General features: G+C 42.2%; 52 protein-coding genes, 1 tRNA gene and 1 pseudogene (1 of these 54 cut by a window edge). 48 read left to right on the top strand and 6 right to left on the bottom strand.

Annotated elements, in window-relative coordinates:
* The first annotated feature begins 122 nt into the window (after nt 1-122).
* From PGU50_RS09800 to PGU50_RS09715, 18 genes are all read left to right on the top strand, one after another.
* Complete coding sequence (locus tag PGU50_RS09800) at nt 123-1,220, top strand: ABC transporter substrate-binding protein (protein WP_117834863.1); 1,098 nt, start codon at nt 123-125, stop codon at nt 1,218-1,220.
* 142 nt (nt 1,221-1,362) lie between these two features.
* The gene (locus tag PGU50_RS09795; protein WP_117823726.1) at nt 1,363-2,874 is read left to right on the top strand and encodes a sugar ABC transporter ATP-binding protein; all 1,512 of its coding nucleotides are present in this window, start codon (nt 1,363-1,365) and stop codon (nt 2,872-2,874) included.
* The gene (locus PGU50_RS09790) at nt 2,874-3,941 is read left to right on the top strand and encodes an ABC transporter permease (RefSeq protein WP_117823727.1); all 1,068 of its coding nucleotides are present in this window, start codon (nt 2,874-2,876) and stop codon (nt 3,939-3,941) included. Before PGU50_RS09795 ends, PGU50_RS09790 begins: the two co-directional genes overlap by 1 nt.
* Entirely contained in the window at nt 3,941-4,966 is a 1,026-nt protein-coding gene (locus PGU50_RS09785; RefSeq protein ID WP_008372592.1) for an ABC transporter permease subunit, read from the top strand. The genes PGU50_RS09790 and PGU50_RS09785 overlap by 1 nt, the downstream gene beginning before the upstream one ends.
* A gap of 174 nt (nt 4,967-5,140) precedes the next feature.
* Nucleotides 5,141-5,584 carry a ribose 5-phosphate isomerase B gene (gene rpiB, locus PGU50_RS09780; RefSeq protein WP_270246826.1) on the top strand — a complete coding sequence of 148 codons (444 nt, stop codon included), beginning with the start codon at nt 5,141-5,143 and terminating at the stop codon, nt 5,582-5,584.
* A 540-nt stretch (nt 5,585-6,124) separates the two neighbouring features.
* A complete protein-coding gene (locus tag PGU50_RS09775; RefSeq protein WP_243002841.1) occupies nt 6,125-7,252 on the top strand; it encodes a GntR family transcriptional regulator in 1,128 nt (375 codons plus the stop codon).
* 50 nt (nt 7,253-7,302) lie between these two features.
* A complete protein-coding gene (locus PGU50_RS09770; protein ID WP_117558537.1) occupies nt 7,303-8,898 on the top strand; it encodes a xylulokinase in 1,596 nt (531 codons plus the stop codon).
* A 39-nt stretch (nt 8,899-8,937) separates the two neighbouring features.
* Nucleotides 8,938-9,627 carry an L-ribulose-5-phosphate 4-epimerase gene (gene araD / locus PGU50_RS09765; RefSeq protein ID WP_022220177.1) on the top strand — a complete coding sequence of 230 codons (690 nt, stop codon included), beginning with the start codon at nt 8,938-8,940 and terminating at the stop codon, nt 9,625-9,627.
* A 287-nt stretch (nt 9,628-9,914) separates the two neighbouring features.
* Complete coding sequence (gene araA, locus PGU50_RS09760) at nt 9,915-11,414, top strand: L-arabinose isomerase (RefSeq protein ID WP_022220176.1); 1,500 nt, start codon at nt 9,915-9,917, stop codon at nt 11,412-11,414.
* A gap of 267 nt (nt 11,415-11,681) precedes the next feature.
* Complete coding sequence (locus PGU50_RS09755; RefSeq protein WP_008372602.1) at nt 11,682-12,671, top strand: LacI family DNA-binding transcriptional regulator; 990 nt, start codon at nt 11,682-11,684, stop codon at nt 12,669-12,671.
* Nucleotides 12,672-13,000: 329 nt separating this feature from the next.
* On the top strand, nt 13,001-14,239 hold the full coding sequence (locus PGU50_RS09750; protein WP_118198924.1) for an ABC transporter substrate-binding protein: 1,239 nt from the start codon (nt 13,001-13,003) through the stop codon (nt 14,237-14,239).
* A gap of 68 nt (nt 14,240-14,307) precedes the next feature.
* Nucleotides 14,308-15,243 carry a carbohydrate ABC transporter permease gene (locus PGU50_RS09745; RefSeq protein WP_118198925.1) on the top strand — a complete coding sequence of 312 codons (936 nt, stop codon included), beginning with the start codon at nt 14,308-14,310 and terminating at the stop codon, nt 15,241-15,243.
* On the top strand, nt 15,243-16,064 hold the full coding sequence (locus PGU50_RS09740; protein WP_022220172.1) for a carbohydrate ABC transporter permease: 822 nt from the start codon (nt 15,243-15,245) through the stop codon (nt 16,062-16,064). The genes PGU50_RS09745 and PGU50_RS09740 overlap by 1 nt, the downstream gene beginning before the upstream one ends.
* Before the next feature lie 86 nt (nt 16,065-16,150).
* A complete protein-coding gene (locus tag PGU50_RS09735) occupies nt 16,151-19,144 on the top strand; it encodes a glycoside hydrolase family 2 TIM barrel-domain containing protein (RefSeq protein ID WP_270246825.1) in 2,994 nt (997 codons plus the stop codon).
* Nucleotides 19,145-19,165: 21 nt separating this feature from the next.
* Nucleotides 19,166-21,478, top strand: a complete 2,313-nt coding sequence (locus tag PGU50_RS09730) for a glycoside hydrolase family 65 protein (protein WP_270246824.1) — start codon at nt 19,166-19,168, stop codon at nt 21,476-21,478.
* 22 nt (nt 21,479-21,500) lie between these two features.
* Nucleotides 21,501-22,406 carry a DMT family transporter gene (locus PGU50_RS09725; protein WP_118217630.1) on the top strand — a complete coding sequence of 302 codons (906 nt, stop codon included), beginning with the start codon at nt 21,501-21,503 and terminating at the stop codon, nt 22,404-22,406.
* Nucleotides 22,378-23,022 carry a beta-phosphoglucomutase gene (pgmB, locus tag PGU50_RS09720; protein WP_270246823.1) on the top strand — a complete coding sequence of 215 codons (645 nt, stop codon included), beginning with the start codon at nt 22,378-22,380 and terminating at the stop codon, nt 23,020-23,022. The genes PGU50_RS09725 and pgmB overlap by 29 nt, the downstream gene beginning before the upstream one ends.
* Nucleotides 23,023-23,039: 17 nt before the next feature.
* A complete protein-coding gene (locus tag PGU50_RS09715) occupies nt 23,040-24,056 on the top strand; it encodes a M20/M25/M40 family metallo-hydrolase (RefSeq protein WP_270246822.1) in 1,017 nt (338 codons plus the stop codon).
* A 97-nt stretch (nt 24,057-24,153) separates the two neighbouring features.
* On the opposite strand, the gene PGU50_RS09710 is transcribed toward PGU50_RS09715, so the two are convergent.
* Nucleotides 24,154-25,287: a cell wall hydrolase gene (locus tag PGU50_RS09710; protein WP_270246821.1), complete on the bottom strand. Its 1,134-nt coding sequence runs from the start codon at nt 25,285-25,287 to the stop codon at nt 24,154-24,156.
* A 146-nt stretch (nt 25,288-25,433) separates the two neighbouring features.
* Here PGU50_RS09710 and PGU50_RS09705 point away from each other — a divergent pair, with 146 nt between their 5' ends.
* The 10 genes from PGU50_RS09705 (at nt 25,434) to PGU50_RS09660 (ending at nt 34,233) form a co-directional block, all read left to right on the top strand.
* Nucleotides 25,434-26,276 (top strand): Cof-type HAD-IIB family hydrolase, encoded by an 843-nt coding sequence (locus tag PGU50_RS09705; protein ID WP_270246820.1) that lies wholly within the window; start codon nt 25,434-25,436, stop codon nt 26,274-26,276.
* Between the two features lie 12 nt (nt 26,277-26,288).
* Nucleotides 26,289-27,107 (top strand): undecaprenyl-diphosphate phosphatase, encoded by an 819-nt coding sequence (locus tag PGU50_RS09700; protein ID WP_270246819.1) that lies wholly within the window; start codon nt 26,289-26,291, stop codon nt 27,105-27,107.
* Between the two features lie 120 nt (nt 27,108-27,227).
* Entirely contained in the window at nt 27,228-28,001 is a 774-nt protein-coding gene (locus tag PGU50_RS09695) for a basic amino acid ABC transporter substrate-binding protein (protein ID WP_008372628.1), read from the top strand.
* 24 nt (nt 28,002-28,025) lie between these two features.
* Nucleotides 28,026-28,715 (top strand): amino acid ABC transporter permease, encoded by a 690-nt coding sequence (locus PGU50_RS09690; protein ID WP_008372629.1) that lies wholly within the window; start codon nt 28,026-28,028, stop codon nt 28,713-28,715.
* On the top strand, nt 28,705-29,448 hold the full coding sequence (locus PGU50_RS09685) for an amino acid ABC transporter ATP-binding protein (protein ID WP_055261689.1): 744 nt from the start codon (nt 28,705-28,707) through the stop codon (nt 29,446-29,448). Before PGU50_RS09690 ends, PGU50_RS09685 begins: the two co-directional genes overlap by 11 nt.
* Before the next feature lie 266 nt (nt 29,449-29,714).
* A complete protein-coding gene (locus PGU50_RS09680) occupies nt 29,715-30,302 on the top strand; it encodes a methyltransferase domain-containing protein (RefSeq protein WP_117823737.1) in 588 nt (195 codons plus the stop codon).
* Nucleotides 30,303-31,071: 769 nt separating this feature from the next.
* Nucleotides 31,072-31,611 carry a phosphatase PAP2 family protein gene (locus PGU50_RS09675; RefSeq protein WP_242856280.1) on the top strand — a complete coding sequence of 180 codons (540 nt, stop codon included), beginning with the start codon at nt 31,072-31,074 and terminating at the stop codon, nt 31,609-31,611.
* Entirely contained in the window at nt 31,601-32,635 is a 1,035-nt protein-coding gene (locus tag PGU50_RS09670; protein ID WP_055261693.1) for a lysylphosphatidylglycerol synthase transmembrane domain-containing protein, read from the top strand. The genes PGU50_RS09675 and PGU50_RS09670 overlap by 11 nt, the downstream gene beginning before the upstream one ends.
* Nucleotides 32,629-33,270 carry a CDP-alcohol phosphatidyltransferase family protein gene (locus PGU50_RS09665; protein WP_270246818.1) on the top strand — a complete coding sequence of 214 codons (642 nt, stop codon included), beginning with the start codon at nt 32,629-32,631 and terminating at the stop codon, nt 33,268-33,270. The genes PGU50_RS09670 and PGU50_RS09665 overlap by 7 nt, the downstream gene beginning before the upstream one ends.
* 96 nt (nt 33,271-33,366) lie before the next feature.
* Nucleotides 33,367-34,233, top strand: coding sequence for a phosphatidylserine decarboxylase (locus PGU50_RS09660; protein ID WP_270246816.1), 867 nt, complete (start codon nt 33,367-33,369; stop codon nt 34,231-34,233).
* A 273-nt stretch (nt 34,234-34,506) separates the two neighbouring features.
* Here the strand turns inward: PGU50_RS09660 and PGU50_RS09655 are convergent, their stop codons facing one another.
* On the bottom strand, nt 34,507-35,289 hold the full coding sequence (locus tag PGU50_RS09655; RefSeq protein WP_118217634.1) for an HAD family hydrolase: 783 nt from the start codon (nt 35,287-35,289) through the stop codon (nt 34,507-34,509).
* A 157-nt stretch (nt 35,290-35,446) separates the two neighbouring features.
* On the opposite strand from PGU50_RS09655, the gene PGU50_RS09650 reads away from it, so the two are divergent.
* The 6 genes and pseudogenes from PGU50_RS09650 to eda form a co-directional block, all read left to right on the top strand.
* Entirely contained in the window at nt 35,447-35,893 is a 447-nt protein-coding gene (locus PGU50_RS09650) for a TnpV protein (protein ID WP_173825298.1), read from the top strand.
* A 214-nt stretch (nt 35,894-36,107) separates the two neighbouring features.
* Complete coding sequence (locus PGU50_RS09645; RefSeq protein WP_270246815.1) at nt 36,108-36,437, top strand: DUF6442 family protein; 330 nt, start codon at nt 36,108-36,110, stop codon at nt 36,435-36,437.
* Nucleotides 36,434-36,640 (top strand): helix-turn-helix transcriptional regulator, encoded by a 207-nt coding sequence (locus PGU50_RS09640; protein WP_003865061.1) that lies wholly within the window; start codon nt 36,434-36,436, stop codon nt 36,638-36,640. Before PGU50_RS09645 ends, PGU50_RS09640 begins: the two co-directional genes overlap by 4 nt.
* Nucleotides 36,641-36,649: 9 nt before the next feature.
* A complete protein-coding gene (locus tag PGU50_RS09635; protein WP_008121271.1) occupies nt 36,650-36,952 on the top strand; it encodes a hypothetical protein in 303 nt (100 codons plus the stop codon).
* 75 nt (nt 36,953-37,027) lie between these two features.
* The gene (locus tag PGU50_RS09630) at nt 37,028-37,663 is read left to right on the top strand and encodes a YhfC family glutamic-type intramembrane protease (protein WP_243002844.1); all 636 of its coding nucleotides are present in this window, start codon (nt 37,028-37,030) and stop codon (nt 37,661-37,663) included.
* A gap of 279 nt (nt 37,664-37,942) precedes the next feature.
* Nucleotides 37,943-38,353 (top strand): annotated as a pseudogene (gene eda, locus PGU50_RS09625) (bifunctional 4-hydroxy-2-oxoglutarate aldolase/2-dehydro-3-deoxy-phosphogluconate aldolase); the annotation flags it as partial.
* Nucleotides 38,354-38,482: 129 nt separating this feature from the next.
* Here eda and PGU50_RS09620 read toward each other — a convergent pair.
* Nucleotides 38,483-38,791 (bottom strand): hypothetical protein, encoded by a 309-nt coding sequence (locus PGU50_RS09620; RefSeq protein WP_181974553.1) that lies wholly within the window; start codon nt 38,789-38,791, stop codon nt 38,483-38,485.
* A 50-nt stretch (nt 38,792-38,841) separates the two neighbouring features.
* A complete protein-coding gene (locus tag PGU50_RS18230) occupies nt 38,842-39,840 on the bottom strand; it encodes an N-acetylmuramoyl-L-alanine amidase (RefSeq protein WP_330672487.1) in 999 nt (332 codons plus the stop codon).
* 419 nt (nt 39,841-40,259) lie between these two features.
* Between PGU50_RS18230 and PGU50_RS09605 the strand changes: the two genes are divergently transcribed.
* Complete coding sequence (locus tag PGU50_RS09605) at nt 40,260-40,949, top strand: hypothetical protein (protein ID WP_117558564.1); 690 nt, start codon at nt 40,260-40,262, stop codon at nt 40,947-40,949.
* A gap of 416 nt (nt 40,950-41,365) precedes the next feature.
* Here the strand turns inward: PGU50_RS09605 and pckA are convergent, their stop codons facing one another.
* Entirely contained in the window at nt 41,366-42,970 is a 1,605-nt protein-coding gene (gene pckA / locus PGU50_RS09600) for a phosphoenolpyruvate carboxykinase (ATP) (protein WP_055157751.1), read from the bottom strand.
* Nucleotides 42,971-43,255: 285 nt separating this feature from the next.
* Nucleotides 43,256-44,548, bottom strand: a complete 1,293-nt coding sequence (locus PGU50_RS09595; RefSeq protein WP_117823385.1) for an HlyC/CorC family transporter — start codon at nt 44,546-44,548, stop codon at nt 43,256-43,258.
* Nucleotides 44,549-44,836: 288 nt separating this feature from the next.
* Between PGU50_RS09595 and murB the strand changes: the two genes are divergently transcribed.
* The 13 genes from murB to rdgB form a co-directional block, all read left to right on the top strand.
* Nucleotides 44,837-45,748: a UDP-N-acetylmuramate dehydrogenase gene (gene murB, locus PGU50_RS09590; protein ID WP_117823387.1), complete on the top strand. Its 912-nt coding sequence runs from the start codon at nt 44,837-44,839 to the stop codon at nt 45,746-45,748.
* 2 nt (nt 45,749-45,750) lie between these two features.
* Complete coding sequence (gene rapZ / locus PGU50_RS09585) at nt 45,751-46,632, top strand: RNase adapter RapZ (protein ID WP_022219977.1); 882 nt, start codon at nt 45,751-45,753, stop codon at nt 46,630-46,632.
* A gap of 8 nt (nt 46,633-46,640) precedes the next feature.
* The gene (whiA, locus tag PGU50_RS09580; protein ID WP_117823389.1) at nt 46,641-47,600 is read left to right on the top strand and encodes a DNA-binding protein WhiA; all 960 of its coding nucleotides are present in this window, start codon (nt 46,641-46,643) and stop codon (nt 47,598-47,600) included.
* Nucleotides 47,597-47,860, top strand: coding sequence for an HPr family phosphocarrier protein (locus PGU50_RS09575; RefSeq protein ID WP_117558570.1), 264 nt, complete (start codon nt 47,597-47,599; stop codon nt 47,858-47,860). The genes whiA and PGU50_RS09575 overlap by 4 nt, the downstream gene beginning before the upstream one ends.
* A 121-nt stretch (nt 47,861-47,981) precedes the next feature.
* Nucleotides 47,982-48,878 carry a diacylglycerol/lipid kinase family protein gene (locus PGU50_RS09570; RefSeq protein WP_117823391.1) on the top strand — a complete coding sequence of 299 codons (897 nt, stop codon included), beginning with the start codon at nt 47,982-47,984 and terminating at the stop codon, nt 48,876-48,878.
* Between the two features lie 96 nt (nt 48,879-48,974).
* Nucleotides 48,975-49,046, top strand: a tRNA-Glu gene (locus tag PGU50_RS09565).
* A 40-nt stretch (nt 49,047-49,086) separates the two neighbouring features.
* Nucleotides 49,087-49,953, top strand: a complete 867-nt coding sequence (fba, locus tag PGU50_RS09560) for a class II fructose-1,6-bisphosphate aldolase (protein WP_022219974.1) — start codon at nt 49,087-49,089, stop codon at nt 49,951-49,953.
* A gap of 152 nt (nt 49,954-50,105) precedes the next feature.
* Entirely contained in the window at nt 50,106-52,226 is a 2,121-nt protein-coding gene (locus PGU50_RS09555; protein ID WP_270246812.1) for a glutamine synthetase III family protein, read from the top strand.
* A gap of 334 nt (nt 52,227-52,560) precedes the next feature.
* Nucleotides 52,561-54,675, top strand: coding sequence for a glutamine synthetase III family protein (locus tag PGU50_RS09550; RefSeq protein WP_044999028.1), 2,115 nt, complete (start codon nt 52,561-52,563; stop codon nt 54,673-54,675).
* Between the two features lie 320 nt (nt 54,676-54,995).
* On the top strand, nt 54,996-55,451 hold the full coding sequence (locus PGU50_RS09545) for a DUF1700 domain-containing protein (RefSeq protein WP_270246811.1): 456 nt from the start codon (nt 54,996-54,998) through the stop codon (nt 55,449-55,451).
* Nucleotides 55,452-55,770: 319 nt separating this feature from the next.
* The gene (locus PGU50_RS09540) at nt 55,771-56,004 is read left to right on the top strand and encodes a hypothetical protein (protein ID WP_022219969.1); all 234 of its coding nucleotides are present in this window, start codon (nt 55,771-55,773) and stop codon (nt 56,002-56,004) included.
* A gap of 179 nt (nt 56,005-56,183) precedes the next feature.
* Nucleotides 56,184-57,344 (top strand): THUMP domain-containing class I SAM-dependent RNA methyltransferase, encoded by a 1,161-nt coding sequence (locus PGU50_RS09535; RefSeq protein WP_117823400.1) that lies wholly within the window; start codon nt 56,184-56,186, stop codon nt 57,342-57,344.
* Between the two features lie 19 nt (nt 57,345-57,363).
* Nucleotides 57,364-57,533, top strand: partial view of an RdgB/HAM1 family non-canonical purine NTP pyrophosphatase gene (gene rdgB, locus PGU50_RS09530; protein WP_117823402.1) — the beginning only. 436 nt of this gene lie beyond the right edge of the window; only the first 170 of its 606 coding nucleotides appear in the window; the start codon lies at nt 57,364-57,366; its stop codon lies off the right edge, out of view.

Genomic DNA, 57,533 nt, shown 5'->3' with positions numbered 1-57,533 from the left:
ACTGTAAAATATTAAATTTTCAAGGTTCTATTTTGGGGCTTTTGACCCTGGCATCATGAAAATTTTATTATTATAAGTACATCAAGAGGTTAAGAAAACCCAATGAAGGAGGAACATGTAAAATGAAAAAAAGAAAAGTGTTAGCAGTATTGTTATGTGCAGCGATGACAGCAGCTTTAGCAGTTGGATGCGGTGGAAGCAAAGGATCTGACAGCAGCGACAAGAGCAGTGATTCATCAAGCTCATCCGATGATGTGATCACAGTAGGCTTCTCACAGGTAGGTGCAGAATCTGACTGGCGTACAGCAAACTCTCAGTCAATGAAAGACACATTCAGCAAAGAAAACGGATATGACCTGATCTTTGATGATGCTCAGCAGAAACAGGAAAACCAGATCACAGCAATCCGTAACTTCATCCAGCAGGAGGTTGATTACATTCTTCTTGCACCTGTTACAGAGACAGGATGGGATACAGTTCTTCAGGAAGCAAAAGATGCAGACATCCCGGTAATCATCGTTGACCGTATGGTTGATGTATCTGATGACAGCCTTTACACAACATGGATCGGAACCGATGCTCTTTGTGAAGGTCGTAAAGCAGCTGAATGGCTGAACGGATTTGCAGAAGCAAAAGGAATCGCAGCATCTGATATCCATATTGCTGACATCCAGGGAACAATCGGATCTACAGCTCAGATCGGACGTACAAAAGGTCTTGAAGAAGGCGTTGACAAATACGGATGGGATCTTGTAGCTCAGCAGACAGGTGAATTTACACAGGCTAAAGGTCAGGAAGTTATGGAGTCTATGCTGAAACAGTATGACAACATCAACGTAGTATACTGCGAGAACGATAACGAAGCATTCGGAGCAATCGATGCAATCGAAGCAGCAGGTAAGACAGTTGGATCTGATATCGCTAACGGCGAAATCATGGTAATTTCTTTCGATACAACACATGCAGGACTTCAGGATGTTCTTGATGGAAAGATCGAATGCGATGTAGAGTGTAACCCACTTCACGGACCACGTGCTGAAGAACTTATCAAAAAACTTGAAGCTGGCGAAGACGTTGATAAACTGAACTATGTAGATGAAGAAATCTTTGCTCATGATGACACAGTTAAATCTGTAAAAGCTACAAACAGCTTAGACGAAGAAAAAGATTTTGATGTAACACCACTTACACAGGATATTCTTGACAAACGTGCATACTAAAATGCATTAGGAAAGTCGGATATATAATTTGACAGACACATAAGGGTGGATGAATAGAGAGGCGTGGTAGATAATAATCGGAATGTGCCGGATATTTATACTACGCCCTCTTTATTGAAAAAAGGAAAGCAGGTGGAAGAGTATGGAGGGTAATGTTGTACTTACAATGCGGGATATTTCCAAGACATTTCCCGGTGTAAAAGCATTGCAGCATGTTGATTTTACACTTCGCAAGGGCGAAATTCACGCTCTGATGGGTGAGAACGGTGCAGGTAAATCTACACTGATCAAGGTTCTTACCGGTGTACATGAATTTGAAAATGGCGAGATCCGTCTGGATGGAAAAGACGGTCCGATTATTAATAAATCACCTCAGGACGCACAGAACAATGGTATCAGTACTGTATATCAGGAAGTTAACCTTTGTCCGAACCTGACGGTGGCAGAAAATCTGTTTATTGGACGCGAACCAAGAAAAGCAGGATTTATTGACTGGCGTACAATGAACAAACGTGCAACAGAATTGCTTAAGAGTCTTGAAATTGATGCTTCAGCTACCCAGAAGCTGGAAGAGGTTTCTCTGGCAAGACAGCAGATGATCGCAATCGCACGTGCAGTTGATATGAAATGTAAGGTTCTGATCCTTGATGAGCCAACTTCATCTCTGGACGATGATGAGGTTGCAAAGCTGTTCAAACTGATGAACAGACTGAAAGATGAAGGTGTAGGTATTATTTTCGTAACACACTTCCTGGAACAGGTATATGAGGTCTGTGACAGAATCACAGTTTTACGAAATGGGGAACTGGTTGGCGAATACGAAGTCAAAGATCTGCCAAGAGTTATGCTTGTTGCCAAGATGATGGGTAAAGACTTTGATGATCTTGCAGATATCAAGGGAGATCATGCAGAACTCAAAGAATTCATCCCGGTTATCGAGGCAGAAGGACTTAGCCATAAAGGAACGATCAAACCGTTTGATATGACGATCAACAAAGGTGAGGTTGTCGGATTTACAGGACTTCTTGGATCCGGACGTTCGGAACTTGTCCGTGCAATTTATGGAGCTGATAAAGCGGATTCCGGTAAACTGAAAGTTAACGGAAAAGAAGTGAAGATTCATGCTCCGATCGATGCAATGAAGCTTGGTATGGCATATCTTCCGGAAGACAGAAAGAAAGATGGTATCATCGCAGATCTGTCTGTCCGTGAAAATATTATTATCGCACTTCAGGCGAAAAAAGGTATGTTCCATCCAATGAGCAGAAAAGAAATGGATGAAGCAGCAGATAAATATATTAAGATGCTTCAGATTAAGACAGCAAGCCGTGAAACTCCGATCAAGAGTCTGTCAGGTGGTAACCAGCAGAAGGTTATCATTGGTAGATGGCTTCTTACCAATCCGGATTTCCTGATCCTGGATGAACCTACAAGAGGTATTGATATCGGAACCAAGACAGAGATCCAGAAACTGGTACTTGATCTTGCAGATCAGGGAATGGCGGTTGCATTTATTTCTTCAGAAGTAGAAGAAATGCTCCGTACCTGTTCACGTATGGCAGTTATGCGAGACGGTAAGAAGGTTGGAGAAATTTCCGGTGATGAATTATCACAGGAAGGTATCATGAAAGCAATCGCAGGAGGTGAAGAGTAATGAGCACAAATAAATCAACATGGAAAAAGCTTACCTCTATGAGGCTTTTCATGCCACTGGTGTGTCTGCTTGCAATCATTATCGTAGCTACAATTACAATTCCGGGCTTCTTAAGCATGTCTCTTAAGAATGGAGTTCCATACGGATATCCGGTCGATGTGATCAACCGTGCATCCGAGCTGGTTATTTTGTCAGTTGGTATGACACTTGTTACAGCAGCTTCCGGAGGACAGGACATCAGTGTCGGAGCTGTTATGGCAGTCGCAGGAGCCGTATGCTGCCAGATCCTTTCCGGTGGGGAAGTATCTGTAAACTCTCTGTCAGCACCGATTATCGTTGCATTTCTTGCAGCACTGGTTGCTTCAGGAATCTGCGGTGCATTTAACGGATTTCTGGTTGCAAAGCTGAATATTCAGCCGATGGTTGCGACATTGATCCTTTACACAGCAGGACGTGGTATCGCCCAGCTGATCACAGACGGACAGATTACATATATCCGTGTGAAATCTTATCAGGTATTCGGAAGCTATGCCGGAAAATTCCCGATTCCGATGCCAGTTGTAATTGCAATTATCGTAGTTATCATTGCATATGTTATTTTGAAAAAGACAGCTCTTGGACTTTATATCGAGAGCGTTGGTATTAACGGAACCGCATCCAGACTGGTCGGACTTAATTCAACCATGATCAAGTTCCTTACTTACCTGATCTGTGGTGTACTTGCAGGTGTTGCAGGATTTGTGGCTTCCAGCCGTATCTACTCAGCAGATGCCAACAACATTGGTCTGAACCTTGAAATGGATGCCATCCTTGCAGTTGCCCTTGGTGGAAATGCCCTTGGTGGTGGTAAGTTCAGCCTGATGGGATCTGTGATCGGAGCTTATACAATCCAGGCACTTACAACTGTTCTTTACGGATTGAATGTATCAGCCGATCAGCTTCCGGTCTACAAGGCAATCGTTGTTGTAGTCATCGTTGTCCTTCAGAGCCCGGTATTCAAGAAATTTATTGCAGTGCAGAAAGAAAAAAGAACATCAAAGGCTGCAGTGAAAGGAGGAGCTAACTAATGAAAGCAAAAGTATCCGGAACAAAAAAGAAAATTAACGGAACGACATTCCTCCTTATGATTACAATTTTACTGTTTGTTGTAATGTACGCAGCGGGTATGATCGTATTTAACGACAAAGGTTTTGCAAAACCGCAGATGTTCCTGAATCTGTTCATTTCCAATGCAGGTCTTCTGGTTATCGCGATGGGCGAAACGATCGTTATGATCACAGCCGGAATCGATATCTCAGTTGGTTCTGTTACAGCACTTGTATGTATGGTTGCTGCAAACCAGATGGAAAATCACGGTGCAAGCGCTTATACCGCACTTCTTATGGCACTGGTGATCGGACTTCTCTTTGGTCTGGTTCAGGGATTCCTGGTATCTTATCTGGAGATCCAGCCATTCATTGTAACACTGGCAGGTATGTTCTTTGGACGTGGTATGACATCAATCATCAGTACAGATATGATTTCTATCAAAAATGCAACTTTCATGGCATGGGCTAAATACAAAATTTACATGCCGTTTGGTTCTTACAGTAAGAGGGGAAAATTCCTCCCGGCATATATTTATCCGACAGTTATCATTGCAATCATCGTTCTGATCGTAATCATAATCGTTATGAAGTATACAAAATTCGGACGTTCTGTATATGCGATCGGTGGAAATGAACAGAGTGCACTTATGATGGGACTGAATGTTAAGAGAACAAAAATGGCTGCATACCTTCTGGACGGCTTTCTTGCAGGACTCGGCGGATTCCTTTTCTGTATGAACAGCTGTGCCGGATTCGTAGAACAGGCAAAAGGTCTTGAGATGGATGCGATTTCAGCAGCCGTTATCGGGGGTACACTACTTAGTGGTGGTGTCGGAACTCCATTCGGAACCCTGTTCGGTGTACTGATCAAAGGAACGATTTCCAGTCTGATCACTACACAGGGAACACTTTCAAGCTGGTGGGTACGAATCGTACTTTCTGCACTCCTCTGCTTCTTCATCGTTCTGCAGTCTGTATTTGCAAGCCTGAAGAAGAAAAACTAAAGAAAGAACAGTACTTGAAATATTACAGGCGAAAAGAGAAAACGACGGGTATTGACGGAAACTTTTTAATTGCCTATAATAAGAAAGTAGGATTTAAACACCGGATGTTCATATCGTACATCCGGTGTTCTTTTTGTAAGTATTGAGTATAAAGGGGAAGGAGGAAGATGAGATATGAAAATAGGGATTGCGAATGACCATTCTGCAGTGGATATGAAAAAGCAGGTGGTAGAGTATCTTGTGGAAAAAGAATATGAAGTTGTCAATTACGGAACTGATTCTTATGAGAGCTGTCCTTATCCGAAATATGGGGAAAAGATTGGAAAAGCAGTTGCAGACGGAGAAGTGGATCTCGGAGTTGCAATCTGTGGAACCGGTCTTGGAATTTCCATGGCAGCCAATAAGGTTCACGGTGTCCGCGCAGCGGTGTGTTCTGAACCATATACGGCAAAGATGGCAAGAGAACATAATAATGCAAATGTGATTGCGTTCGGTGCAAGAGTAATTGGAATCGAGATGGCAAAGATGATCCTTGATACATTTCTTGGTGCAGAGTTCCTTGGGGGACGTCACCAGGATCGTGTAGATATGATTATGGCGATCGAAGAAAATCAATAGCGTGGATGAAAAACAACAAGAGCGGATAAAGGCAATGAAAAAGCTTTTATCTGCTCTTTTTGTGTATACGGTGAGCCAAGTACAGATTTGTGCTTGTACAAGAATCTGTATTTGGCGAATGTACATCATCGAGCTGTTAAGCGAGATAGTGTACAAAGTATACGAATCGAGTAGAAGTCAGCCTACTCGATTGTATATGGTGAGCCAAGTGCAGATTGGCGCCTGCACAAGGTTCTGCATTTGGTGAAGGGAAGATGTTACAGAAGTACGGGAACCGAAAAAAAGCTTGTTATACTTGTTTTGGCGGCGTCAAAAAACAATACCATATTATTTGATGTTTTATAAGAAGTGCACAAAGGATGCAAAAAGAAGAATACAAGTTAGGACCTCGATGAAAAACAAATATGTATTCAAGTTGTACACATATAATAAATACAACTTAGCAAAAACATACAAAAGTTGTACGATAATTTGTAACATATTACGGGTTGAAAATCAGGTGTTTCTTAAGGTATATTAGAGGTAAGGAGAGCAGGGGATTTGTACGTAAATCAGGGGGAAAAGAAGAAAAAAGTGAAAGAAACATCAGCAAAATATGAAGGAATTGTAAGATGGATCCGAGAACAGATTGAAGCGGAAGAACTGCAGCCGGGAGAGCGGATAGAGTCGGAATACCAGCTTTGTGACCGTTTTGGGGTAAGCCGTCAGACCGTCAGACATGCGATCGCTGTTCTGGAAAAAGAAGGTATGATCGAGAAACGCCGTGGAAGTGGGACTTATATAAAGGAAAGTGGTATCATCGGGGTCAGACGAAAAAAAACGATGCAGATCGCAGTGATGACAACTTTTGTTCAGGAATATATTTTTTCTGGTATTATTCAGGAAATCGAGAACAAGATGTCACGCGCCGGATATGGAATCCAGATTTCCATCACCAACAATTCTGTAGAAAAAGAACGTTTTATATTGAAAAGCATTCTGGATAAGAAAAGAGTGGATGGAATTATAGCGGAACCGACAAAGAGTGGCCTTCCTAATCCAAATCTCGATCTGTACAGGCAGATCATGGAGCAGGGAATCCCGGTGATCTTTATCAACAGCTATTATCCGGAACTGAAAGCGCCGCATGTAAGTCTTGATGACAAGATGGCAGGGAAGATGGCGACGAAATATCTGATCCAGTGCGGACACCGTGAGATCGCAGCGATTTTCAAGGCAGATGACGGGCAGGGACACAGAAGGTATGCCGGTTATATCGAAGCTTTAATGGAAGCAGATATCAGGATCGAAGATAAACGGATTGTCTGGATTGATACCGAAGATGTGCGCAATCGCAATATGCGTGAGGAGAGCAGCTGGATTTTAAGAAGGATTCAGGGATGTACGGCATGTGTATGCTACAACGATGAGGTTGCGAGCAACCTTGCGGCGACATGTCTGGAACAGAAGATCAAAGTGCCGGACAAGATGTCGATCATTGGAATCGATGATTCTGATCTGGCAAATTATTGCGAAGTACCGCTCGCTTCTGTGAAGAATCCGATCCGGGAGCTAGCGAAGAAGGCAGCAGAAGAAATCCTTGATCTTATGCAGGAGAAAGAAGTGCCGGACAGTGTAGAACTGAAACCGGAGATTATCAACCGGAGTTCTGTAAAAATCATCAAATAAAAATATTTATCAAATCAAATATATTTTATGAAAGGAAAGGTAAAGAAAAAATGAGTGATGTAAAAAGTATGATCGAAGCGGGAAAGACTTCTCTTGGAATCGAGTTTGGTTCCACACGAATCAAAGCAGTTCTGGTAGGAGAAGATAATGCACCGATTGCTTCGGGAAGCCATGAATGGGAGAACCGTCTTGACAACGGTGTCTGGACTTACACATTAGAGGATATCTGGACAGGTCTTCAGGACTGCTACAGAGATCTTGCCGTAGATGTGAAGAAGCAGTATGACGTAGAGCTTACTACTGTCGGAGCACTTGGATTCAGTGCTATGATGCATGGATATATGGTATTTGACAAAGCAGGAGAACAGCTTGTACCGTTCCGTACATGGAGAAATACAATGACAGAGCAGGCAGCAAAAGAACTGACAGAATTATTCCGTTTCAATATGCCACAGAGATGGAGCGGAGCACATCTGTATCAGGCAATCCTGAACAAAGAAGAACATGTAAAGGATATTGATTTTATTACAACGCTTGCAGGTTATGTACACTGGAAACTGACAGGAGAGAAAGTCCTTGGCGTTGGTGACGCATCCGGAATGTTCCCGATCGACAGCACAACACGTAACTGGAATAAAGAGATGCTTGCCAAGTTCGATGAACTGGTTGCACCGAAAGGATATCCTTGGAAAGTAGAAGATATCCTTCCAAAAGTCCTGGTTGCAGGTGAAAAGGCAGGAACACTTACCGAAGAAGGTGCAAAGCTTCTGGACCCAACAGGAAAGCTTCAGGCAGGCATTCCGGTATGCCCTCCGGAAGGTGATGCAGGAACCGGTATGGCAGCTACGAATAGCGTCAGAGTCCGCACCGGTAATGTATCAGCAGGAACCAGTGTATTTGCAATGGTTGTTCTTGAAAAAGCACTTGAGAAAGTACATGAAGAGATCGATATGGTAACAACACCTGCAGGAGATGCTGTGGCAATGGTTCACTGCAACAACTGTACTTCAGATCTGAATGCATGGGTAAATATTTTCAAAGAATTTGCGGAAGCATTCGGTATGAAAGTCGATATGAACGATCTGTTCGGAACTCTTTACAACAAAGCTCTGGAAGGTGATGCAGACTGTGGCGGCCTGATGTCTTATAACTTCTTCGCAGGAGAACCGGTTGTTGGATTTGATGAAGGACGTCCGTTATTTGTTCGTATGCCAGACAGCAAATTCAATCTTGCAAACTTCATGAGAGCAAATTTATATGCATCTCTGGAAGTCCTGAAAGTCGGAATGGACATTCTTCTGAAAGAAGAGAAGGTAGCCGTTGATGAGATCCTCGGACACGGCGGACTCTTTAAGACAAAAGGCGTTGGACAGAGCATCCTGGCAGCAGCACTTGACACACCGGTATCTGTTATGGAGACAGCCGGAGAAGGCGGAGCATGGGGAATCGCACTTCTTGCATCTTACATGAACAACAAGGCAGAAGACGAAGCCCTGGATGATTATCTGGATGCAAAAGTATTTGCAGGACAGAAGGGTACAAAGATGGATCCGGATCCGAAGGATGTAGAAGGATACAATGCATTTATTGAACGCTTCAAGAAGACGCTTCCGATCATGAAAGCTGCAACAGAGACTATGAAATAGAACCCGAAATATTTTACATAAACACAGGAGGCTAAAGCAATGTTAGAAGAACTGAAAAAAGAGGTTTATGAAGCCAATATGCTTCTGCCTAAGTATGGACTTGTCACATTTACCTGGGGCAATGTCAGCGGAATCGACCGCGAAAGCGGGCTTGTTGTGATCAAACCGAGCGGTGTGGATTACGACAAAATGACAGCAGATGACATGGTTGTTGTAGACCTGGAAGGAAACCGCGTGGAAGGTAACTTAAATCCGTCTTCTGATACGGCAACACATCTGGAACTCTACAAAGCGTTCCCGGATATGGGTGGTATCGTCCACACACATTCCCCATGGGCAACCAGTTGGGCACAGGCAGGAAGAGGAATCCCTTGCTACGGAACCACACATGCCGACTATATGTACGGTGAGATCCCATGTGTCCGCAATCTGACAAAAGAAGAAATCGATGAAGCATATGAGAAGAATACAGGAGTTCTCATTGTAGAACATTTCAAAGGTACAGAATACATGGCAATGCCTGCAGTACTCTGCAAAAACCACGGACCATTCACCTGGGGAACCGATCCACACAATGCAGTACATAATGCAGTCGTACTCGAAGAAGTAGCTAAAATGGCAGCTCGCTGCGAAATGATCAATCCAGACGTAAAACCTGCCCCACAGGAATTACAGGATAAACACTACTACAGAAAACACGGTAAAGACGCATACTATGGACAAGGCTAAAGCACTTAATGAATGCGAGCCGTAGGCGACACATGAATTTAGTGCGTTGCCTGTTCGGCGCACTTAGCGAGCGGGAGCGTATGCGACTGCGAGCTTAGTAAGACCGAACTTGTGTTGGGAAGATAGAGTAAATCAATCAGACAACACAGTCAGCTTGCTGGCAGTTAGCTATCTTACGGGTTTCATGCGAATGCTAATGAGCATCGAACGAGCTGTGCTCGTGAGATGGGCCACATAGTGTAGTAAATCAATCAACAAAGAAATCAAATAAAAAGGAGAATAAAAACATGTTAGTACAGAAAGATTACAAATTTTGGTTTTGCACAGGATCACAGGATTTATACGGAGATGAATGCCTCGCACACGTAGCAGAACATTCACAGATCATCGTAAAAGCCCTCAACGAATCAGGAATTCTTCCATACGAAGTAGTCTGGAAACCAACTCTGATCACGAATGAAGTAATCAGAAGAACCTTCAACGAAGCAAATACAGATGAAAACTGTGCAGGTGTTATTACATGGTGTCATACATTCTCACCGGCAAAATCATGGATCCTCGGATTAAAGGAACTGAGAAAACCATTACTTCACCTTCACACACAGTTCAACCGTGAAATCCCATACGACACCATCGATATGGACTTCATGAATGAGAACCAGGCAGCTCATGGTGACCGTGAATTCGGACATATTTTCACACGCCTTCATAAGAACCGTAAAGTCATTATGGGTTACTGGGAAGACAAAGAAACACAGGAAAGAATCGGTGACTGGATGCGTACAGCAGTTGGTGTCATCGAAAGCAGCCATGTACGTGTTATGCGTGTAGCTGACAACATGAGAAACGTTGCCGTAACAGAAGGTGACAAAGTAGAGGCTCAGATCAAATTCGGATGGGAAGTTGATGCTTACCCGGTAAATGAAGTTGCTGACGCAGTAGCTCAGGTTGGACAGGGTGATGTAAATGCACTTGTTGAAGAATACTATGACAAATATCAGATCCTTCTGGAAGGAAGAGATGAAGCTGAATTCAGAAAACATGTAGCAGTTCAGGCTCAGATCGAACTTGGATTTGAAAGATTCCTTGAAGCGAACAATTATCAGGCAATTGTTACACACTTCGGAGATCTCGGATCACTTCAGCAGCTGCCGGGACTTGCAATGCAGAGACTGATGGAAAAAGGATATGGTTTCGGTGCGGAAGGTGACTGGAAGACAGCAGCTATGGTTCGTGTAATGAAGATCATGACACAGGGCAAGAAAGATGCAAAGGGAACTTCCTTCATGGAAGACTACACATACAACCTTGTACCTGGAAAAGAAGGTATCCTGGAAGCTCATATGCTGGAAGTTTGCCCGACAATCGCAGATGGACCGATCAGCATCAAGTGCCAGCCGCTTAGCATGGGTGACAGAGAAGATCCTACACGTCTTGTATTTACAGCCAAAGAAGGACCGGCTGTTGCAACATCGCTTGTTGATCTTGGCGACAGATTCCGTCTGATCATCAACAGCGTAGACTGCAAGAAGACAGAAAAACCGATGCCGAAGCTTCCGGTTGCAACTGCATTCTGGACACCACAGCCAGACCTCAGAACAGGTGCCGAAGCTTGGATCCTGGCAGGTGGAGCTCACCATACAGCATTCTCTTATGACCTGACACCGGAACAGATGGGTGACTGGGCAGAAGAAATGGGAATCGAAGCTGTTTATATCGACAAAGATACAAAGATCAGAGATTTCAAAAATGAATTAAGATGGAATGAAGCTGCATATAGAAAATAAATGGCAGCAGATAAATTCTAAGAAATAAACAACCGGGCAGAATCACATTTAAAAGTGAACTGCCTGGTTTTTTTGCAACGTATAAAGTTCTAGGTAAAAGTTGAAAAACAGAGCAGTAAAAAAGTTAAATTTTACTAAAGCTATTTATTTCTCCGAAATGTGTGCTATAATGAATTAAATAAATTGCAAAGGAAAGTCATCAAGGGAAAATGCATTAAGGCAATATTGAAAGAAAATAAAAAGAAAGAGAAATAATGGGGGAAGGACATGGCGACGATTAAGGACATTGCGGCAAAAGCGGGGGTTTCCATAGCGACAGTATCCAGAGTGTTGAATCATGATGAAACTTTGAATGCGCAGGAAGAGACAAAAAAAAGAATTTTTGAAATTGCAGAGGAATTAGAATACGAAGTACGCGCACAGAAAAAACGCAGGCGAAAACTGAAGATAGGTGTATTTTATTCTTATTCTCCTGAAGAAGAACTTCAGGATCCTTATTATCTTTGTATCAGGCTTGCTATAGAAAAAAAACTGGAAGAAGAAGGATATACAAAGGTGATTGTGAAACTGGATGATTCGCCGGAGATGATCAACGGATTAGATGGTGTAATCTGTACCGGTACATTCACAAAAAAAATGGTAGAAGCAATAGAAATATGGGAATGCCCGGTTATATTTATTGATGCAGATCCAAACCCAAAGAGATTCGATTCAATTGTGGTAGACTATAGACGGGCAGTAGAAGAGATTGTTTCCTATCTGGTAGGGTGTGGACATACGAAAATAGGGATGATCGGCTGTCGAGAAGTTGATAAGGAGGGGGATGAAGTACTGGATACGAGAATACAGCATTTTCAGAACGCTTTGAAAAAACGGGGACTGTATCACCCGGAATATACAAAGTTTGGTGCTTATTATGCAAAATATGGATACAAACTTCTGAAAGAGTTTTACGAGGAAGGGAATCTGCCGACTGCCTTGTTTGTTGCGAATGATTCGATGGCAGCAGGAAGTTATCGGGCTGCATATGAACTTGGGCTTAAAATACCGGATGATATCAGTATTATTGGCTTTAATGATATCCCAACTGCGAAATACATGGTTCCTCCACTTACTACGGTGAGATTGTACATGGAGTTCATGGGAGAATATGCAGTAAAACTTCTGGAAGAGCGAATTATACATGGAAGAGAGATTTGTGTAAAAGTTTCAATCCCGACTAAACTTTATATACGTGACAGTGTTAAAAAATTTTAATAAGGTAAAAAAGTAAGAGGCTATGGAACGGAGAATGTCCTATAGTCTCTTTATGTATACAGATCGAGTGATGACAGATTGTTTTGTTATGATTTTTTAGCTAAAAATAAAGAGTTAAAATCAATCAAGTAAAAACAGACGACTTTATTTAAAATAAAAATATAGTTTTACCAAGATAAAAATTGTGAAAAGTATATAAAAATATGGTGTAAATAATAGGTAAAATAGAGAAAAAATATTTATAGGGTAAAAAGTATTTACATTTAACCAGTAAAATAGTATAGTGGTTTTACCAAATAAAATAAGTGAATCAAAGGAGGAAATGATTTATGAAGAGGAAAATTGCAGTAATGTGCGTACTTGCACTTACAGGAACAATGATGCTGACTGCTTGTGGAAACAAGAAAGACAGTAATAATGGAAAGACAAGTGACGGAAAGACAGCAATACGTTTTGCAACATGGGATGTAGCTGATGATGTAGATGCTCAGCAGAAACTTGTAGATAAATTTAATGAGGAACATGATGACATTGAAGTAACACTGGAAGCATACGGAAGTGATTTTGATACAAAGATCAGTGCAGGTATGGGATCTGGAGATACACCGGATGTTATGTATATGTGGAACTACCCGGCATATGCAGATGGTCTTGAACCTCTGGATGAGTATATCGACAAAGAAGGCGATGACTATAAGAATGATTTCTACAGCACACTGTGGAATTACAACTCATTAGACGGAACAACATATGGTATTCCAGTGGGATTTACAACACATTCACTTTTCTATAACAAAGATCTTTTTGCACAGGCTGGTGTAGAAGAACCTACAGATGACTGGACATGGTCGGATCTTCAGGCAGCTGCCAAGACAATTGAAGAAAAGACAGGTCAGAAAGGTTTTGCATTCCAGATGAAACCAGATCCGTATGATTTTGAAATGTATCTGTGGAGCAATGGAACTGCTTATTGTGACGAAAACGGACAGATGGCAGGTCAGATTGATTCAAAAGAATCTCAGGAAGTATTTAAAATGTTCCAGGATATGGAAAAAGACGGATATGCAATTGCAACAGAAAAGAACGGAACTGATGAATTCCGTGCCGGTACAGCAGCAATGTATGTATATGGATCATGGTCAATTGCTTCTCTTAATGAGGATGGAATGAATTATGGTGTGGCAAAAATTCCTTCTTTTGACGGAAAGACCTCTGTAAGTATTCTGAGCTCTTCAGGACTTTCTATTTCAAAGGACAGCAAGAATAAAGATGCTGCATGGGAATTTGTAAAATACTGGACAGGCGAAGAATGCAACAAAGCAAGAATCGGTATGGAACTTCCGGTACTTAACAGTGTTGTAGAATCTGAAGGTATTATGGATGAACCAGAATATGCACCATTCTATGAGATGCTTGAGCAGAGTGATGGACATACTCCGGCAAGCTTCCTGATTGAAGACTGGTCAGAAATTTCAGAAAACCTCAGCTTATCAGTTGAACAGATTTTCAATCCAAGCTCATACATGGATGTAAAAGATGTTTTAAAAGAAGCAGCAGACGCACAGTAATAGCATACAAACAAACCGGCGCCGGAACAATTTGTGATTCCGGCGCCGATAAATAGGAGAGAAGAAAAATGAAGCAGAGAAAATTCCTGAAGACGGCCACACCGTATTTGTTTATTATGCCGTGGATTATCGGGTTCCTTGTATTTACAATCGGTCCCCTGATTCTGTCTTTGATCATGAGCTTTTTTGACTGGCCGCTTACCACAGCGCCAACATTCAGGGGACTTGGAAACTATATTGATATGTTTACAAAGGACAAACAGTTCTGGAAATCCCTTATAATCAGTTTGAAATATGCGGCAATTTTCGTACCGCTTAACATGATTATTGCATTGTTCCTTGCAATGCTGATTACACAGCCGATTAAAGGAGTAAAAGTATTTCGTACAATTTTCTATATTCCGGCAGTTATCTCAGGTGTAGCGGTTTCTATCATCTGGGGATGGATCCTCAACGGAGATTATGGCGTACTGAATTATCTGTTATCTCTTCTGGGAATCAAAGGACCGAAGTGGCTGGTTGATCCGGCATGGGCACTCCTTGCAGTTATAATTGCAAGTGCGTTTGGTGTTGGAACGATGATGCTTATCTTCTACACAGATATCAAAAATATTCCGGTTGATGTATACGAAGCTGCATCTATTGATGGAGCAGGTCCTGCAAGAAAATTTTTCAGTATTACACTTCCGATTATTACACCTACAATTTTATTTAACCTGATTACGTCAATTATCAGTTCTTTCCAACAGGTAACATTGGTTATGCTTCTTACCGGAGGCGGACCGCTTAAATCTACTTACTTCTATGGACTGTATACATACAATAACGCATTCAAACATCACAAACTTGGATATGCCAGTGCAAACGCATGGGTAATGTTTATCATCATTCTGCTGCTGACTGCCGTGGTATTCAAGTCATCATCCGCATGGGTATTCTATGAGACAGAAGCTAAAAACAGCGGAGCAAAGAAAACAAAAAAGAAAAAAGGGGGTAGAAAGTAATGAAAATGTCTAAAAAATCAAAAATTGTAATTTACATATTACTCGGACTGGTAGCCATTTACTTTCTTGCACCGTTTATTTACATGCTGTTTTCTGCATTTAAGACAGAAGGAGAAGCAATTGCATATCCGCCGAAACTTCTGCCGGCAGAATGGCATTTTGAGAACTTTATTAATGCATGGAAATCACAGCCGTTTGGAACATATCTTTGGAATTCAATTCTTGTAACAGTTCTGACAACAGTCGGACAGGTTCTTTCATGTTCACTGGTTGCTTATGGATTTGCAAGATTTAACTTTAAAGGGAAAAATATCCTCTTTATGATCCTGCTTTCAACAATGATGATTCCATGGGATGTTACCATGATTCCGCAGTACATGGAATTCAACTTATTCGGATGGATCAATACACTGAAGCCGCTGATCGTGCCGGCATGGTTCGGATCTGCCTATTATGTATTCCTGATGAGACAGTTCCTCATGGGAATCCCGAAGGATTTTGAGGAAGCAGCACGAATTGACGGCGCAAATCAGTTCCAGATTTACTGGAAGATTTTCATGCCGATCATGAAACCTTCATTGATTCTTGTCGGTGTACTTAATATGCTGACTGTATGGAATGACTATCTTGGACCACTCATTTTCTTACAGGACAGAAGCAAATATACATTGGCACTTGGACTTGCTTCATTTAAAGGAGTTCACAGTACACAGATTATTCCGATGCTCTGTATTACGATTATTATGATTATTCCGCCGATCATTATTTTCATTATCGCGCAGAAATATATTGTTGAAGGAACCAGTGGTTCTATCAAATAGACAGGCGTATGGAGCGGTCAGGCAGACTGTATCTGTCTGGCCGCTGTTGCTGTCTTATTTGGGATACCACTTGAGAGGAGAAAATTATGGCAAGAAAAAAAGTAAAAAGATGGGAAGACCATCGGATTACCGGAATTGGGAGAAGAGAAGCACGAACGGCTTTTTATAAAGATTCGCAAAAGAAAATCAGTTTAAATGGAGAATGGGATTTTAAATATGTTGATGCACCGGAATTATCGCCGGAAGGATTTGAACAGTCGGGGGCATGTGAAGGATGGGATAAGATTGATGTTCCGTCCGTATGGCAGCTTAGAGGGTATGACAAGATGCATTACACAGATGTGTTATATCCATTTCCGGTAAACCCACCGCATGTACCAGATGAAAATCCAACTGGAATTTATAAAAAGACAGTTGTATTAGATGAACAGTGGATGGAAAAAGACACGGTTCTGAAATTCCATGGTGTTGACAGTGCATTTGATGTATGGGTAAATGGAAAACATGTTGGATTTGGAAAAGTCAGCAGACTGCCTTCAGAATTTGACATTACCGGGTTTGTAAAAATAGGTGAAAATGACATTACCGTTCGTGTATACAAGTGGTCAGACGGTACTTATCTGGAAGATCAGGATATGTGGTGGTTATCAGGAATCTACAGGGATGTAGAACTGATCAATGAGGAAAAGAATGCAGTTCTGGATCTTCGTGTAAATGGAACACTGGATGACAGCTACAAAAATGGTTTTTTTACAGCTGAAATTACAATGAAACAGGCTGGTACAAATCTTGGCTGGAAGCTTTCTTATAAAGGAAAGACTGTTCTTGAAGGTGAACTTGTTTCGAAAGGAAAAGATATATGTATTGAGGCTGAGATCCCGGAAGTTCATACATGGACAGCCGAGACACCTGAGTTATATGAATTTACAGTAATGACAGAAAATCAGGAAGTAACAGTCAGATGTGGATTCCGCAAAATCGAGATCAAAGATAAGAACTTCCGTGTCAATAATCAGGTAATCCTTCTGAACGGAGTCAATCATCATGATTATAATCCGAGAGAAGGAAGAAGAGTGACAAGAGAGCAGATGGAATCAGATATTCGTCTGATGAAACAGTACAATATCAATGCTGTTCGTTGCTCGCATTATCCGGCAAATGAATATTTTTATGATCTGTGTGACGAATATGGACTTTATGTGATCAATGAAGCAGACCTGGAATGCCATGGATTTGAATGGGTAGAAAATTACACATGGATCACAGATGATGAGACCTGGAAAGATGCTTACGTAGACCGTAGTGTCCGTATGGTAAAGAGAGATAGAAATCATCCATCGATTATTATGTGGTCTATGGGAAATGAATCCGCATTTGGATGCAATTTCCGCAGTGCAGCAGAAGCAATTCGTGAGTTGGATGATACCAGACTGGTTCATTACGAGGGAGATTTTGAGGCAGAAGTGACAGACGTATATTCTACGATGTATACCAGACTGAAAGGTCTCAAAGAGATTGCAGAATATCAGATCAAAGGGGATAAGCCACACGTAATGTGTGAATATGGACATGCGATGGGAAATGGTCCTGGAGGATTAAAAGCATACCAGGATATGTATCGCAAGTACAAACGTCTTCAGGGTGGATTTCTCTGGGAGTGGTATGATCATGGAATTTACACTGAAGAAAAGGATAAGAAATATTATAAATATGGTGGAAATTATGGAGATTTTCCAACAAACGGGAACTTCTGCATCGATGGGATTCTGATGCCGGACAGAACACCGTCTCCGGGAATGGAAGAATACAAACAGATCATTGCACCAGTAGAAATTACAGCTGTTGAAGGAAGCATGAACAAGCTTCAGATCCGGAATTATTATGATTTCCTGAATCTGGATACGACAACACTTTATTGGGAAGTAAAAGCGGAAGATCAGACGATACAGGACGGAATCGTTGAAGGACTTTCGGTTGCTCCGCATGAAGGCAAGATCATTGCCCTACCAATTACAGCATTTGAATTACAGGAAAATACAGACTATTATCTGAATCTGACTGTATGTCAGAAAGAAGAAAGAAACTATGCACCAGCAGGGTATGAAATCAAGAAAGTCCAGATTCCGATGCAGATCCGAAAAGATGGATTTTCGGTAAGAGAAACAGCTGATAAGCTTCAGGTAACAGAAGGACAGGGGGGTCTTACTGTAGAAAACAGCCGTGTGACAGCAAAATTCAGTACTGTATTTGGAAAATTGATTTCTTTTGGAAAAGATGGAAAAGAGTATCTGACTGAAGGACCAAGAATGAATGTATACCGTGCAACAATCGATAACGATATGTACAAGAAAGAGGACTGGATGAATAAATATTTTATTCAGAAACCGGTAGAAGAGACAGAATATGTCAGCTGTCTGAAAGAAGACGATAAGGTGATCGTCCGGATCGGAACATTCTTCAGTTGCTATAACCAGTCCTGGGGATTTGAATGTGATTACACTTATACGGTTTATTCTTGTGGACAGATGAAGGTGGAAATTCAGGGAAAAGCTGTTCAGAGAGGAAAACTGGAACCAGCATTCTTACCACGTATCGGAGTCATTATGAAAGGAAATAAAAACTTTCAGAAGACGATGTGGTATGGTATGGGACCTGGTGAGAGTTATGTAGACAGTAAGGCTGCATCTATTATGGGAATTTACGAAAATACAGTTGACGGAATGATGACAGATTATGTATTCCCACAGGAAAACGGACATCATGAACAGGTGAAATGGTTCCGTATTGGAGATGGAAAAGATGGTCTGTTATGCAAGATGGAGGAGAAGCTTGGTCTGAACCTTGCTAATTATACCGATGAAAGTCTGGAAAAAGCACAGCATCCATTTGAAATTGAAAAAGCGGATGATGTGATTATCCATCTGGATTATCGCCAGTCAGGACTTGGAAGCAACAGCTGTGGAGAAGAACAGTTGGAAGAAAATAAAGTAAAACTTCAGGATTTTGCAATGGCATTTACTGTGCAGGCAGCAGAATGCGGAACCGAAATCCGGAAAGCAAGAAAACAGTATATCGATTAAGAATAAAGGAGACAATCATATATGAGCAGAGAAATGTTTTCAGGAAATCTGAGAAACAGATTACATAGCGATGAATGGCTCATCTGGCAGGATCAGTATGAGGCAAAAGAGAATCTCAAATATGAGAGTTTGTTTGCACTTTCCAATGGCTACCTCGGAATCCGGGGAAGTCATGAGGAAGGAACAAAGATTACACTTCCATATCTTTATATCAATGGAGTGTTTGACAAGTCAGAGACATTTATGCGTGAACTTTCCACACTTCCGAACTGGCTTGGAATCAGACTTTATGTAGAAAAAGAATTGATTGGAATTGAAGACTGTGAAATTTTGGAATTTTCAAGAGTGCTTGATATGAAAGGAGCTTTTCTTGGAAAGAGAGTTCGTCTGAAGGACTCAAAAGGAAGAGAGACTTTGATCGAAGGAATCCGGTTTGTGAGCAGAAACAATGTACACAGGATGGGAATCCGGCTTTATGTGACACCGCTCAACTACAGTGGAATCATTGAAGTAGAAAGTATTATTGATGGTACGATCATTAATTTTTATGATGCACCACGCTTTAAGGTAAAACATACTTATATGACAGCGAATGAAAAGCTGGCAGCAGATGGATGTTATGTGGAAGTTGCAACCAGAGAAAATCATCTGCATGTAGGTTGTGGATGCCGTATCGAAGCTTATGCAGATGGAAAACAGATTCTTGGAAACAGAATGATAAGCAGATTTGGTGAGCAGAGTGTGGAATTTGGTGATATCCATGTAGAAGAAGGAAAAGAAGTAGAAATCGTAAAATATGTTTCGATGTATACAGAAAGAGAATGCCCGGCTTATGCTCTTCATACAACAATCGAAAAAGAAATTGAAGGATTTGTTGAAACGGGATTTGATCAGGAACTGAAAGCGCATGAAGATGTTTATAAGAATATGTGGGAAAATGCAGATATTCAGATTACAGGGGATGATGAATTGAACCGTGCAGTCCGTTTTAACATCTTCCATCTGATGAGTACGGGAAACGAACATGATGACCATGTGAATGTTGGGGCAAAGCTTTTAACAGGAGAAGAATATGGTGGACATGCTTTCTGGGATACCGAACTTTTTATGCTTCCGTTTTTCTCATGGGTATTTCCGAAGACTGCACAGAATCTGGAAAATTACAGATACCATCTTCTGGATGCAGCGCGTGCAAATGCACATAAGAATGGATATAAAGGAGCACAGTATCCGTGGGAGTCAGCAGATGATGGTACAGAGCAGTGTCCGGACTGGACCATTGAGCCGGATGGAACCTGTTATAGATGTTATGTTGCGGTATATGAGCATCATGTAACAGCAGCAGTTGCTTATGGAATCTATAATTATGTTAAGATCACGCAGGATATGGATTTCCTTTACAGCAAAGGAGCGGAGATTCTGACAGAGACAGCAAGATTTTGGGCAAGCCGCTGTGAGTACAACAAAGAGCAGGATCGTTATGAAATCAATCAGGTAACGGGACCGGATGAATGGCATGAACCGGTTAATAATAACCTCTATACCAATTATCTGGCGAGATGGAATCTCGGATATGTTCTTTCACTGCTTGCATCAATCAAGAAAGAGAATCAGAAAGCGTATGATATCCTGATCGAAAAGACAGGACTTACAGAGGCGGAAACTGCACACTGGAAAGAAGTGCAGGAAAAGATGTATCTGCCAAGAAAAGAAGGCACAAGACTTCTGGAACAGTTTGAAGGATATTTCGAGCTTGATAATGTAACAATCGAAAAATATGATGAGAATGACTGGCCAGTACGTCCGGATGCACTTAAGACAAAAAGAGCAAGAGAGACACAGATCAATAAGCAGGCAGATGTTGTTATGCTGTTACACCTTATGGGAAATGAATTTGATGAAGAAACGATTAAAGAAAACTACGCTTATTACGAAAAGCGTACACTTCATGGTTCTTCATTGAGTCCGAGTATTTTCTCTGTTATGGGGCTTAAAGTAGGGGATGATTCAAAAGCATATCGGTATCTTCGCCGCGCAGCCTTTATTGACCTGTTGAATATGCAGGGAAATACAAGAGAAGGAATCCATGCGGCAAATACTGGTGGAGTATGGCAGACAATTGTATTTGGGTTTGCAGGTGTAGCGCAAAGAGAAGATGGTATGTTGAAAGTTCATCCGAATATGCCAAAGGAATGGCAGGGATTAACATTCCGTCTGCATTATAGAGGGGCATGGCTTGAAATTACAGCAGATGGAAGTAATCAGGCAAAGGTCATTCGTCTTGCAGGAGAACCTGTAGAAGCTGAAATAAATGGAAAAGTAACAACAATCTAAAAAAGAGACGGGAGGATATATGATGAAAAAATGGCTGGCAATCGGAGGACTTATACTGGTTACGGTCATATGGGGAGGCGGCTTTGTCGCAAGTGATATGGCACTGGGAAGCATGAAGCCTTTCCAGATTATGATGGTAAGATTTTTGTTGGCATCTGTGCTGATGGGGATGATCAGCATGGGACAGCATAAAAAAGAAGGGAAACTTGAGAATCGTGCAGGTGCAATAAAAGCAGGTATTCTGATGGGAATTGCACTTTTTGCAGGATTTGCACTTCAGATTATCGGTCTGCAATATACAACACCTTCCAAAAATGCATTCCTTACAGCACTGAATGTAGTTATAGTGCCGTTCATTGCATTTATAATTTTGAAGAAGAAAGTAGGCATGAAAGGAATCATTGGAGCAATCATGTCCGTTATTGGAGTAGCACTGCTTTCTTTGAATGGAAATCTTACACTGAGTCTGGGAGATGGTCTTACACTTCTCTGTGCGGTAGGATTTGCGTTCCAAATCTTTTTTACCGGAGAATTTGTGAAAAAATATCCGGCATCTGTACTGAACATGGTGCAGATGATCACAGCATTTGTATTATCGGCAGTCAGTCTTGTGATTTTTGGAGAGAACGATTTTCAGGTTACAACACAGGGATGGTTAAGTGTTTTGTATCTGGGAGTAATCAGTACGACTGTATGTTATCTGCTCCAGACCGCATGCCAGAAGTATGTAGATGAGACAAAAGCAGCGATTGTACTTTCAATGGAATCTGTATTTGGAACGATTTTTTCTATCATCATTCTGCATGAAGTGATTACACTTCGCATGGTGATCGGATGTGCGATCATCCTGGCCGCTGTCATCATTTCTAACTTGTCTGAAACAGAAGGAGAAGCAAAAGATGAAGAAATACAATGCAGTAATTTTTGATTTGGATGGAGTAATCTGTCATACAGATAAATATCATTATCAAGCATGGAAAGCAGTTGCAGATGAACTGGGAATCTATTTTGATGAAGAAATCAATAACCGACTCAGAGGGGTGAGCCGTATGGAAAGTTTTGAAATTATTCTGGAACGCTATGAAGGAGAAATGAGCGAAGAAGAGAAAGAATGCTGGACAACAAAGAAAAATGATATCTATAAAGAACTTCTGAAAAATATGAGTCCTGCAGATCTGTCTGCAGAAGTAAAGGAAACATTGGATGATCTTCGTGCGAATGGATATAAACTGGCGATTGGATCATCCAGTAAAAACGCAAGATTTATTCTCGGGCAGTTGGGACTTGGAGAGTATTTCGATGCAATTTCAGACGGAAATAATATTTCAAAATCAAAGCCGGATCCGGAAGTATTTGTGAAAGCAGCAGAGTATGTAGACGAACAGGCTGATAAGTGTTTGGTTGTAGAAGATGCAAAAGCAGGACTGCAGGCAGCAATCGCAGGGGGAATGGATTGTGCTGCTATCGGGGATGCAGTTGCAAGCGGACTTGGAACCTATAATCTGTCTGCATTTGCAGATCTTTTGAAAGTTACGGCTAAGTAAGAAAGAAGATGACTAGAATGAATGAAAAATTTTTAAATAACCTTCTTAACAGTATTTCGGTATCGGGTTATGAGGAGCAGGTGCAGGATATTGTAACAGAAGAAATGAAAGAATATACAGATGAGATTCGCCGTGATGAGATGCAAAATCTGACATGTATTCTGAATCCGGAAAACGATGTACGTATCATGCTTTCGGCACATGCAGATGAAATCGGACTTATGATTTCGAACATCCGGGAAGATGGAAGACTGCAGGTGATTGACCGAGGCGGAATTGTTCCGGCAACTTATCCGGGACGTCAGGTGCGTATCAAGACAAAAAACGGAGAGGTTTACGGTGTTGTCGAAGCATATCGTGATTTGTTCAAAGAAGAAAATCTGGGAACAAAACATTTTCTGATCGATATTGGGGCGAAAGATAGAGAAGATGCTTTAAAGAATGTAAGTCTGGGAGATCCGATTGTTCCGGATACACATATTCGTAAGATGAAAAATGGTAAATTTACAGCCAGAGCATTGGATGACAGACTTGGTGTTTATATCATTATGGAAGCAATCAAGAGAGCGAAAGAGCTTGGATGTAAAGTTGGTGTCTATGGAGCTTCTACAACTGGAGAGGAGACAACGAAAACCGGAGCTTTCTGGACCAGTACACGGATTAATCCGACACTTGCGATTGTTGTGGATGTGACTTACACAAGCGACTGCAGTGGAATGAATCCGGCTGAGATGGGAACGGTTCTTCTGGGGGGTGGACCGGTTCTTTGCAACAGTCCGATCGTGGCAAAAACTTTAAATGCCAAAATGGAAGAATGTGCAAAAAAAGTAGGAATTCCAGTTCAGAGAGAAGCTGCAAGCAGGCTTAGTTATACGGATGGAGATAAGATTCATTTTTCAAATCAGGGCGTACCGATGGTATTGGTATCAATCCCGCTTCGTTATATGCACATGCCTGCAGAGGTAGCAGATGAAAAAGATGTGGAAGGTTGTGTGGAATTGATAGCACAGTTTCTTGCAAACTATAATGCGTAGAAAATAAAAAACGGTATTTACTCGTGAAGATGAGTAAATACCGTTTTTTGTATTCTGTCCTGTGAATGAATCGAACGCACATCCACTGGGACAGGATTTAGAAAAATACATTTCCCCCAACGTTGATCCCGGACATTCCGGTACTTGCGCTTCGGAACTGGTAACATCCGCTTACGGATGCAAGCCGTGCTCCGCCGAGCGCTTCCTGAGCGACCTGATAGCATAAGGATACAGGTCCGCTTTGCAAGACGCGGCTTAAGCTTCCGTCCCAGGTTGGAGCAAACTGACCGCTCTGGTAGACGACACCGCTGATCGTATTCGGATACAGCGGACTTTCTACACGGTTCATGATGACTGTAGCAACGGCAAGAATACCGTCATAATTGTAACCGCCAGCTTCACACTGCAGAATTGCAGCAAAGAGAACCAGATCTGTGGTCTCGGCAGGAGTATCCGGAACTGTAATCGTCGTATTGCCGCCGGAACTACCGGAATCCGTGTTCCCGGAGCTGCTTGAAGTATTATTGGCAGCAGTCTGTGCAGCTTCTGCCTGTCGTTGTTGTTCTGCAGCTTCTTCTTCCTGTTTTTTCTTAAGTGCGGCAGCAGCGGCTACCTGTGCTTCTTTTGCTTTTGCCAGTGCTTCGGATGAAGCCTGAAGTTCACCGGAAGTAGAGGAAATCTTATCATTCAGTTCCTGTTCCTGTTGGTCGAGATTTGTTTTCATCTCTGCCAGAGAAGCCTGCTCTGCTTTCAGATCAGAGTCCTTTTTAGCGACAAGCTCGTGAACCTTCTGTAATTCATCCAGCATATTTCTGTCGTATTCTGTAATGTTCTTGACAAATTCTGCTTTGTTTAAGAAATCTCCCATGCTTTCAGAAGAAAAGATGATCTGCAAGAGTGACGTATTTCCTGTTTCGTACATATATTTGATTCTTTTCTTCATAGCATCATACTGTAACTGCTCGTCCAGTTTTGCGGCGGCAAGATCCAGTTCTGCTTTCTGTACGGAAGCATCCGTATCCTCAATTTTTGATGCAAGATCTGTGATCTCAGCGCTGAGACTTGTGAGGTCCTGATTCAGAGAGTCGAGCTGGTTCTGAAGACCGTTTGTCTGTTTTTCGAGAGAGTCTACAGTGTCATCGGCGTAAGCTTTTGTAAACGGGGAACAGACCAGGGCAGCGGTAAGGAGTGCGATGGTTGTCCTTGAAAATGCTTTTAACCTTTTCTTCATAATTCTTCCTTTCTTCAAAATTGAGCCTTTATCAGTATACTATAAAATGCCTGAATCCGCAAATTTTGTTATACATGCACGGGGAATCGTGTTATACTAAGATTTGAAATGTATTTTTAGCTTTACCATAAATGAGGGAATTATTCATGAAAAAGATAAAAATGATAGGGCTTGATCTGGATGGTACTTTACTGAATGATAAGAAAGAACTGACCAGTCATACAAGAGAAATACTTACACGTGCGATCGACCAGGGAGTAACAGTACTGGTTGCAACAGGGCGTCCGGTGACAGGGATCCCAGAAGTGCTCCGTAATTTTCCGGGGATGCGGTACGCACTGACATCGAACGGCGGAAGGATCCTGGATTTACAGGAAGACAAAGTACTTTATGCCAATATGCTCTCTTATGAGATGGGCGCGGCGATCCTTAAGATTTTTGGAGATTATGATACGTTCAAGGAGATCTATTTTGATGGAAGAGGTTTCGTACAGGCAGATGAACTTTTGAAAGTCGGAGAGTATCTGCGGAATCCTGCGATGGCAGATTATATCCGAACCACCCGCAAAGGCATTACGAGTCTCTGGGAGAAGATGGAAGAGATGAATGGGCATGAGATGGATAAGATCCATGCACTTTTTAAGAATCAGGACGAACGGCTGGAAGCAAAGCAGCGGATCATGGAGCTTGGGAATTTAAGCATTAGTGATTCGATGGGAACGAACCTGGAGATCAATGCACCGGGAGTCAACAAAGGCATGGGACTGATCCAGCTCGGCAGGTTTCTTGGAATTGAACGGGAAGAGATCATGGCATGCGGGGATGGCAACAATGACCTGATGATGTTAAAAGAAGTCGGATTTGGTGTTGCGATGGCAAACGGAGCAGATGAAGTAAAAGAGGTGGCAGATTATATCACATTGTCCAATGAGGAGGATGGCGTGGCGGCTGCCATTGAAAAATTTGTATTGAATCCCGAGAGGGGATAGAAAGAGGGAAAAATGTTAGATATTTTAATTGCTGTCATTCTGGGTATCGTGGAAGGTATCACAGAATGGCTTCCAATCAGTAGTACAGGGCATATGATTCTGGTAGAGCAGTTCTTACATATGAGTACAAGTCATGAATTCAACAGTATGTTCCGTGTTGTGATCCAGCTCGGTGCAATTATGGCGGTCGTTGTTCTGTATTTCAATAAGCTGAATCCGTTTTCAAAGAGAAAATCAGCGAAGCAGAAGAGAAATACAATCAACCTGTGGTGCAAAATCGTTGTGGCTTGTCTGCCGGCAGCTGTGATCGGGCTGTTATTCGATGATATCCTTGACAAGTATCTTTACAATTATGTAGTTGTTGCACTGATGCTGATCATTTATGGTATCTTCTTCATTCTGATTGAGAAAAAGAATGAGCACACCAGACCGCAGATTACAAAGCTGACCGAGCTAACCTATCAGATGGCACTGATCATCGGAGGTTTCCAGGTCCTGGCATTAATCCCGGGTACTTCCCGTTCAGGAGCAACCATCCTTGGTGCGCTGCTCATCGGAACCTCCCGTTATGTGGCAACAGAATTTACCTTCTATCTTGCGATTCCGGTTATGTTCGGAGCAAGTCTTTTAAAGGTTATCAAATTCGGATTTCATTATACCGCGATCGAAGTAGTCATTCTGCTTGTAGGATGCCTGGTAGCGTTCTTCGTATCCGTATTTGCGATCAAGTTTTTGATGGGATATATCAAGAAGCATGACTTTAAGGCATTCGGTTATTACCGTATCGTACTTGGAGTTCTGGTACTTCTTTATTTCCTGATCTTTGGCTAAAAGAGAATAATCACGAAAAAAAGTGGGAATTTATGCAAAAAAATGTATAAAAACCCACTTTGTTTTTTCTTTATAACATGATAGAATAGGGGAAATGGATAAAATTTGGAGGTTGGTATTATGAAAATGAAAAAAGTAATCAGTGTTGTACTTGCATGTGCATGCGTATTCAGTTTTGCAGCTTGTGGATCAAAGAGTGATTCATCAAAGAGTGACTCTGCAAAATCAGACAAGAAAGAAAAGCTTGTTATGGCTACAAACGCAGAATTCCCACCATTTGAATACTATGACGGAGATGAAGTTGTCGGAATTGATGCAGAATTCGCAGCAGCGATCGCTGACAAACTTGGAATGGATCTGAAGATTGAAGATATGGCATTTGATTCTATTATCCCGGCCGTTCAGAGTGGGAAAGCAGATATCGGAGCAGCAGGTATGACTGTAACAGAAGACCGTGCTACACAGGTTGATTTCTCTGACAGCTATTACACAGGAGTTCAGGTTATCATTGTAACAGATGACAGTGATATTACAGAACCGGATGATCTGAAAGGAAAGAAGATTGGTGTTCAGCAGGGAACAACAGGGGATATTTATTCTACAGATGATTTCGGTGATGATAATGTAGAGCGTTTCAACAAAGGTATGGAAGCTGTACAGGCTCTGCAGCAGGGCAAGATCGATGCAGTGATCATTGATAACCAGCCGGCTAAGACATTCGTAGAAGAAAATGAAGGTCTGAAGATCCTGGAGACTTCTTATGTAGAAGAAGACTATGCACTGGCAATCAAAAAAGGTAATGATGATCTGGTTAAGAAAGTCAATGATGCGATCAAAGAGTTAAAAGAAGATGGAACATTTGATAAAATCGTTGCAAAATATATTACAGACTAATCGGGTACAGACTGGTGGTGTCTTATGAGTGATTTTAAAGCAAGATTTATAATGAATTTTATAAAAGATGACAGATGGCACTACATTGCAGACGGACTTAAGGTTACATTAATTGTAACCTTTTGTGCTGTCCTGATCGGTGTAGTTCTCGGATTCCTTCTGGCAATTGTCCGTTCCACATACGATAAGACCGGCAAGCTGAAGCTCCTGAATCTGATCTGCCAGATTTACATCACGGTCATCCGTGGTACACCGGTTGTTGTACAGCTGCTTATCATTTACTTTGTAATTTTTGCAAGTGTGGATGTCAGTAAGACGATCGTAGCGATTCTGGCATTTGGTATGAACTCCAGTGCTTATGTTGCTGAGATTTTCCGTTCCGGTATTATGGCAGTTGATAACGGACAGTTTGAGGCAGGACGAAGCCTTGGATTTAATTATCGTCAGACAATGATCTATATTATCATGCCGCAGGCGTTTAAAAATGTCCTTCCGGCACTTGGAAACGAATTTATCGTTCTCTTAAAAGAGACTTCTGTTGCCGGATATATTGCCCTTCAGGATCTGACAAAGGGCGGAGATATCATTCGAAGCAGAACCTACGATGCGCTTATGCCACTGATGGCAGTTGCGATCATTTACCTGGTTATGGTTATGATCTTCAGTAAACTGGTAAGTATGCTGGAAAGGAGGCTAAGGAACAGTGACCACTAATGGAGATGTATTGATCCGTGTAGAAAATCTGCAGAAAGCATTTGGCGATTTTCATGCACTGAATGGAATTACAGAAGAGATCCACAAAGGAGAAGTTGTGGTAATCATCGGGCCGTCAGGATCCGGAAAATCTACATTCCTCCGTTCCCTGAACCTTCTGGAGGTGCCGACCGGAGGTCATATTTATTTTGAAGGTGTGGATATTACAGATGCAAAGGTAGATATCGACAAACATCGTCAGAAGATGGGAATGGTGTTCCAGCACTTTAATCTTTTCCCACATAAGACGATTCTTGAAAATATCACACTGGCTCCGATCAAGCTCCTGAAAAAGGATAAAGCAGAGGCAGAAAAAGAAGCAAGAGTACTTCTTAAGAGGGTTGGACTGGAAGAGAAGGCAGATTCTTATCCGTCACAGCTTTCCGGTGGACAGAAGCAGCGGATCGCGATCGTGCGTTCCCTTGCCATGAACCCGGATGTAATACTCTTTGATGAACCGACATCCGCACTGGATCCGGAGATGGTTGGAGAAGTACTGGAGCTGATGAAACAGCTTGCCCAGGAAGGCATGACCATGGTTGTTGTTACACATGAAATGGGATTTGCAAGAGAGGTTGCTGACCGTGTCATGTTTGTGGATGAAGGAAGAGTAAAAGAGCAGGGAACTCCGGAAGAGTTCTTTGCAAATCCCAAGGATGAGCGATTAAAGGAATTCCTGTCAAAGGTTTTGTAAAAATAAAGAAATATAAAAGAAAAAAGTTCTGTTTTCTTAAGAGACAGAACTTTTTTCTTTAAGAATTGCGAAAGACTATTGCTATTTTTTTATTTATGTATAGTATCCTGACTTTTGCAGCTAAATGGATATAAAACATCCGTCAAACTCAGTAAACAAAAGGCTTTCAAGCAATAAGCGAACGTATGTTACTGCAAAACTGTGGACAACTTGTAGTAAATCTGATATGCTAAAACATACAAAGGTAATATGAAAGTGAGATTTTTATGAAAGAAATACATGATATTGTCAGAAATGACTATGGCAAAATAGCCTTAGAGGAAACAAACGCAACAATTTTATCTGGAAACTCTTCTTCGGAAACCATGTCATCCAGTGTTGGTTATACCCCTGATGATCTGGCACTTGCTCCAGTTGAATCAAATCTTGGACTTGGATGTGGTAATCCGCACCGTAAAGCAGATATCCAGCCCGGTGAAATCGTCCTGGATCTCGGGAGCGGCGCTGGCCTTGATTGTTTCATCGCCGGAAAAGTCGTCGGTCGCCGTGGTCGTGCCATTGGTGTTGATATGACTCCGGAAATGTTGTCCCGTGCACGTAAAATTGCGAAAGAAAATCGAATACGGAATGTAGAATTTCGCTTGGGAGAAATCGAAAACCTCCCCATTGCCGACAACACTGCTGATGTCTGTATTTCTAATTGTGTCATTAATATGTCTGACAACAAACCAAGAGTTTATCGCGAAATTCTTCGCGCACTGAAGCCTGGTGGTCGCATTTCCATCTGCGACATCGTAATCATGAAAGAACTGACACCGGAAATGCAAAATGATGAAGCAATGCATTCTTGTTGAGTGTCTGGTGCTTCTTCGGTTGAAGATTTAGAAAAAATAATAAAAGCTGCCGGCTTTATAGATATTAATATTGTCACAAAACCAGTCTCTCGGGAATACGAAGAAAAATGGGGCCGCTCGCTCTCTATTGGTGAGTATATTATGTCCTCTGCAATTAACGCAAAGAAACCATTATAATATTCCTTTTCATGCAAAAATGATTCACAAAGATTTCCTTTAATTATAGGAAATAATACAAACTTGTCTACCTACCACGAACAATTTTTCGGAACTTTTCTCCATTTATGTACAATTGTTTTGTGAAAAATCTAACTTTTCCAAATTCTCTTGCAAAATAGGTCTCAATATCCTATCATATAACCTGACTTTTGCAGCTAAATGGATATAAAACACCCGTCAAACTCAGTAAACAAAAGGCTTTCAAGCAATAAGCGAACGTATGTTACTGCAAAACTGTGGAGTTCTTTGCAAATCCTAAGGATGAGCGTTTAAAGGAATTCCTGTCAAAGGTTCTGTAAAAATAAAGAAATATAAAAGAAAAAAGTTCTGTTTTCTTAAGAGACAGAACTTTTTTCTTTAAGAATTGTGAAAGACTATTGCTATTTTTTTATTTATGTATAGTATAGATTGTATGAAGAAAATAAAAACTATAATTCCACTTATTATTACATTTTGTATGAATGCTGTGGTATACTGGGGAGTGCCACTATTACGGACGGGAATCAAGACTCATAATCTTTCTGGTCCGGCGGATGAAGTGATTCCTTTTATGCCACAGTTTATTATTATTTATTTTGGCTGTTATCTTTTCTGGGTAGTGAACTATTTCATGGCATCGATGCGGGAGGAGAAAGTGAAATACCGGTTTTTTACTGCGGATTTTTATGCGCGGCTGGTATGTATGCTGTGCTTTATTTTTTATCCGACCACGAATACGAGACCGGTTCTGACAGGGACGGATATCTGGACGCAGGCAGTACGGTTTCTGTATACGGTTGATAAGCCGATCAACCTGTTTCCGTCCATTCACTGCATGGCAAGCTGGTTCAGCTATATTGCGGTCAGGAAGAATCGGAAGATTCCCAACTGGTATAAAGCTTTTTCAGTCCTGATGACGGTACTGGTTGTGATTTCGACACTGGCGCTTAGGCAGCATGTATGGCAGGATGCAGTAGCAGGAATTCTTCTTGCAGAAGTAACCTGGCAGATCAGCAGACGGACAAATGGATGGCAGATCTATCGGCGTCTGACAGAAAAAATAGCAAATAAACTTGGAAACTGGACAGGAATGAAGAGAGATGGAAAATAAAAAGAAGACGATCTTCAATGTCATATTTTTGCTGGTGGTATTTGCCGGTACAATGTATGGCGTATTTCATGGGGAAGATATTGGTGAGATTGTGAAGATCCTGGGGCAGGTCAATGTATTATGGCTGATTCCGGGAGTGATCTGTGTTGTGGTTTTTATCTGGGGAGAATCGATCATTATCTATTATATGATGCGGACACTGAAAATCCGGCTGAAAAAATGGACATGTTTTTTGTTTTCATCGGTTGGATTCTTCTTCAGCTGTATCACACCTTCGGCATCTGGAGGACAGCCGGCACAGATTTATTATATGAAAAAAGAAAAGATACCAATACCGGTTTCAACGCTGGTGCTGATGATCGTTACGATCACTTATAAACTGGTACTGGTGGTTGTCGGATTGTGGCTGGTACTGTTCGGACAGGGATTTATCCATAAGTATCTCTGGAGTATCCGGCATATCTTTTATCTGGGGACAGCTCTGAACGTTTTCTGCGTGACGGCGATGCTGGTGCTGGTGTTTCATCCGCGGCTTGCAAGAGAAATCCTGGTAAGAGGAATGGCACTGCTTGAAAAGCTGCACTTTCTACGCCATAAGGAAGCGCGTATTGAAAAGCTGAATGCATCAATGGACCAGTACCGGGATACAGCAGTTTTTCTGAAGGAGCACAAGCAGGTAATCGTGAATGTATTTGCAATCACCATGTTCCAGCGGTTTGCGCTGTTTACGGCTACATGGTTTGTATATAAGGCATTTGGACTTGGTGGTGCAAAAGCAGTCGCAGTCATTACACTGCAGGCGGTCATTGCGGTATCGGTAGATATGCTTCCTCTGCCGGGAGGTATGGGAATCAGTGAAAAATTATTTACCATGATTTTTATTCCGGTATTCGGAAAACGGCTTCTTTTGCCGGGAATGATCCTGAGCCGTGGGCTTGGATATTATACAGAACTGGGGCTGAGCGCCCTGCTTACGATCGTAGCAAACTTTACAATTGGAAGAAAGAGGGAGATAGAATGTTAGGGGTTTATGATTATACGGTAGTACTTACATATGTCAGCTTGATGGTATCGGTCGGAGGAATGATGTTTGCAGTGAACGGGCATCTGCACCTGGGTGTCATGTGTCTTGCAATCTCCGGGCTTTGTGATATGTTCGATGGAAAGATCGCACGGACGAAAAAGAACCGGACAGAGGTGGAAAAGCGTTTTGGGATCCAGATTGATTCTTTAAGTGATATCGTCTGCTTCGGAGCTTCACCGGCTGTTCTTTGTTACTGCTTTGGAATGCGTGGAGTGATCGGTGTGGCAATCCTGATGTTCTATGTGCTTGCAGGTCTGATCCGCCTTGCATGGTTCAATGTAATGGAAGAACAGCGGCAGGAAGAAACCTCAGAGAAGAGAGAATGCTACCAGGGACTTCCGATCACTTCGATGGCAATCGCACTTCCGCTTGTGGTTGTCTTAAAACCATTTTTAGGTTGTGAATTTATGCTTGCGCTTCATGTGGTCATGCTGGTGGTCGGCATTTTGTTTATCACCAATTTCAAACTGAAAAAGCCGAAAAATGTGACCATGGGTGCGATTGTAGCTGTTGTGGCAATGGCAGTGATCGCTATTCTGGTTCGGCACTATATGCGTTATATGAGTATGATGTAATGAAACCAGGTTATGAGCAGGCAGCAAAATGAAGGGCTGAGATCTGCCTGACAGCTACATTATCAGGCATGGATAAGGCGGACAGGAGGTAGAAAAATGGATTACATGGACAGAGAAGGACATCGGATCAAAAAGACAACCGGACAGGATAAGCTTTTAAAATTTGCTTATACCCATGCGGCAACCAGAATTCTGATGCGTCCACTTCTTTTACCGGCAGTATCCAGACTTGGTGGAAAGCTGCTGAATACGAAGATTTCGGCTGTATTTGCCGGACCGTTTGCAAAGTTCCACGGGATTGATCCGGACAAATATGAGAAGCAGAAATTCGATTCTTACAATGATTTTTTCACGAGAAAAATAAAAGCGGAAGAGCGTCCGGTTAACAGGGAAGATACGGTACTGATCAGTCCATGTGACGGGAAAGTGAGTGTCTATCCAATTCACGAAAACGGACGATTCTTCATTAAACATACACCATATACAACCCACAGCCTCATTCGCGATGCAAAGCTTGCCAGACATTATATGGGAGGCTGGGCGGTAGTGATCCGTCTTACAGTAGACGATTACCACAGATACTGCTACGTGGCGGATGGAGAAAAGACCTATCAGAGAAGGATTCCGGGAATTTTTCACACTGTAAATCCGATTGCAAATGATATCTGCCCGATCTACAAAATGAACAGCAGAGAATACTGTCTTGTAAAAAATGAAAAACTCGGCACCGTCCTGATGATGGAAGTCGGTGCACTGATGGTCGGAAAGATCCGAAATTATAAAAAAGAACGCTGCCAGGTAAAACGCGGCGAAGAAAAAGGAAGATTTGAATTCGGAGGTTCAACGGTTGTGCTGCTCCTGGAGCCAGATAAAGTCTTGCCAGACAGTGATCTGATCCGAAACACGTTGCAGGGAGCAGAAACCATTGTGAAGATGGGAGAACGCATAGGGGGAGTTATATAGGCTTGCTGGTTCAAAAGGGACGCGCAGCTGAATGTTTCTATCTTGCCGGACAGGATTGAGGCATTAAGGGACTCTAAAATTTTGAAAAGATGCTAAAAACAGGGGAAGAAATCCACAAACTCGCTGTCGCTCAGACAGTGTGGATTTCTTCCCCTAACGCATCTTCTCAAAACCTAAGATTCCCTAAAAGTCTCAAATGCCGTTAAGACGGAAACATTCAGCTGCGCTGTTCGTTTCAGAAAATTATTTAGCTGCAGCGTCCCCATTTTCACTCTACAACAACCCCTGCATCACCGGCAAAGGTGATTCCACAACGTAATCTGCCGCCTTTTTGGCGAGAGGGTGGCCGGTTGCCATGACATACGCTGTTCCAGCAGCTTTCAGCATCTCGATATCATTCTGCTGGTCTCCGAAGCAGATGCATTCCTCTTTTTTGATCCCGAATTTTTCCATTAGAACTTTCAGTGCCGTTCCTTTATTTGCATTTGGCGCAATAAAATCAATCCAGTGATCCGCAGAAGTTACAACGCGGATTTCATCCCCGATCCTTTTGTGGAAGAAGGGTTCCAGATTCTTTGTGCCACCAAAATCACAGATGGCTGCTTTGATGATCGGTTCTTTGATCGCATACAGATCCGGCACGTAGGTAACGATGTTATGCATATCATTTTCCATATAATCAATGAAACGTTCATCGGTTGAGTCGCTGTAATAAGTATCTTTTACAGAAAGGATACAGTGTCCGGTGTGATAGATCTTCCGGTAGTCCATCAGGGCATCCAGAATATGCCGGATGGTTTTGGATGGGGTCAGACCGGTGGCGAGTACCTCTTCTTTATAGACGCACATGGAACCATTTTCAGCGATATATGGAATGTCAAAGCCGAGAGGAGCGAAAAGCCTGCGGATATTGGCATACTGGCGTCCGCTTGCGGCAGTGAAGATGATTCCTTTTTCATGAAGTGCTTTAATCGTATCATATATTTCTTTCGGCACAGTCTGCTGATAGTTGTGAAGCAGAGTGCCGTCCAGATCACTTGCAACTAATTTGATCATAAATTTCCTCCTGAGTCAAAATAATGATACGCCGGAAACTATGGCGTAAAACTACATTGACAGTATAGCAAAAATGAGAAGGGCAGGCAATGCAGAGCTGAAAAGAGAAAAAACAAATGCTAAAATTTGAGAAAGCGGATAAGCAGGAGGTGACGAAATGCAGCAAAGCGGAAAAGATGTAAAACGGACACTGGGACAGAAGACAGAGGATCGACTGATGAAATATATTCTGGATAAACCGGTAAAAATAGGAGAGAGGATACCTACTGAAGGTGAACTGACAGAATTATTTGAAGTTGGACGAAGTACGGTAAGAGGGGCGGTTAAAGGGCTGGTCACAAGAGGCGTGCTGGAAGTGCGCAGAGGAGACGGAACTTATGTCATCAGTACCATTTATATGGAAAATGATGTTCTCGGGTTTGGAAATGTGGAGGACCGTTATCGGTTGGCACTGGATCTGTTTGATGTACGTCTGATGATCGAACCGGAGATTGTAACCTGGGCGTGCAGAAAAGCAACGGATATGATGAGATGGATAGGATTAATGAATAACATTCGAGCCTGTGCCGATGAGATTGTATTGAATGATATTGTGTATTCCTAACGGATACCAACCGAAGAAGAACTGCTGTCAAACCGATGGCAGTTTTTCTTTTTCGGCAAGTATTCAAGAAGTCATTAAGTTGTGAGTATAATCGAAGTGGTAGAAAAGTTATCTCTTATATCGGTTGTAACTTTTTTATGGACTCTATTGACAAGAAAACTTGGCGTGTGTATAATTAAAATATGCAAAGAAAACTTGGTGTGGAGGTGTTTTTATGAAAAAGGACGAAATCTTAAATGCAAGCAGAAAAGAACATCGCAATAAGGACTTGGCTGAAATGGAAGTGGTATATCAAGCCGGAAGTCACGCAAGCAGAGTTGGTGCTTTAGTGTGTTGTTTGCTTTCGCTGTTATCTTCTGTGCTTGCTCATACTATGATTTACAGTCCGTGGGTTATATACTTCAGCATTATTGCAACACAATGGTTAGTTCGTTTTATCAAAATGAAGCGAAAGAGCGATTTGCTCTTGACTGTTCTGTTTTTTGTGCTTTCCATTTTGGCATTTGTTGGATTTGTTAGCCATCTTTTAGAGGTGAGAATATGAAAGAACAATTACAACTGAAAAATCACTTAAAGGAAGTTCGCACAGAAGCAAATCTTTCTCAAGCTCAGCTTGCAGAAATGGTAGGGGTATCAAGAAATACCATTAGTTCTATTGAAACAGGACAGTTTAATCCAACTGCAAAATTGGCTCTAATTCTTTGTATTGCATTGGACAAAAAATTTGAGGAACTATTCTATTTTTAGGAGGTCATTATGGAAAATATTATAATGTTGATTTTGGGAGTGTTCATATCTGTTGTGGGAATTGTAAATATCAAAGGCAATATCAGCACAATTCACTCTTATAACAGGCGAAAAGTAAAGGAAGAAGATATACCAAAGTATGGAAAAACAGTCGGCACAGGAACGCTGATTATAGGAATATCTCTTGTATTAGGTTTTATTGTTTCGTTTTGGAGTGAAATAATTATAGATTATATCATTCTTCCAGCAGTTATTGTCGGATTAGGCTTTATATTGTATGGACAGTTCAAATACAATAAAGGAATTTTTTGAGAATCAGGGAGGTATAAAGATGGAATTGAACACAATATCAGGTCTGGCGATAGCGGGAGTTATCTGCTGTTTGCCATGCTGTTGGAGCAACAGCTGCATGTTCTTGTCATTCAGTTCTGCGGACTGAACGCACAGAGCAGGCCATGGCTTTACTATGTGTACGCGGCTTTGGCTGCAGCGGTTTTTGAAGAGACCGGAAGACTGATTGCCATGAAGTTCTGGATGAAGAAATGGCTGGATTTTCCAAATGCACTGATGTATGGAATCGGGCATGGCGGTGTGGAGGCCATTCTGATCGGAGGACTCTCCGGAATCAGCAATCTTGTGTCCATGCTGATGATCAACAGCGGAGCCATGCAGAATACGCTGGCGGCACTTCCTGCTGAGTCTGCAAACCAGACCGTGTCACAGCTGTCGGCCCTATGGACAACACCGGCACCACTCTTTTTTGTAAGCGGAATCGAAAGAATCAGTGCAATCATTCTGCATATCGGGTTGTCACTGCTGATCTACCGGGCGGTAAAGGCAGGCAAATGCAGGACAGCGGCTTTTACAGCGGTTCTTGCATATGGGATTCATTTTATCGTGGACTTCTTTGCCGTGGCAGGTCCGGCGCTTCTTCCCATCTATGTGATTGAAATTGGTGTCTTTGTGATGGCAGCCGGAACTCTTGTTATGGCGCTGAAGATGGGAAGGATGGAAGAACTGTGAATTCCAGTTTTCTGCTATCATAAAACAGAATATATCTGACAGAACACACCGTAGAAATACGGTGTTTTTTGTTACCCAAAACCCATAATTCAATACATAACCACAGGTTAGTACAAATAACTTATGTGCTTTTTTGAAAGGCTTAGAAAGGTACCAGCGGTCATGTAAACAAGGTATGGTTTTCTTTCAGCGCATTTTTTATCAAGGAACTGATAGACAGGTTCGTTTACAGGCTTGGAGAAAACTTAGAGAAACTCAAGGAAAACGGATTCTATGAGAAATGCTGTTGTTAAGGCAGGAGCAAAATTCATCGTAAGTCCTGGATTCGATCCTGAAATCGTAAATTACTGTCTGGAAAAAGAAATTCCGATCTTCCCGGGATGTGTGACACCATCCGAAGTGGCACAGGCAGTAAAAAGAGGACTGAAAGTAGTTAAATTCTTTCCGGCAGAACCTGCAGGTGGAGTGGCTATGATCAAAGCAATGGCAGCACCATACAATCAGCTCCGTTTTATGCCGACAGGTAGAATCGGAACACAGAATCTGAAAGATTATCTGGGATTTGACAAGATCATCTGCTGCGGCGGAAGCTGGATGGTAAAAGCAGATCTGATCCAAAACGGCGAATTCGAGAAAATCTGTAATCTGACAAAAGAAGCGAAAGAACTGGCAAAGAGCATTCGCCCTTAATGAACTGAGCCCTTTTATCAAGGGGAACACATGACCTCTGAGGAGGTACTAATCTATCCTTTATAATATACAAAAAAGAACAGAAAAGATTTTGGTATCTGAGAATCTTTTCTGTTCTTTTTACTTGGCTTAAAGTGCATTGATGTGGATATGATTAAAACCTCTGGGAGATTTATTGTTTGGTTCAAAATAAGTTTCTGTATCTTTTTCATCACGGAAAATATCAGCAACAGAACCGTCACAAGCAACCAAACGATAACGGTTCCTGTATAGAGTAGGTTTAAGCTTCTGGTTAAAAATCTGCAAAAGTTCCCATAATGCACCATCTTTTAATTTTGTACGTTGGCGATAAAAAGCAGCTTTTGATGGTGTTTCATCGGAGCGTCCGAAAAAATGGTAAAGTTCTTCCCTTAAACAGTCATCTTCCATGGTCAGCAAAAGAAGAAGAAAATCATGGAAGCTAATGTATGAATTTTTTGCAGAATCAATCAGGCTTCTTCAGAAAAACTCACGATCACAGTTGGATATCCGCTCTGTTTTAGTCTTCGTTCCATCATGGCGGCATCATTCAATACATCGAACTGACCGACCAGAACCCGGTCATACTGGCTGCTGTCATCAATCCGGGCAGGGAAATCCATTTCGGTCAGTTCATTAAGAAGCCGTCTGGCATACGCCGGATTTCGGAATGCACCGACCTGCACACTGTAGGTTACAGATGGAGAAAAATTAGGAAATTCGGAGTCTGTATTTTTATCAGACGGATTCATGTGAGCAGAGTCTGACGTACAAGGAGAATCAGGGACTGAGCCTGAATTTGTCAGTGTACCAACATCTGATTTTGTAGAACCGTCAGCAGGAGAAACGGAAGCAGAAGTATCTGCGTCAGAAGAAGTCCTTCCTGATTCCGATGCGGTCGAACTGTTTCTTGCGCCTTCTGGTTTCCAGAGCCCTTTTTCTTCCAGCGTATCCAGGATTCCATCTGCAATTGCCTGCGCAATATCATTGAAGTTCTTATCGAAAATTGTGTTATCAGAATCGGAATTGATAAAACCGACTTCGACCAGAATCGCCGGCATTTTTGTACGGCGAAGGACAACCAGATTTGGGCGCGCCTTTACTCCGAGATCCTTGAACCCAACTGTCTCCAACTGTGCATTGATATTTTCCGCCATCTCATATTTGATGCCGGAAAGGTTATAGATCAGGCTTTCCACGCCCATGTACTGATTGGCAAGAGGACCGGAATTCCGGTGGATCGATATGAAGAAATCAACACCGGCTTCATTTGCCTCTGTTGCTTTCTGGAAAGGTGTCTCATAAATATCCGTTGTCCGTGTGTATTCCACATCAATTCCGCTGTTTTGTAAAATTTCTCCGATCGCAAGCACCAGCTTCAGTACATCATCCTTTTCCTGGCGACCATTATACACAGCTCCCGGATCACGTCCTCCGTGACCGGCATCGAGCATGATAGATACAGGCATAGATATACCTCAAAAAATGAACTTTATATAATATATGTCGGATATCCTGAAAAGTGAAAATGAGAAATCGATTAAGAAAAATATGCTGCGTGCTTTGCACTCTCGCAATTCTCAAAAACATTCGTAATTCGCTCATTTTTCTTTGAAAAATGGCTACTTACTCATGTTTTTGGTGGGTCAAGAGGTCAAAAATCCTCTTGTAAGCAAGCATGCATCGGCTTTCTGACCTTTTGACCCTGGTATCCTCATTATATTGCAGAAAAATAAATTGTCAGGTAGGAAATATAATGTTATGATAAGTCTGTAGCGATATGCTACAGGAAAGCAATCATTAGTTTGTTGATTACGTTTCTTGTCTTTCTTGACCGGAAGAACAAGAAAAATATATTCATATATTATAGAATCGGGAGAATCAAAATATGGCAGAAAGATTAGAATTTCGTGAAAAACTTTCAGGGATCCTTACCCTGTGTGAAAGCCAGAATAACATCACAGACAAAGCCACAGTCGAAGCTTACTTCGCAGAAGACAATTTATCAGCAGAACAGATGGAGCTTGTATTTGATTATCTTCTTTCCAAGAAAGTAATCGTAAAAGGCTACGTCAAAGCTGGTGGTTCGATCAAAAATGCAGAAAACACCGAAGGACCGATCCGATATACCCAGGAAGAACAGGATTATTTAAACCTTTACGAGCAGGATCTGAAAGGATTAAGAGATGGGGATCCATTAAAAGAACTCCTACCGGCAATCCTCACCATGGCAAAAGAGATGCACAGGGCAGATATCTACATCGGAGATCTCGTCCAGGAAGGCAACATGGGACTCATGCTCGCCATGGAAGACCATGCAGATGATACCGAAGCCCTTTTAAGCATGGCAAAAGAAAGCATGCAGGCACTTCTTGAATCTCAGGAAGAGACTAAAAAACAAGATAACCGCATGGTAGAAAAAGTCAACGACCTTGATGAACAGATCAAAAAACTTTCCGATGAACTCGGCCGAAAAGTCAGCGTAGACGAGCTGGAAGAATTCGCTGGCATCACCGAAGATGAGATCAGCAACATCCTAAAACTAGCCGGTGAAGAACTTCCCCCAGAAGAGAAGTAGAAATATACTGCAGAAAAAAATTATTTTACATAAATACATGTAGTTGATATTACACTATCGTCATACTATAAAAGTACGAAAAGAATATCTGCAACCAACAAACTTCAACAGTCAATAGAACCCACAGCCCGAAGATGGCTGTGGGTTCTGTTTCTCATAAATCATTCCATTCTGTTTTGTCTTGAAAAACCAGAGGGAGAGGTTATTGCAGCCTCTCCCTCGTCCATTCGCACAATCGAGTAAGCTGACGCCTACTCGATTGGCATACTTTGTACACCATCTCGCTTGACAGATCGATGATGTACATTCGCCAAATGCAGATCCTTATGCAAGCACAAATCTGCACTTGACTCATCGTATACACAAAAAAATGGATGCAGGAGAAACTCTCCCACATCCATTTTCTAATTTTGCATTTAAGCCTGCGGTCCAGCAGATACAAGTGCTTTACCAGCAGCATTTCCTTCGTATTTAGCGAAGTTCTTAACGAATCTTGCAGCAAGATCCTTAGCTTTTTCTTCCCATTCAGAAGCATCAGCATATGTGTCGCGAGGATCAAGGATTCCTGAATCAACGCCCGGAAGTTCTGTAGGTACTTCGAAGTTGAAGTAAGGAATTTTCTTGGTCGGTGCATTTAAGATGTCTCCGTTCAGGATTGCATCGATGATACCACGAGTATCTTTGATAGAGATACGTTTTCCTGTTCCGTTCCATCCTGTGTTAACGAGGTAAGCTTTTGCTCCGCTCTTTTCCATCTTCTTAACAAGTTCTTCTGCATATTTTGTCGGATGCAGTTCAAGGAATGCCTGTCCGAAGCAAGCAGAGAATGTTGGTGTCGGTTCTGTGATTCCACGTTCTGTACCGGCAAGCTTAGCTGTGAATCCAGACAGGAAGTAGTACTGTGTCTGTTCCGGTGTCAGTACAGATACCGGTGGAAGTACTCCGAAAGCGTCTGCAGACAGGAAGATTACATTCTTAGCTGCCGGTGCAGAAGAAATCGGACGTACAATATTTTCAATGTGGTTAATCGGATAAGATACACGTGTATTTTCTGTTACACTCTTATCAGCAAAATCAATTTTTCCTTCAGCATCAAGAGTTACGTTCTCAAGAAGAGCGTCACGTCTGATTGCGTTGTAGATATCTGGTTCAGATTCTTTGTCAAGGTTGATAACCTTAGCGTAGCATCCACCTTCAAAGTTGAATACTCCGTTGTCATCCCAGCCGTGTTCGTCATCACCGATGAGGAGACGCTTCGGGTCTGTAGAAAGTGTAGTTTTACCTGTTCCTGAAAGACCGAAGAAGATAGCTGTGTTTTCGCCGTTCAGATCAGTGTTTGCTGAGCAGTGCATAGCAGCGATTCCCTTAAGTGGGAGGTAGTAGTTCATCATAGAGAACATACCTTTCTTCATCTCTCCGCCGTACCATGTATTAACGATAACCTGTTCTTTGCTTGTGATATTGAATAAAACAGCTGTTTCAGAGTTAAGTCCAAGTTCTTTGTAGTTTTCAACTTTTGCTTTAGAAGCGTTGTATACTACGAAGTCAGGCTCGAAGTTCTCAAGTTCTTCAGCTGTTGGTTTGATGAACATGTTTGTTACAAAATGAGCCTGCCAGGCAACTTCAACGATGAAACGGATTGCCATACGTGTATCTTTGTTAGCGCCGCAGAATGCATCTACTACATAAAGTTTCTTGTTAGAAAGTTCTTTCTTGGCGATCTCCTTTACAGCTTCCCATGCTTCCTGTGAAGCCGGGTGGTTGTCATTCTTATATTCGTCTGAAGTCCACCATACAGTGTCTTTAGAGTTTTCATCAACTACGATGAATTTGTCTTTAGGGGAACGTCCGGTGTATACACCTGTCATTACGTTCACAGCACCAAGTTCGCTGACCTGACCTTTTTCAAATCCTTCAAGACCTGCTTTTGTTTCTTCTTCAAACAGTAATTCGTAAGAAGGGTTGTGCACGATTTCTGTTGTTCCAGTAATACCATACTTGCTTAAATTGATTTCTGCCATTGCAATTAACCTCTTTCTCCTAATTCTAGTTAAATGGTTAAATGATAAAAGCTGTGAGCGCAGATTTTATCATCTGATGAAGTAAAATTCTTCACCCATTTACCATAATTATACATAATTACGCAATAAAATCAATAAAAAACCGATATTTCTTGAAAAAATTGTTTAAAAAATAACGAAATCCCAAAAGGAAAAGGCAGCCCGCTTTGGACTGCCCTGAAATTGTTGTATATCCTGCAAAATATAAAGAAAAAATTTGTCAGGATTTCTTACTGGGAGGTCTGCTTAATCGTCATTTTCCGATGAGTCAGACGGATGTTCGCGGTAATTCTCCGGAAGATACAGGTGAACGGTCTCAATCCGGTTTTTGTCGAGCTTTTCTACGACCATACGGATTCCATCTTCGGTGACAACGGAGTCACCAGCTTTCGGAAGACGGTCCAGCTTTTCGATGATAAAGCCTCCGAGAGAATCATAATCTTCCGATTCCAGATTCAGCTCCAGGGAATCATTGAGATCGTCAAGATTAGTAGAACCCTCAATAATATATTCGTGTTCGCCTACCGCTTTGATATTTTCTTCTTCATTCTCATCATATTCATCGTGGATCTCGCCAACAATCTCTTCAAGAATATCTTCCAGGGTGATCAGACCGGATGTTTCACCGTATTCATCCAGGACAATTGCGATATTGAATGAGGCCTGGCGCATTTCAACAAGAAGCTCGGAAATGCTCTTGTATTCATAAGTGAAGTAGGCTTCACGGAGAATGTCTTTAATCTGGAACTCACTTTTCTTATTGTCATAAAGAAGAAGATCTTTCATATTGATCGTTCCGACAACATTATCCTTTGTCTCCTGGTAAACCGGAAGACGGGTGAATTTGTCTTCACGGAACAGGTCAATCAGTTCATCGTAACTGCTGTCAATATCAGCAAAAGTTACGTTGACACGGGGAACCATGACGTCTTTGGCAATGGCATCACCGAGATCAAACACATTGTAGATCATCTCTTTTTCATCCGATTCGATCACGCCGTCCTGATGGCTGACATTTACCACGCTTCGGAGTTCAGCTTCGGTCATGGTATTGTCTTTGGCATTCGGATCGATGCGAAGAAGCATCAGAAGACCGGTGGAGAGACCATTTACAATGAAGATAATCGGAGTCATGATCTTCATAAAAATATTGATAACCGGTGCGTAGAAAAGAGACATCTTCTCAGCATGAATGGTTGCCATCGTCTTCGGAGTAATCTCTCCGAAAAGGATGATGAGAAGCGTCATAAGCCCACTTGCGATCGCGACGGCGGTTCCACCAAGGCGGTATGCGATTGTGGTGGCAAGGGAAGCTACCGCAGTATTAACAATGTTGTTGCCGATGAGGATCGCGCTAAGCATTTTACCTGAATTCTCAGTTACGGCAAGTACGGCGCTGGCACGCTTGTTACCCTCGTCTGCAAGGGCACGCATCCGGATTTTGTTGTAGGTTGTAAGTGCTGTCTCGGCTGACGAAAATATGCCGGATAAGAGCAGCAGGACTAGCAAAATAAGTATTTGTGAGACACTCGAGTCCACAGTTAAAAATCACTCCTTTTTGAAAATAATGATAAAATTTCTATGTTATGCCCTACTATATCGCATTTCACTTAATTTTGCAAGAGCGCGTTGAACTTGCATATTTTTTGGTGTATCATATGATGTAAGTTCCAAAATTTATTTTTGACACTTACATCATATGAGGATGATATTAAAACGTGCTTTGGCACGTAGTAACTTCTATTTGGCGGGAGGTCCAATGGCAATTTCCTGTTAAATAAAAAAAGAAGAATGGCATAGAATATTTATAGATACTAGGAGAAGAGAATGGAACAGAATTTTGAGACATGTTTGTATAATGTGGTCGATGCAGCCAAAATACAGAAGGATGAACCGATGAAGAAGCATACAACCTTCCGAATCGGTGGTCCGGCAGATTATTTTATCATGCCATCGAATGAAAAGGAACTGGCAGAGGCAGTCCGGGTGTGCCGGAAATTTTTGATACCTATATATATAGTAGGAAATGGAAGTAATCTTCTGGTTGGAGACAAAGGTTTCAGAGGCGCGATCATCCAGCTTTATAAGAGTATGGGAACATTTCAGGTAGAAGGAAATCAGATTACGGCGCAGGCAGGATGTTCGCTTGCGCAGATTGCAAATGCAGCACTTGATGCAGCACTGACCGGATTTGAGTTCGCAGCGGGTATTCCGGGAACGCTTGGCGGAGCGGTTGTGATGAACGCCGGTGCGTATGGCGGAGAGATGAAGGATGTACTGACGAGTGTCAGGGTTATGACAGAAGAGGGCGAGATCATGGAGCTTCCGGCAGAAGAACTGGGACTGGGATACCGTACAAGCATTATTCCGGAGAAAAGATATATCGTTTTGGGTGCTGTGATTTCGCTTACAGAAGGCAAAAAAGAAGAAATAAAAGCGCAGATGGATGACCTACGTCAGAAGCGGGTATCGAAGCAGCCGCTGGAGTATCCGAGTGCAGGCAGTACCTTTAAGCGTCCGGAAGGATATTTTGCAGGAAAACTGATCCAGGACAGCGGACTGAAAGGATTTACAGTAGGTGGAGCGCAGGTTTCTGAAAAGCACAGTGGATTTGTGATCAATAAAGGAAATGCGACAGCGGCTGATGTGATGGAGCTGATCCGTCAGGTAACAGCGAAAGTGAAAGAAGATACCGGTGTTACGATGGAACCGGAAGTGAAACAAATAGGAGAATTTTAGGGATGAGATTCGTAATTGTAACGGGAATGTCCGGAGCAGGGAAAAGTACAACTTTGAAAATGATGGAAGACATGGGATATTTTTGTGTGGATAACATGCCGATTCCTTTAATGACAAAACTGACAGAACTTTTGATCGTTCCAAATGGTGAGATCACGAAGATCGCTCTGGGACTTGATATCCGCAGTGGTCAGAATCTGCGTGCACTGGACCAGGTTCTGGACGAACTTGAAAAAGCCAAGATACCACTGGAGATTCTTTTCCTTGAATCGAATGATGATACACTGGTGAAAAGATATAAAGAGACAAGAAGGAACCACCCACTCTCAAAGGGCGGCAGAATTGAGAACGGGATCGCCAAAGAACGTAAGAAGATTGCCTTTTTAAAAGAAAGGGCAGATTACATCCTGGATACAAGCCGGATGCTGACCAGGGAGCTGCGCAGTGAACTGAACCGTATTTTTGCCGAGAATAAAGAATACAAAAATCTCTACATTACCGTGTTATCTTTCGGATTTAAATATGGAATTCCGAGTGATGCAGATCTGGTATTTGATGTCAGATTCCTTCCGAATCCGTATTATATTGATGAACTTCGCCCGCAGAGTGGCAATGATAAGCCGGTCAGGGATTACGTGATGAATAACGATATTTCAAAAGAATTCCTGAAGAAGCTGGTGGACATGGTTGAGTTCCTGATTCCGAATTATGTCGCAGAAGGAAAGAACCAGCTTGTGATCGCAATCGGATGTACCGGCGGAAAACACCGCTCCGTGACACTTGCCAATGAGTTGTATGAACGGCTGTCTGTGGCAGAAAAAGAGTACGGTGTAAGAAAAGAGCATCGTGATATCGAGAAAGATGCAATTACGAAAGCAAAATAGGTGATAGTATGTCTTTTTCTGGAAATATTAAAGAAGAAATATCGCGCCAGCTAAGTCCGGCAAGGCATTGCCAGATTGCAGAACTTGCAGCGATCATCAGCATGTGCGGGGCTGTCATGATCGACAGCAGAGGTCAAGCAGCACTTAAGATTCATACGGAAAATCTGGCAGTTGCAAGAAAAAGCTTTACTTTATTGAGAAGAACGTTTAATATAGTGGTTGATATCGCTATTCGGGTGAACCGGGAAAAAGGCAGCAGCTACTATTATATAGTTGTAAAAAAACACGAAGATGCTGTCAGGGTTCTTCAGGCGGCAAAGCTGATCAATCCTTATGGAGAGGTGGAAGAAGAGCTTTCTGTAGTTAAGAATGTCGTGATTCAGGAAACTTGCTGTAAGCGGGCTTTCTTGCGTGGCGTTTTTCTTGCATCGGGATCTATGAGCGACCCGGAGAAGTCCTATCATTTTGAAATTGTCTGTGCGTCGATGGGGAAAGCACAGCAGATTCAGAAGATAATGAGATGCTTTGCTCTGGATGCAAAGATTGTATCAAGGAAAAAAACACTTGTGGTTTATCTGAAAGAAGGAGCTCAGATCGTGGATGTGCTGAATGTGATGGAGGCACATCAGTCACTGATGGAGCTTGAGAATATCCGCATATTGAAAGATATGAGGAATACGGTGAACCGAAAAGTGAACTGCGAGACTGCGAATATCAATAAAACGGTTTCCGCTGCTGTAAAGCAGATTGAAGATATAAGGTATATTGAGGAAACAAAAGGACTCGATAAGCTGCCGGAAGGATTGAAGGACATGGCCCTTACAAGACTTACATATCCGGAGGCATCTTTAAAAGAGTTAGGCGCACTTCTGCAAAATCCGGTAGGCAAGTCCGGAGTGAATCACAGATTGCGCAAGTTAAGTGAAATGGCGGAAGAGATAAGGGCTAAGCAAGGAGGAACATTATGATCAAAAAACCTGTTAAGATTCAATTGTCCGAGGGATTAGACGCCAGACCGATTGCGCTTCTTGTTCAGGAAGCTAGTCAGTATTCAAGTTCGGTATATATTGAAGTTGACCAGAAGCAAGTCAATGCAAAGAGCATTATGGGGATGATGAGTCTGACACTGCTGCCGGGAGAGGAAATCACCGTTGTTGCGAACGGAACAGATGAAAAGGAAGCGGCAGCTGGTATTGAAAGGTTTCTTGTGAACGTTAAGAACAGATAATTGCATAAAACATTGAAGAGTCTGCCAAAAGCAGGCTCTTTATGCTATAATGCATGTATCTGTAAGGAGCTGTGTGGACAGGTCTTACAGAGGAAAGAACAGATAACAGGAGGACGGACGTATGAAAAAAGCATTGTTTATTTATAATCCGAATGCAGGAAAGGGACTTTTAAAACCGAAGCTTTCTGATATTATTGACATTATTGTAAAAGCAGGATATGAAGTGGTTGTATATCCGACGCAGAAATATAAAGACGCTTATTATAAAGTAAAGACATTTACAGAGGAGTACGACCGTGTGATCTGCAGTGGTGGCGACGGAACACTTGATGAGGTCGTAACCGGAATGATGAAGAGAGAAAAAAAGATTCCGGTCGGTTACATCCCGACAGGAACGACCAACGACTTTGCGAGCAGTCTGCATATCCCGAAAAATCTTCTCCAGGCGGCAAGTACAGCAGCCGAGGGAAGAGAATTCCCTTGCGATATCGGACGATTTAACGGAGATGTGTTCGTATACATTGCAGCATTCGGACTCTTCACGGATGTATCTTATGAGACAAAGCAGGAAATGAAGAATGTTCTGGGACATCTGGCATATGTGCTGGAAGGAGCAACCAGAATTTTTGATATCCCGTCATATAAATTAAAAGTGACACATGACGGAGAAACGATCGAGGACGAATTTATTTATGGTATGGTGACGAATTCCAAATCTGTTGGCGGTTTCCGTAATATGATCGGGAAGAATGTGGTCTTTGATGACGGAGAATTTGAGGTTACCCTGATCCGGACACCGAAGAATCCAATCGCGCTTCAGGAGATCGTTGGGGCGCTTCTGAGCAGCCAGATCAATACGAAGCACATTTATTCATTTAAGACAGGTGAGATCCATTTTGAATCAGTGGAAGAAATCCCGTGGACGCTGGATGGAGAGTTCGGCGGCGAGCACGACAGTGTCTGCATCAAAAATGCGAAACAGGCACTTAAAATCGTAGTTCCGGAAGAGGAGCAGTAAAAAAGCAGTAAAAAATAAAAAAAAGGCTTGTCAAATGAAAAGAAGTACGCTATACTAAGCAAGTGAGTTGGCAAGACAGCTAATGAACGTACATCTGGCCCCCTGGTCAAGCGGTCAAGACGCGACCCTCTCACGGTCGAATCAGGGGTTCGATTCCCCTGGGGGTCAGCCTATAAAAGCCTTTAACAGAGAAGTGGAGGAATACAAAATGTTAGTTTCAGCAACAGAAATGTTAAAAAAAGCAAAAGCAGGTCATTACGCAGTAGGACAGTTTAATATCAACGATCTTGAATGGACCAAAGCAGTTCTGACTGCAGCTGAGGAATTAAGATCACCGGTTATCCTTGGTGTGTCTGAAGGTGCAGGAAAATACATGGCTGGATACAGAACAGTTGTAGGAATGGTAAATGGAATGATCAAAGAGATGGACATTTCAGTTCCGGTTGCACTTCATCTTGATCATGGTAGCTATGAAGGCTGCCTGAAATGTATAGATGCAGGATTCTCATCAGTTATGTTTGACGGATCTCATTATCCGATCGAAGAAAACATTGAGAAGACTACAGAACTTGTTAAACTTTGCCATGGAAAAGGACTTTCTATCGAGGCAGAAGTTGGTTCTATCGGTGGAGAAGAAGATGGTGTTGTAGGAATGGGCGAATGCGCAGATCCTAAGGAATGCAAGATGATCGCAGACCTTGGCGTTGATTTCCTTGCAGCAGGTATTGGCAACATCCATGGAAAATATCCGGCAAACTGGAAAGGACTCAGCTTTGAGACTCTTGCAGCAGTTCAGGAGCTCACAGGAGAACTTCCGCTTGTACTTCATGGAGGTACAGGAATTCCGGATGATATGATTAAGAAAGCGATTGACCTTGGAGTATCTAAGATTAATGTTAATACAGAATGTCAGCTGGTATTCGCAGAAGCTACCCGCAAATACATCGAAGCAGGAAAAGACCTTGAAGGAAAGGGATACGATCCACGTAAACTTCTGAAACCGGGTGCAGATGCAATCGTTGAAAAAGTAAAAGAGAAAATGATTCTGTTCGGTTCTGACGGAAAAGCTGAATAGTCTGATTTTTGACAATATCATGGACAAAGACGTCCGAAGAAAACGGTATAAAAGGAGTTTTGCGTAAGTGCAAGACTCCTTTATTTGAATCAAAAAATGACCGTTTTGCATGAGTAGTAAAAAATGAGTAGTAGAAAAGAGAGGTACATGGGATGAGCGAATGGATTAGTGTAGCAGAAATATTTGGAGAAAACGTCTTCAATGATGCTGTTATGCAGGAAAGACTTCCGAAGAAGACTTACAAAGAGCTGAAAAAGACGATCGAAGAAGGTAAAGAGCTTCAGGCTGCAACAGCAGACGTTATTGCACATGAGATGAAAGAGTGGGCGATTGAAAAGGGTGCCACTCATTATTCGCACTGGTTCCAGCCTCTTACAGGAGCAACAGCTGAAAAACATGATTCGTTTATTTCAGCACCGAAGTCAGATGGAAAAATCCTGATGGAGTTTTCGGGAAAAGAGCTGATCAAAGGAGAACCGGATGCATCTTCTTTCCCGTCAGGAGGACTTCGTTCCACATTTGAAGCAAGAGGTTATACAGCGTGGGATTGTACATCCCCTGCATTTGTTAAAAAGAGTCCGGATGGGAAAAGATCGATTTTGTATATACCGACAGCATTTTGTTCCTATACCGGAGAAGCACTGGATCAGAAGACACCGCTTCTTCGTTCTATGGAAGCAATCAACAAACAATCCATCCGTCTTCTTCGTCTTTTTGGAAACACAACTTCCAAAAAGGTTACACCATCTGTCGGAGTTGAGCAGGAATATTTCCTGGTAGACAGAGATAAATATCTTAAGAGAAAGGATCTTGTATTTACAGGACGTACTTTATTCGGGGCAAATCCTCCGAAGGGACAGGAACTGGATGATCATTATTTTGGTGCGATCCGTGAGAGAATCGCAACATTTATGACTGATGTCAATGAAGAACTCTGGAAGATGGGGGTATCTGCAAAGACACAGCACAACGAAGTAGCACCTGGACAGCATGAGCTTGCACCAATCTATGCACAGTGCAACGTAGCAGTTGACCACAACCAGCTGATCATGGAGACGCTGAAGAAAGTGGCATATCGCCATAATCTCCAATGTCTGTTGCATGAAAAGCCGTTTGAAGGTGTAAATGGTTCCGGAAAGCATAACAACTGGTCACTGGTTACAGATGATGGAATCAACATTCTGGATCCAGGAAAGACACCTCATGATAATATTCAGTTCCTTCTGGTTCTGACATGTATTCTCCGTGCAGTAGATCTGCATGCAGATCTGCTCCGTGAATCTGCTTCTGACGTAGGAAATGATCACAGACTTGGAGCAAATGAAGCACCGCCGGCAATTATTTCCGCATACCTCGGAGAACAGCTTGAAGACGTGCTTGCACAGCTTATTGATACCGGAGAAGCTGCACACAGCTTAAAAGGCGGCAAATTACATACCGGTGTAAGTACGCTCCCGGATTTTGCAAAGGATGCAACTGACAGAAACCGTACTTCACCATTCGCATTTACAGGAAATAAATTTGAGTTCCGTATGGTAGGATCCAGAGACTCGGTAGCAGCACCGAACGTAGTATTAAATACAATCGTGGCAGAGTCCTTCTCTGATGCCTGCGATGTACTCGAAAAAGCAGAAGATTTTGATCTTGCAGTCCATGATCTGATCAAGGAATATGCATCCAAACATCAGAGAATCGTATTCAATGGCAACGGATATTCTGATGAGTGGGTGAAGGAAGCCGAAAGAAGAGGACTTCCGAATATTAAGACCATGGTAGAGTCTGTTGAATGTCTGACATATGACAATACGGTTGAAATGTTTGAAAAATTCGATGTATTCAGCCGTGCAGAACTGGAATCCCGTGCAGAGATCAAATATGAGGCATACTCAAAGGCAATCAACATTGAAGCACGTTCCATGATCGATATCGCAAGCAAGCATATTATCCCGGCTGTGATCCAATATGTAACTTCGCTGGCTAATTCGATCAACCAGGTAAAACAGGCAAGCGCTGTAGCATATACAGGTGTACAGGAAGAGCTTCTTGTACAGTCGGCTGATCTTTTGAAAGACACAAAAGAAGCACTCAGAGCACTGGAAACTGTTGTGGCAGAAGTACCGGAGACAGAAGGAAAAGAACAGGCATTCTTCTTCATGCAGAAAGTTGTACCGGCAATGGAAGCTTTAAGAAAACCAGTGGATGAACTGGAAATGATCGTCAATAAGAATATGTGGCCGATGCCTTCTTACGGAGATCTGCTGTTCGAGGTCTAAGAAGTGACTGGTATAAATGTCGAAAAAGAAGTTGAAAACTTATGAAGTTTTGTGAAAATATACACAAATTAAAAAATTGGTCTTGAAATTTGAAAGAAAAAAGAGTATCGTAAATATATCTTAAATAACAGAGATCACAATGAACGAGGAAGTTCCACAAAGTGGAGTTTCCTCGTTTTTTTGTGTATACGATGAGCCAAGTGCAGATTTGTGCTTGCACAAGGATCTGCATTTGGTGAATGTACATCATCGAGCTGTTAAGCGAGATGATGTACAAAGTATAAGAATCGAGTAGGAGTCAGCCTACTCGATCGTTAGAGAAAGGAAGGTAATTATGAGTAGTGAATGGTTAAGCGTGGCAGAAATTTTTGGCGAAGATGTTTTTAACGATGCAGTAATGCAGGAGAGACTTCCGAAAAAAGTATACAAAAAATTAAAACAGACAATTGAAGAAGGAAAAGAGCTGGATCTTGAGACAGCAGATGTAATTGCACATGAGATGAAAGAATGGGCAATCGAAAAAGGTGCAACCCATTACACACACTGGTTCCAGCCACTGACAGGAGTTACTGCTGAAAAGCATGATTCCTTCATCTCAGCTCCGCTTCCAAGCGGAAAGGTTCTGATGAGCTTTTCCGGAAAAGAACTGATCAAAGGGGAGCCGGATGCTTCTTCTTTCCCGTCAGGCGGACTTCGTGCTACATTTGAAGCAAGAGGATATACAGCATGGGATTGTACATCACCGGCATTTGTAAGAAAAGATGCAGCCGGAGCGATCCTTTGCATCCCGACAGCATTCTGCTCTTACACAGGTGAGGCACTGGATGAAAAAACACCGCTTCTCAGATCTATGGAAGCAATCAACAAAGAATCCATCAGACTGCTTCGTCTGTTCGGAAATACAACATCAAAGAAAGTAACACCTTCTGTAGGACCGGAGCAGGAATACTTCCTTGTTGATGCAAAGAAATTCTTACAGAGAAAAGACCTTATTTACACAGGACGTACACTTTTCGGAGCAATGCCGCCGAAAGGACAGGAGCTTGACGATCACTACTTTGGAACGATCCGTCAGAGGGTTGCCTCCTATATGAAAGATGTCAACGAAGAATTATGGAAACTCGGCGTTGCAGCAAAGACACAGCACAACGAAGTGGCACCTGCACAGCACGAACTTGCACCGATCTATGCAGAGGCCAATATTGCAGTGGATCACAACCAGATCATCATGAAGACACTGAAAAAGGTAGCATGCGAGCATGGACTGAAATGTCTGCTTCACGAGAAACCGTTTGCAGGAGTCAACGGATCTGGTAAGCATAACAACTGGTCTATCACAACAGATGACGGAATCAATATGCTGGATCCGGGAAAGACACCTCATGAAAATGTACAGTTCCTTCTGGTACTGGCATGTATCCTGAAAGCAGTTGATGTACACGCAGATCTGCTTCGTGAATCGGCTGCCGATCCGGGAAATGACCACAGACTTGGAGCAAACGAAGCACCGCCGGCAATCATCTCTATCTTCCTTGGAGAACAGCTTCAGGACGTTGTAGAACAGCTTCTCAGTACAGGTGAGGCAACACACAGCCTGAATGGTGGAAAGCTGCAAACAGGTGTAACAACCCTTCCGGATCTTACAAAGGATGCAACCGACAGAAACAGAACTTCACCATTTGCATTTACCGGAAATAAATTTGAATTCCGTATGGTAGGTTCCCGCGATTCCATTGCAGGATCAAACGTAGTACTGAATACAATCGTAGCAGAGGCATTTGCAGAGGCATGCGATGTCCTGGAAAAAGCAGATGATTTTGATACAGCTGTACACAGCCTGATCAAAGAATATCTGACAGATCATCAGAGAATTATCTTCAACGGCAACGGATATTCTGACGAATGGGTAGCTGAAGCAGAAAAGAGAGGACTTCCGAATATCAAGTCCATGGTAGAAGCAATCCCGGCACTGACAACTGACAAAGCGGTAGAACTGTTCGGAAAATTTGGTGTATTTACCAAGGCAGAGCTGGAATCCCGTGCAGAGATCAAATACGAGAACTATGCAAAGGCAATCAATATCGAAGCAAAGGCCATGATCGATATTGCTGCAAAACAGATCATTCCTGCAGTTGTAAAATATACAAAAGAGCTTGCAGATACGGTTCTTGCAGTAAAAGAAGCCGGAGCAGATGCATCTGTACAGGCTGAAATGCTTGCTGACATCTCAGGACTTCTGACAGAAACAAAGGCTGCCCTTAAGAAACTGGAAGCAGTCACAGAAGAAGCAGCAGGAAAAGAAGAAGGAAAAGTACAGTCTGAATTCTATCACTTCAGCGTGGTTCCGGCTATGGAAGGCCTCCGTACACCGGTAGATGAACTGGAAATGATCGTGGATAAAGAAGTATGGCCAATGCCTTCTTACGGAGATCTTTTATTTGAAGTTTAGAAAATACATATAAAATTCTTATAGAAATTTAAGGACCTTAGACTTGGAAAGAAGCAGAAATTATGCTACTCTAAGTCTGAGGTTCTTTTCTATATCCGGAAATTTATTTCCGGATATAGAAAGCCTCCGGCGGGATGTGCACTGTGATACAGGGAAGATATTTCGGGTAATGGACCAAGGCACATTTTTGTATCAGAATGATGTTTGGGTCAAAAATCCTCTTGCAAGCAAGTTTGCATTGGATTTCTGACCTTTTGACCCTGGTATCATCAGAATATAATTATAAACAATGAAATAATGAGAATAGAGGAGAAAGAAAGATGACGAAAGCAGAGTTCCTTGAAAAACTGAGAATTGAACTTTCTTCCGGTGTGACACCACAGGTGCTGCAGGAGAATCTGAACTACTACGGTCAGTATATTGATGATGAGATCCGAAAAGGAAGAACGGAGAGTGAGGTACTGGCGGAACTTGGAGATCCGTGGATTCTTGCGAAGACGATCGTGGATACGCAGAGAGAAGAAAGTGTAGAAGATGTGATCTATGATTCGGATGGAAGGAACTACAGAGGCAACAGCAGCACAGAAGAAAGCAGCAATATCCATGTGTGGAGCCTGGACAGCTGGTGGAAGAAACTTCTGCTGATTCTTGTGGTTGTGGCTGTGATCGTTGTGATCTTTGCGGTGATAAGTGGGATTGTAAGCCTGATCGCACCGGTACTGATTCCTCTTCTGGTGATCATACTGCTGGTCAGAATGCTGAGAAGGCGATGGTAATTAAAAAAGCCGGATGTATAAGATTCTTCTGCAATGAAAAGAAGCTTATGCCTCCGGCTTTTTGATTATATGTTCTATATGGCAGGTTCAAGTACTTAAAAAGGATCTGCCTGTTATATAACGTTAAACGCTCGATAGGGGAGCTATCGAGCGTTTGAGGGGAGTATAAATAATTAATAAGGGGTTGTAGAAAATAAATCTCTACACGACAAAGTATAATATAAACCGATTTAAAAATCAAGATAAAAATAAAAATGTATAAAAATACGAAAAGGATAGATACTATGTTTGTACAAAAAAATGTCAGGAGGAATTATCAATGGCAAAAAATTATAATGCTTCAGAAAACAGTACAAACAAAAATTCATATGGATCCAATAAGAATGCGTATGCTGAAAATGCTTCCGGCAAGAATCAGTCAAATAAAAATTCAGGCAATAAAAATGCATCCGGTAAAAATACGACTAACCGGAATGCAAAGAATGCATATGAATCAGACCGTAATGCATATGACAGCTCAAAGTCCTGCCATAACGAAAGTGATAAGTATTAAAAAGTGCAAAGCAGTTAAGAATGGAAAAGCAGCGGTTTGGATTCCGCTGCTTTTCTATTTTTGGTGTAGCAATCTGGTTCCTTAAAAAAATTTGTGGTACAAGCGCACTACTTGACAAAAGGCAACCGAAAAACGTAATATAGTTTATAACAGATTGCAGAGTAGAGAAAGGAAAAAGAATGGAAAAGATGGAGCTGATAGCACCCTGCCATTTCGGAATGGAAGCTGTTCTGAAGCGGGAAGTGCTGGATTTAGGATATGAGATATCAACAGTAGAAGACGGAAGAGTATGCTTCTGGGGAGATGCACAGGCGATTTGTGATGCGAACGTGTTCCTCCGGACAGCAGAGAGAATCCTTCTTAAGGTTGGTTCGTTTAAAGCAGAGACGTTTGATGAATTATTTGAGAAAACAAGAGTACTTCCGTGGGAGAATTATATTCCAAAGAACGGAAAGTTCTGGGTGACGAAGGCTGCATCTGTAAAGAGTAAGCTGTTCAGCCCGTCAGATATTCAGTCGATCATGAAAAAAGCCATGGTAGAAAGGCTGAGACGGATCTACGGGATAGAATGGTTCCAGGAGGATGGACCGGCTTACCCGATCCGTGTATTTCTGATGAAAGATATCGTGACGATCGGGATTGATACCTCCGGCGTATCTTTACATAAGAGAGGTTATCGTCAGATGACTGTAAAGGCACCGATCACAGAGACACTGGCATCCGCACTGATCATGCTGACACCGTGGCACAAGGACCGGATCCTGGTAGACCCTTTCTGCGGAAGTGGAACATTTCCAATCGAAGCGGCTTTGATGGCAGCTAATATTGCACCGGGGATGAACCGTTCCTTTACAGCAGAAGAATGGGTGAACCTGATTCCGAAAAAGGCATGGTATGATGCAATGGATGAGGCAAATGATGTGATCGACCGGAAGGTACAGGTTGATATTCAGGGATATGACCTGAATCCGGAGGCAGTAAAAGCAGCAAGACAGAATGCCAAAGATGCAGGCGTTGACCATCTGATCCATTTTCAGGAAAGAGCGGTAAAGGATTTAAGCCACCCGAAGAAGTATGGCTTTATCATTACCAATCCGCCGTATGGCGAGCGACTGGAGGATAAAAAGGATCTGCCGCAGTTATACCGAGAATTCGGTGAGAGTTTTAAAAAGCTGGATAGCTGGTCTGCATATATGATCACCAGTTACGAGGATGCAGAGCGTTATTTCGGAAGAAAAGCAGATAAGAACCGGAAGATATATAATGGTATGCTGAAGACCTATTTCTATCAGTTCTTAGGTCCGAAACCACCGAAACGCCCAAGAGAACCAAGACAGTAAGAGAAAGAAGAATTTACAGATGAAAATAATTTTTGCAACGGGTAATAAGAATAAAATGATCGAGATCCGTCAAATCCTGAAGGATCTGGGGATGGAGATCCTTTCAATGAAGGAAGCCGGGGTTGACATTGATATCGTAGAGGATGGAAAGTCCTTTGAGGAAAATGCGATGATCAAAGCCTCAGCGAT

This window comes from Coprococcus sp. AM11-30B (assembly GCF_027674365.1).
Lineage (GTDB): Bacteria > Bacillota > Clostridia > Lachnospirales > Lachnospiraceae > Allocoprococcus > Allocoprococcus comes.
Note: the sequence above shows the minus strand (reverse complement) of the source record. Positions and strands in the feature narration are given on the sequence as shown.

Excerpts from the sequence above, each read along its gene's own strand:
- araA (WP_022220176.1), top strand. The coding sequence starts at position 9,915 with ATGTTAGTACAGAAAGATTACAAATTTTGGTTTTGCACAGGATCACAG.
- PGU50_RS09635 (WP_008121271.1), top strand. The coding sequence starts at position 36,650 with ATGGAAAATATTATAATGTTGATTTTGGGAGTGTTCATATCTGTTGTG.
- pckA (WP_055157751.1), bottom strand. The coding sequence starts at position 42,970 with ATGGCAGAAATCAATTTAAGCAAGTATGGTATTACTGGAACAACAGAA.
- PGU50_RS09670 (WP_055261693.1), top strand. The coding sequence starts at position 31,601 with ATGGAAAATAAAAAGAAGACGATCTTCAATGTCATATTTTTGCTGGTG.
- PGU50_RS09710 (WP_270246821.1), bottom strand. The coding sequence starts at position 25,287 with ATGAAGAAAAGGTTAAAAGCATTTTCAAGGACAACCATCGCACTCCTT.
- PGU50_RS18230 (WP_330672487.1), bottom strand. The coding sequence starts at position 39,840 with ATGCCTGTATCTATCATGCTCGATGCCGGTCACGGAGGACGTGATCCG.
- PGU50_RS09735 (WP_270246825.1), top strand. The coding sequence starts at position 16,151 with ATGGCAAGAAAAAAAGTAAAAAGATGGGAAGACCATCGGATTACCGGA.
- PGU50_RS09570 (WP_117823391.1), top strand. The coding sequence starts at position 47,982 with ATGAAAAAAGCATTGTTTATTTATAATCCGAATGCAGGAAAGGGACTT.
- PGU50_RS09630 (WP_243002844.1), top strand. The coding sequence starts at position 37,028 with ATGCTGTTGGAGCAACAGCTGCATGTTCTTGTCATTCAGTTCTGCGGA.
- PGU50_RS09795 (WP_117823726.1), top strand. The coding sequence starts at position 1,363 with ATGGAGGGTAATGTTGTACTTACAATGCGGGATATTTCCAAGACATTT.
- PGU50_RS09645 (WP_270246815.1), top strand. The coding sequence starts at position 36,108 with ATGAAAAAGGACGAAATCTTAAATGCAAGCAGAAAAGAACATCGCAAT.
- araD (WP_022220177.1), top strand. The coding sequence starts at position 8,938 with ATGTTAGAAGAACTGAAAAAAGAGGTTTATGAAGCCAATATGCTTCTG.
- PGU50_RS09650 (WP_173825298.1), top strand. The coding sequence starts at position 35,447 with ATGCAGCAAAGCGGAAAAGATGTAAAACGGACACTGGGACAGAAGACA.
- PGU50_RS09790 (WP_117823727.1), top strand. The coding sequence starts at position 2,874 with ATGAGCACAAATAAATCAACATGGAAAAAGCTTACCTCTATGAGGCTT.
- whiA (WP_117823389.1), top strand. The coding sequence starts at position 46,641 with ATGTCTTTTTCTGGAAATATTAAAGAAGAAATATCGCGCCAGCTAAGT.
- PGU50_RS09730 (WP_270246824.1), top strand. The coding sequence starts at position 19,166 with ATGAGCAGAGAAATGTTTTCAGGAAATCTGAGAAACAGATTACATAGC.
- PGU50_RS09540 (WP_022219969.1), top strand. The coding sequence starts at position 55,771 with ATGGCAAAAAATTATAATGCTTCAGAAAACAGTACAAACAAAAATTCA.
- PGU50_RS09605 (WP_117558564.1), top strand. The coding sequence starts at position 40,260 with ATGGCAGAAAGATTAGAATTTCGTGAAAAACTTTCAGGGATCCTTACC.
- rpiB (WP_270246826.1), top strand. The coding sequence starts at position 5,141 with ATGAAAATAGGGATTGCGAATGACCATTCTGCAGTGGATATGAAAAAG.
- PGU50_RS09745 (WP_118198925.1), top strand. The coding sequence starts at position 14,308 with ATGAAGCAGAGAAAATTCCTGAAGACGGCCACACCGTATTTGTTTATT.
- PGU50_RS09740 (WP_022220172.1), top strand. The coding sequence starts at position 15,243 with ATGAAAATGTCTAAAAAATCAAAAATTGTAATTTACATATTACTCGGA.
- murB (WP_117823387.1), top strand. The coding sequence starts at position 44,837 with ATGGAACAGAATTTTGAGACATGTTTGTATAATGTGGTCGATGCAGCC.
- PGU50_RS09555 (WP_270246812.1), top strand. The coding sequence starts at position 50,106 with ATGAGCGAATGGATTAGTGTAGCAGAAATATTTGGAGAAAACGTCTTC.
- PGU50_RS09690 (WP_008372629.1), top strand. The coding sequence starts at position 28,026 with ATGAGTGATTTTAAAGCAAGATTTATAATGAATTTTATAAAAGATGAC.
- PGU50_RS09750 (WP_118198924.1), top strand. The coding sequence starts at position 13,001 with ATGAAGAGGAAAATTGCAGTAATGTGCGTACTTGCACTTACAGGAACA.
- fba (WP_022219974.1), top strand. The coding sequence starts at position 49,087 with ATGTTAGTTTCAGCAACAGAAATGTTAAAAAAAGCAAAAGCAGGTCAT.
- pgmB (WP_270246823.1), top strand. The coding sequence starts at position 22,378 with ATGAAGAAATACAATGCAGTAATTTTTGATTTGGATGGAGTAATCTGT.
- PGU50_RS09655 (WP_118217634.1), bottom strand. The coding sequence starts at position 35,289 with ATGATCAAATTAGTTGCAAGTGATCTGGACGGCACTCTGCTTCACAAC.
- PGU50_RS09545 (WP_270246811.1), top strand. The coding sequence starts at position 54,996 with ATGACGAAAGCAGAGTTCCTTGAAAAACTGAGAATTGAACTTTCTTCC.
- PGU50_RS09575 (WP_117558570.1), top strand. The coding sequence starts at position 47,597 with ATGATCAAAAAACCTGTTAAGATTCAATTGTCCGAGGGATTAGACGCC.
- PGU50_RS09705 (WP_270246820.1), top strand. The coding sequence starts at position 25,434 with ATGAAAAAGATAAAAATGATAGGGCTTGATCTGGATGGTACTTTACTG.
- PGU50_RS09680 (WP_117823737.1), top strand. The coding sequence starts at position 29,715 with ATGAAAGAAATACATGATATTGTCAGAAATGACTATGGCAAAATAGCC.
- PGU50_RS09535 (WP_117823400.1), top strand. The coding sequence starts at position 56,184 with ATGGAAAAGATGGAGCTGATAGCACCCTGCCATTTCGGAATGGAAGCT.
- PGU50_RS09800 (WP_117834863.1), top strand. The coding sequence starts at position 123 with ATGAAAAAAAGAAAAGTGTTAGCAGTATTGTTATGTGCAGCGATGACA.
- PGU50_RS09550 (WP_044999028.1), top strand. The coding sequence starts at position 52,561 with ATGAGTAGTGAATGGTTAAGCGTGGCAGAAATTTTTGGCGAAGATGTT.
- PGU50_RS09770 (WP_117558537.1), top strand. The coding sequence starts at position 7,303 with ATGAGTGATGTAAAAAGTATGATCGAAGCGGGAAAGACTTCTCTTGGA.
- PGU50_RS09700 (WP_270246819.1), top strand. The coding sequence starts at position 26,289 with ATGTTAGATATTTTAATTGCTGTCATTCTGGGTATCGTGGAAGGTATC.
- PGU50_RS09660 (WP_270246816.1), top strand. The coding sequence starts at position 33,367 with ATGGATTACATGGACAGAGAAGGACATCGGATCAAAAAGACAACCGGA.
- PGU50_RS09785 (WP_008372592.1), top strand. The coding sequence starts at position 3,941 with ATGAAAGCAAAAGTATCCGGAACAAAAAAGAAAATTAACGGAACGACA.
- PGU50_RS09675 (WP_242856280.1), top strand. The coding sequence starts at position 31,072 with ATGCCACAGTTTATTATTATTTATTTTGGCTGTTATCTTTTCTGGGTA.
- PGU50_RS09715 (WP_270246822.1), top strand. The coding sequence starts at position 23,040 with ATGAATGAAAAATTTTTAAATAACCTTCTTAACAGTATTTCGGTATCG.
- PGU50_RS09665 (WP_270246818.1), top strand. The coding sequence starts at position 32,629 with ATGTTAGGGGTTTATGATTATACGGTAGTACTTACATATGTCAGCTTG.
- rapZ (WP_022219977.1), top strand. The coding sequence starts at position 45,751 with ATGAGATTCGTAATTGTAACGGGAATGTCCGGAGCAGGGAAAAGTACA.
- PGU50_RS09695 (WP_008372628.1), top strand. The coding sequence starts at position 27,228 with ATGAAAATGAAAAAAGTAATCAGTGTTGTACTTGCATGTGCATGCGTA.
- PGU50_RS09725 (WP_118217630.1), top strand. The coding sequence starts at position 21,501 with ATGAAAAAATGGCTGGCAATCGGAGGACTTATACTGGTTACGGTCATA.
- PGU50_RS09640 (WP_003865061.1), top strand. The coding sequence starts at position 36,434 with ATGAAAGAACAATTACAACTGAAAAATCACTTAAAGGAAGTTCGCACA.
- PGU50_RS09755 (WP_008372602.1), top strand. The coding sequence starts at position 11,682 with ATGGCGACGATTAAGGACATTGCGGCAAAAGCGGGGGTTTCCATAGCG.